52 protein-coding genes, 5 tRNA genes and 1 pseudogene are annotated in these 55135 nt (G+C 49.2%); 21 read left to right on the top strand and 37 right to left on the bottom strand.

Annotation, left to right across the window (positions count from 1 at the left end):
* A partial coding sequence (locus tag FS806_RS14970; RefSeq protein WP_144938060.1) for an IS256 family transposase occupies positions 1–858 on the bottom strand: 858 nt, incomplete at its 3' end.
* A 337-nt stretch (positions 859–1195) separates the two neighbouring features.
* On the opposite strand from FS806_RS14970, the pseudogene FS806_RS26205 reads away from it, so the two are divergent.
* Positions 1196–1333, top strand: a pseudogene (locus tag FS806_RS26205) (ATP-binding protein); the annotation flags it as partial.
* A gap of 779 nt (positions 1334–2112) precedes the next feature.
* Complete coding sequence (locus FS806_RS14960; RefSeq protein ID WP_144938041.1) at positions 2113–3669, top strand: DUF4127 family protein; 1557 nt, start codon at positions 2113–2115, stop codon at positions 3667–3669.
* 123 nt (positions 3670–3792) lie between these two features.
* On the opposite strand, the gene FS806_RS26200 is transcribed toward FS806_RS14960, so the two are convergent.
* From FS806_RS26200 to FS806_RS14950, 3 genes are all read right to left on the bottom strand, one after another.
* Complete coding sequence (locus tag FS806_RS26200; protein WP_222126672.1) at positions 3793–3972, bottom strand: hypothetical protein; 180 nt, start codon at positions 3970–3972, stop codon at positions 3793–3795.
* A 171-nt stretch (positions 3973–4143) separates the two neighbouring features.
* Positions 4144–4710: a GNAT family N-acetyltransferase gene (locus FS806_RS14955; RefSeq protein WP_225312569.1), complete on the bottom strand. Its 567-nt coding sequence runs from the start codon at positions 4708–4710 to the stop codon at positions 4144–4146.
* 11 nt (positions 4711–4721) lie between these two features.
* A complete protein-coding gene (locus FS806_RS14950) occupies positions 4722–4988 on the bottom strand; it encodes a hypothetical protein (protein ID WP_144938039.1) in 267 nt (88 codons plus the stop codon).
* 433 nt (positions 4989–5421) lie between these two features.
* Here FS806_RS14950 and FS806_RS14945 point away from each other — a divergent pair, with 433 nt between their 5' ends.
* The 4 genes from FS806_RS14945 to FS806_RS14930 all read left to right on the top strand — a co-directional run bounded on the left by FS806_RS14945 (position 5422) and on the right by FS806_RS14930 (position 10458).
* Positions 5422–6804, top strand: coding sequence for an ABC transporter substrate-binding protein (locus FS806_RS14945; protein ID WP_144938037.1), 1383 nt, complete (start codon positions 5422–5424; stop codon positions 6802–6804).
* 124 nt (positions 6805–6928) lie between these two features.
* A complete protein-coding gene (locus FS806_RS14940) occupies positions 6929–7855 on the top strand; it encodes a carbohydrate ABC transporter permease (protein WP_144938035.1) in 927 nt (308 codons plus the stop codon).
* Positions 7855–8694 (top strand): carbohydrate ABC transporter permease, encoded by an 840-nt coding sequence (locus tag FS806_RS14935; RefSeq protein ID WP_144938033.1) that lies wholly within the window; start codon positions 7855–7857, stop codon positions 8692–8694. The genes FS806_RS14940 and FS806_RS14935 overlap by 1 nt, the downstream gene beginning before the upstream one ends.
* A 63-nt stretch (positions 8695–8757) precedes the next feature.
* Positions 8758–10458 (top strand): DUF4855 domain-containing protein, encoded by a 1701-nt coding sequence (locus tag FS806_RS14930; RefSeq protein WP_144938031.1) that lies wholly within the window; start codon positions 8758–8760, stop codon positions 10456–10458.
* A 76-nt stretch (positions 10459–10534) separates the two neighbouring features.
* On the opposite strand, the gene FS806_RS14925 is transcribed toward FS806_RS14930, so the two are convergent.
* The 10 genes from FS806_RS14925 to FS806_RS14880 all read right to left on the bottom strand — a co-directional run bounded on the left by FS806_RS14925 (position 10535) and on the right by FS806_RS14880 (position 21964).
* A complete protein-coding gene (locus tag FS806_RS14925) occupies positions 10535–11107 on the bottom strand; it encodes a class I SAM-dependent methyltransferase (RefSeq protein WP_144938029.1) in 573 nt (190 codons plus the stop codon).
* 16 nt (positions 11108–11123) lie between these two features.
* Positions 11124–12362, bottom strand: a complete 1239-nt coding sequence (locus tag FS806_RS14920; protein WP_144938027.1) for a cytochrome P450 — start codon at positions 12360–12362, stop codon at positions 11124–11126.
* Between the two features lie 191 nt (positions 12363–12553).
* On the bottom strand, positions 12554–13330 hold the full coding sequence (locus FS806_RS14915) for a sugar phosphate isomerase/epimerase family protein (RefSeq protein WP_144938025.1): 777 nt from the start codon (positions 13328–13330) through the stop codon (positions 12554–12556).
* Positions 13331–13593: 263 nt separating this feature from the next.
* Positions 13594–14697, bottom strand: a complete 1104-nt coding sequence (locus FS806_RS14910; protein WP_397347520.1) for an alcohol dehydrogenase catalytic domain-containing protein — start codon at positions 14695–14697, stop codon at positions 13594–13596.
* A 165-nt stretch (positions 14698–14862) separates the two neighbouring features.
* Entirely contained in the window at positions 14863–15624 is a 762-nt protein-coding gene (locus tag FS806_RS14905; protein WP_144938023.1) for a DeoR/GlpR family DNA-binding transcription regulator, read from the bottom strand.
* A gap of 325 nt (positions 15625–15949) precedes the next feature.
* Complete coding sequence (locus FS806_RS14900; protein ID WP_144938021.1) at positions 15950–16330, bottom strand: hypothetical protein; 381 nt, start codon at positions 16328–16330, stop codon at positions 15950–15952.
* 477 nt (positions 16331–16807) lie between these two features.
* A complete protein-coding gene (locus FS806_RS14895) occupies positions 16808–18757 on the bottom strand; it encodes a heavy metal translocating P-type ATPase (RefSeq protein WP_397347528.1) in 1950 nt (649 codons plus the stop codon).
* Between the two features lie 194 nt (positions 18758–18951).
* Entirely contained in the window at positions 18952–19431 is a 480-nt protein-coding gene (locus tag FS806_RS14890) for a hypothetical protein (protein ID WP_144938015.1), read from the bottom strand.
* A 217-nt stretch (positions 19432–19648) separates the two neighbouring features.
* Positions 19649–20911 carry an MFS transporter gene (locus FS806_RS14885; RefSeq protein WP_144938012.1) on the bottom strand — a complete coding sequence of 421 codons (1263 nt, stop codon included), beginning with the start codon at positions 20909–20911 and terminating at the stop codon, positions 19649–19651.
* A gap of 339 nt (positions 20912–21250) precedes the next feature.
* Positions 21251–21964 (bottom strand): stalk domain-containing protein, encoded by a 714-nt coding sequence (locus FS806_RS14880; protein ID WP_144938009.1) that lies wholly within the window; start codon positions 21962–21964, stop codon positions 21251–21253.
* A gap of 352 nt (positions 21965–22316) precedes the next feature.
* Here FS806_RS14880 and FS806_RS14875 point away from each other — a divergent pair, with 352 nt between their 5' ends.
* Entirely contained in the window at positions 22317–23207 is an 891-nt protein-coding gene (locus FS806_RS14875) for a cation diffusion facilitator family transporter (protein WP_144938006.1), read from the top strand.
* A gap of 115 nt (positions 23208–23322) precedes the next feature.
* Here FS806_RS14875 and FS806_RS14870 read toward each other — a convergent pair whose 3' ends face one another.
* The 5 genes from FS806_RS14870 to FS806_RS14850 form a co-directional block, all read right to left on the bottom strand.
* Positions 23323–24510, bottom strand: coding sequence for a response regulator (locus FS806_RS14870; protein WP_144938002.1), 1188 nt, complete (start codon positions 24508–24510; stop codon positions 23323–23325).
* A complete protein-coding gene (locus FS806_RS14865; RefSeq protein WP_260982100.1) occupies positions 24485–26452 on the bottom strand; it encodes a cache domain-containing sensor histidine kinase in 1968 nt (655 codons plus the stop codon). The genes FS806_RS14870 and FS806_RS14865 overlap by 26 nt, the downstream gene beginning before the upstream one ends.
* Before the next feature lie 132 nt (positions 26453–26584).
* Positions 26585–27466 carry a carbohydrate ABC transporter permease gene (locus tag FS806_RS14860; protein ID WP_144937996.1) on the bottom strand — a complete coding sequence of 294 codons (882 nt, stop codon included), beginning with the start codon at positions 27464–27466 and terminating at the stop codon, positions 26585–26587.
* A 14-nt stretch (positions 27467–27480) separates the two neighbouring features.
* Entirely contained in the window at positions 27481–28371 is an 891-nt protein-coding gene (locus FS806_RS14855) for a carbohydrate ABC transporter permease (protein WP_144937993.1), read from the bottom strand.
* Between the two features lie 158 nt (positions 28372–28529).
* The gene (locus tag FS806_RS14850) at positions 28530–29879 is read right to left on the bottom strand and encodes an extracellular solute-binding protein (protein ID WP_225312565.1); all 1350 of its coding nucleotides are present in this window, start codon (positions 29877–29879) and stop codon (positions 28530–28532) included.
* 231 nt (positions 29880–30110) lie between these two features.
* Between FS806_RS14850 and FS806_RS25775 the strand changes: the two genes are divergently transcribed.
* The gene (locus FS806_RS25775; protein ID WP_186328373.1) at positions 30111–30272 is read left to right on the top strand and encodes a hypothetical protein; all 162 of its coding nucleotides are present in this window, start codon (positions 30111–30113) and stop codon (positions 30270–30272) included.
* Positions 30273–30433: 161 nt separating this feature from the next.
* Complete coding sequence (locus tag FS806_RS14845; protein WP_144937989.1) at positions 30434–30631, top strand: hypothetical protein; 198 nt, start codon at positions 30434–30436, stop codon at positions 30629–30631.
* A gap of 117 nt (positions 30632–30748) precedes the next feature.
* On the opposite strand, the gene FS806_RS14840 is transcribed toward FS806_RS14845, so the two are convergent.
* The 3 genes from FS806_RS14840 to FS806_RS14830 all read right to left on the bottom strand — a co-directional run bounded on the left by FS806_RS14840 (position 30749) and on the right by FS806_RS14830 (position 32613).
* Positions 30749–31411 carry a helix-turn-helix transcriptional regulator gene (locus FS806_RS14840; RefSeq protein WP_313960589.1) on the bottom strand — a complete coding sequence of 221 codons (663 nt, stop codon included), beginning with the start codon at positions 31409–31411 and terminating at the stop codon, positions 30749–30751.
* A 190-nt stretch (positions 31412–31601) separates the two neighbouring features.
* Positions 31602–32063, bottom strand: coding sequence for a RidA family protein (locus tag FS806_RS14835; RefSeq protein WP_144937982.1), 462 nt, complete (start codon positions 32061–32063; stop codon positions 31602–31604).
* 49 nt (positions 32064–32112) lie between these two features.
* The gene (locus FS806_RS14830) at positions 32113–32613 is read right to left on the bottom strand and encodes an SDR family oxidoreductase (protein WP_225312576.1); all 501 of its coding nucleotides are present in this window, start codon (positions 32611–32613) and stop codon (positions 32113–32115) included.
* 189 nt (positions 32614–32802) lie between these two features.
* Between FS806_RS14830 and FS806_RS14825 the strand changes: the two genes are divergently transcribed.
* The 4 genes from FS806_RS14825 (at position 32803) to FS806_RS14805 (ending at position 34945) form a co-directional block, all read left to right on the top strand.
* The gene (locus FS806_RS14825; RefSeq protein WP_144937976.1) at positions 32803–33255 is read left to right on the top strand and encodes a MarR family winged helix-turn-helix transcriptional regulator; all 453 of its coding nucleotides are present in this window, start codon (positions 32803–32805) and stop codon (positions 33253–33255) included.
* A 25-nt stretch (positions 33256–33280) separates the two neighbouring features.
* Positions 33281–33799: a spermidine/spermine N(1)-acetyltransferase gene (gene paiA / locus FS806_RS14820; protein ID WP_144937973.1), complete on the top strand. Its 519-nt coding sequence runs from the start codon at positions 33281–33283 to the stop codon at positions 33797–33799.
* Positions 33800–34157: 358 nt separating this feature from the next.
* Entirely contained in the window at positions 34158–34466 is a 309-nt protein-coding gene (locus FS806_RS14810) for a hypothetical protein (RefSeq protein WP_144937967.1), read from the top strand.
* 50 nt (positions 34467–34516) lie between these two features.
* Entirely contained in the window at positions 34517–34945 is a 429-nt protein-coding gene (locus tag FS806_RS14805; RefSeq protein WP_144937964.1) for a DUF6892 domain-containing protein, read from the top strand.
* A 482-nt stretch (positions 34946–35427) separates the two neighbouring features.
* Here FS806_RS14805 and FS806_RS14800 read toward each other — a convergent pair.
* The 6 genes from FS806_RS14800 to FS806_RS14775 all read right to left on the bottom strand — a co-directional run bounded on the left by FS806_RS14800 (position 35428) and on the right by FS806_RS14775 (position 36683).
* A tRNA-Leu gene (locus FS806_RS14800) sits at positions 35428–35510 on the bottom strand.
* A gap of 40 nt (positions 35511–35550) precedes the next feature.
* Positions 35551–35626, bottom strand: a tRNA-Lys gene (locus FS806_RS14795).
* Positions 35627–35690: 64 nt separating this feature from the next.
* Positions 35691–35765 (bottom strand) — tRNA-Glu (locus FS806_RS14790).
* A 162-nt stretch (positions 35766–35927) separates the two neighbouring features.
* Positions 35928–36019 (bottom strand) — tRNA-Ser (locus FS806_RS14785).
* A 1-nt stretch (position 36020) separates the two neighbouring features.
* Positions 36021–36096 (bottom strand) — tRNA-Asn (locus FS806_RS14780).
* A gap of 110 nt (positions 36097–36206) precedes the next feature.
* Positions 36207–36683: a SprT family protein gene (locus tag FS806_RS14775; protein WP_144938047.1), complete on the bottom strand. Its 477-nt coding sequence runs from the start codon at positions 36681–36683 to the stop codon at positions 36207–36209.
* A 405-nt stretch (positions 36684–37088) separates the two neighbouring features.
* On the opposite strand from FS806_RS14775, the gene FS806_RS14770 reads away from it, so the two are divergent.
* Positions 37089–37442, top strand: coding sequence for a hydrolase/acyltransferase (locus FS806_RS14770; RefSeq protein ID WP_144938045.1), 354 nt, complete (start codon positions 37089–37091; stop codon positions 37440–37442).
* Between the two features lie 113 nt (positions 37443–37555).
* Positions 37556–37684, top strand: a complete 129-nt coding sequence (cmpA, locus tag FS806_RS14765) for a cortex morphogenetic protein CmpA (RefSeq protein WP_144937961.1) — start codon at positions 37556–37558, stop codon at positions 37682–37684.
* 95 nt (positions 37685–37779) lie between these two features.
* Here the strand turns inward: cmpA and FS806_RS14760 are convergent, their stop codons facing one another.
* The 5 genes from FS806_RS14760 to FS806_RS14740 form a co-directional block, all read right to left on the bottom strand.
* Entirely contained in the window at positions 37780–40005 is a 2226-nt protein-coding gene (locus tag FS806_RS14760) for a Tex family protein (protein WP_144937958.1), read from the bottom strand.
* A 666-nt stretch (positions 40006–40671) separates the two neighbouring features.
* Positions 40672–41022, bottom strand: coding sequence for a type II toxin-antitoxin system PemK/MazF family toxin (locus FS806_RS14755; protein ID WP_010276580.1), 351 nt, complete (start codon positions 41020–41022; stop codon positions 40672–40674).
* Between the two features lie 3 nt (positions 41023–41025).
* The gene (locus FS806_RS14750) at positions 41026–41325 is read right to left on the bottom strand and encodes a CopG family ribbon-helix-helix protein (protein WP_144937955.1); all 300 of its coding nucleotides are present in this window, start codon (positions 41323–41325) and stop codon (positions 41026–41028) included.
* Between the two features lie 126 nt (positions 41326–41451).
* Complete coding sequence (gene alr, locus FS806_RS14745) at positions 41452–42624, bottom strand: alanine racemase (RefSeq protein ID WP_144937951.1); 1173 nt, start codon at positions 42622–42624, stop codon at positions 41452–41454.
* A 140-nt stretch (positions 42625–42764) separates the two neighbouring features.
* Complete coding sequence (locus tag FS806_RS14740) at positions 42765–44039, bottom strand: outer membrane lipoprotein-sorting protein (protein ID WP_313960588.1); 1275 nt, start codon at positions 44037–44039, stop codon at positions 42765–42767.
* A gap of 520 nt (positions 44040–44559) precedes the next feature.
* Here FS806_RS14740 and FS806_RS14735 point away from each other — a divergent pair.
* Genes FS806_RS14735 through FS806_RS14725 form a run of 3 tightly spaced genes read left to right on the top strand, consistent with a single transcriptional unit; the run spans position 44560 to position 47796 of the window.
* A complete protein-coding gene (locus tag FS806_RS14735) occupies positions 44560–46062 on the top strand; it encodes a spore germination protein (protein WP_144937949.1) in 1503 nt (500 codons plus the stop codon).
* Between the two features lie 41 nt (positions 46063–46103).
* Positions 46104–47144, top strand: a complete 1041-nt coding sequence (locus FS806_RS14730) for a GerAB/ArcD/ProY family transporter (protein ID WP_260982102.1) — start codon at positions 46104–46106, stop codon at positions 47142–47144.
* Positions 47137–47796, top strand: a complete 660-nt coding sequence (locus FS806_RS14725) for a Ger(x)C family spore germination protein (protein ID WP_144937943.1) — start codon at positions 47137–47139, stop codon at positions 47794–47796. The genes FS806_RS14730 and FS806_RS14725 overlap by 8 nt, the downstream gene beginning before the upstream one ends.
* A gap of 64 nt (positions 47797–47860) precedes the next feature.
* Here FS806_RS14725 and FS806_RS14720 read toward each other — a convergent pair whose 3' ends face one another.
* A complete protein-coding gene (locus FS806_RS14720) occupies positions 47861–49078 on the bottom strand; it encodes a DegT/DnrJ/EryC1/StrS family aminotransferase (protein WP_144937940.1) in 1218 nt (405 codons plus the stop codon).
* A 134-nt stretch (positions 49079–49212) separates the two neighbouring features.
* On the opposite strand from FS806_RS14720, the gene FS806_RS14715 reads away from it, so the two are divergent.
* On the top strand, positions 49213–50118 hold the full coding sequence (locus tag FS806_RS14715; RefSeq protein WP_144937937.1) for an AraC family transcriptional regulator: 906 nt from the start codon (positions 49213–49215) through the stop codon (positions 50116–50118).
* Positions 50119–50146: 28 nt separating this feature from the next.
* Here FS806_RS14715 and FS806_RS14710 read toward each other — a convergent pair whose 3' ends face one another.
* Positions 50147–51154, bottom strand: coding sequence for a Gfo/Idh/MocA family protein (locus tag FS806_RS14710; protein WP_144937933.1), 1008 nt, complete (start codon positions 51152–51154; stop codon positions 50147–50149).
* 29 nt (positions 51155–51183) lie between these two features.
* Complete coding sequence (locus tag FS806_RS14705) at positions 51184–51888, bottom strand: PIG-L deacetylase family protein (protein ID WP_186328372.1); 705 nt, start codon at positions 51886–51888, stop codon at positions 51184–51186.
* 314 nt (positions 51889–52202) lie between these two features.
* Here FS806_RS14705 and FS806_RS14700 point away from each other — a divergent pair, with 314 nt between their 5' ends.
* Both FS806_RS14700 and FS806_RS14695 read left to right on the top strand, forming a co-directional pair.
* Positions 52203–53087, top strand: a complete 885-nt coding sequence (locus FS806_RS14700; protein WP_144937929.1) for an ATP-binding cassette domain-containing protein — start codon at positions 52203–52205, stop codon at positions 53085–53087.
* 159 nt (positions 53088–53246) lie between these two features.
* Positions 53247–53867 carry an ABC transporter permease gene (locus tag FS806_RS14695; RefSeq protein ID WP_313960590.1) on the top strand — a complete coding sequence of 207 codons (621 nt, stop codon included), beginning with the start codon at positions 53247–53249 and terminating at the stop codon, positions 53865–53867.
* A gap of 235 nt (positions 53868–54102) precedes the next feature.
* On the opposite strand, the gene FS806_RS14690 is transcribed toward FS806_RS14695, so the two are convergent.
* Positions 54103–54894, bottom strand: coding sequence for a TetR/AcrR family transcriptional regulator (locus FS806_RS14690; protein WP_144937927.1), 792 nt, complete (start codon positions 54892–54894; stop codon positions 54103–54105).
* Between the last annotated feature and the right edge of the window lie 241 nt (positions 54895–55135).

Here is a 55135-nt window from a genome sequence, read left to right as displayed (position 1 = left end):
CCACTTTCCCTTAAACACGTCAAACGCAGCCAGCGCTAATTCATGATCCAGCGCATGATAGACGGTTTTGAGATCCTTTAGAAAATCGGTTTTGTCTTCCACCCGGATTTTTGGAAACGTCGAGCGTACTTTATGCACAACGCAATGCTGAACATCTGCTTTGGGGTAGACCTCGCGAAACGCCTCTTCCAGGCCCGGAAGCCCATCAAAAACCCCAAGCAGCACTTCACGTACGCCGCGGTTATACAGGTCTTTAAGCACGTCTTTCCAGCCGTTGGCGCTTTCTTGACCGCCAACGTAGAAGCCGAGGATGTGGCGATGGCCTTGCTCGTTGATTCCCATGACAAAATAGATCACTTCGCCGCTGACGGTGCTTCGTTTCAGCTTCACATACATGCCGTCCAGATAAATCACCGAATAACGCTTCTCAAGCGGTCTGGACTGCCAACGACAAACGTCTTCGAGCACGGTGCTGGTAATGTTACTTACGGTAGTAGGGGAATACTGACTGCTGAACATGCCCTCGATAAACTGAGCCACATCGCGGGTACTCATTCCGCCTTTATACATGTGGATAACAGCCTCCTCTAACCAACCGTCTCGACGCTGGTAAGGTTCAAAGACCTGTGTATGGAATTCGCCGTTACGGTCTCGCGGAACTCGTAGATCGTCGATTTTACCATACTTCGTATCCAGGGTACGTACATAATAACCGTTGCGGCTATTTGGTTTTTCCGCGTGTTCCTGCATAAAGTGCTGAATTTCTTCTCGCATGATCAGTTCGAGTTTTTCTTTCACAAAATCTGTGACAAGATTTTCAATTAGATTTGTGAGCATGTTTTCGTGTATAGTTACCATGAGTAGGGTTCCTTTCTTGGTGACTTTTTGCAATCCCGAGAATACCCTACTTTTTTGTCGCCTGTGAAGGCTCCAAATCTTGGTACACAGAATACTTTACGCCATCATTTTTTCGTTGTTCATCCCTTATTTCTCCTTTCTTTTAGGCGCTATATAGCGCGATTTGGACTATTTTTGTTGTATCCATAAAATTTAAAAGTGTAGGTTCATCGCGTATTAGAAACTATACTCATATTTCTATCTTGAATGGGGTTCTTAAAGTAATATTATGACAGAATATTACTTCTTTATGAAGGGGTTTTGTTCTGGCGAGACTTGTTAAACGCATTCAAGATTGGGAGAATTGTTAGGTGATCCTGCCATCACGACCGCTATTCTTGATCGTATCTTACATAAAAGTGAGATCATACATTTAAGTGGGGACAGCTTCCGGCTTAAACACAGAGAAACCATATTTGGAATGCCTAGGTGTTGAAAGTTAGCGAAATCTGCTCAAAAGTACTTGACGGTTACACCAGTCTGTCCTTGCCCTGATATTGTGGTATCTCTCATGGAAATGGAAGAGACCTTATGAAATTGATTAGTTAAGAACACCGCCGACATCAAGACATTCCCTATATTTTGAAAGTTGCTCTAATTAAAGTTCAAAGAAAGCGGGAAAGCAAACGCTGTTAACGACTGCAGCAGTGGCCTTCTCTTTCAGATTTTCGCTATTTTCGCACAGCGTCTTTTTCCTATGTTTGCCAAATCTTCCGACATCTTTTATCTCCACTGCCATTTGAAGAAATATTCCACCGCAAATGTCAAAATCAAATAAAATTGTTCGGCTGTAACCGAGTCAATCATGCTATAATGTGGGCAAACGCTCATAGGATGACCCCACAAAGTGACGCATAGCTTTCGCAGCTTATTCCGTCCGCACTCCAACGGAGTCGGCGTCTATACCTTCCTCTAATCGCGGTCGTTCTTCATGATTTGCTTCGATAAAGGTTTATACAGTACTTTGCGGGGAGCCCCAAACATTCCCCACAAAGTGACGCATGCCTTCGCAGCGTATTCCGTCCGCACTCCATAGGAGTCGGGTCTAAACCTTCTCTAATCGCGATCGTTCTTCACGATTTGCTTCGATAAAGGTTTATACAGTACTTTGCGGGGAGCCCCAAACATTCCCCACAAAGTGACGCGTGGCCTACGAAGCGTATTCCGGGTACTTTGCGGGGAGCCCCAGAACTTACAGCTTAAGGAGGATTTATTTTGAATCGTATTGTTTTACTGCCGCTGGATGAAAGACCGTGCAATGTAGATTATCCCGAGCAGCTTGCCCGTTTGGGCGGCCTGCCTCTTTCCGTACCGCCGTTTTCCATGTTGGGGGATAAGAAACGCCCGGCGGATTGTGATCAACTCGCCCAATGGCTGAAGCAAGAGGCCGAACAGGCAGACAGCCTTATCCTTTCGATCGATATGCTCGTGTATGGCGGCATCGTCCCCTCTCGGCTGCACCATTACAGCCCCGAGCAATGCCAAGAAAGAATCGATCTGCTTCGGGAATTAAAGCTGAGTCGTCCGAATTTGAAAATTTATGCCTTTAATTTGATCATGAGGACGCCGGCCGCGAGCAGCAACGATGAAGAGCCGGATTATTACGCGGAGTACGGAAGCTCCATCTTCCGCTATTCCTGGCTTAAGGACAAGCAGGAACGCGAGGAGCTCGATGCTGAAGAACAGCAGGAATGGGAAGAACTGCTACGCAAGATTCCGGAGGAAGTGCTGACAGAGCATCTGCATCGCAGGAGCGTTAATTCCTATGTCAATGAATATTCCATCCGGCTGGCCGAGGAAGGAATTATAGACTTCCTGATCATTCCTCTGGATGATAATGCCCATTATGGCTTCTCCGCTATGGAGCAGCGCAGGCTGCTTTTCCTGACTGAGGAATTGGGCCTCATGGACCGGGTATTCCTATATCCGGGAGCGGACGAAATCGGGTGTACGCTGGTCGCGAGAGTGTTCTGCGAAACTATGGACTACCATCCGGAAATCTTCGTCCGGTACTCGTCTACCCAAGGACCTTTCGTGATTCCCCGGTATGAGGACCGCAGCCTCAATGAAAGCATCAAATCGCATATTACTGCAGGGGGAGCCTTCATGGCGGACTCATCGCATGAGGCGGATTTAGTGCTGATGGTCCATTCGCCGCCGGTCGGACAGAAGGATGCCGCCGAATCGTCGAGAGCTTTCCGCGACCGGCACCGCTCCTACTTCTCGGAGGTTCATTTCAATGAATTCATTCAAGCGATGCGCAACTACACATCCAAAGGCAAGACCGTAGCGCTCGCGGACGTGGCCAATTCCAACGGCAGCGACCACACCTTCATGAAAATGGTGTCCCGCTCCGGACTTCTGCCGAAGCTGGCAGGTTATTCGGCCTGGAATACGTCCGGGAATACTTTGGGAACGGTAATTGCCCACGGAATTATCGAGTCTTACTACCGCCGTCCCGGACTGCGGCAAGATGAGGACCGCCTGCATCTTAGCCGGGAATTCTATCTGCTTCGCCTGATAGAGGACTGGGGATATCAGGCGCTTGTCCGCTCCGACATTACGAAGAATGTTCTGCCCGGTCTCGGGGCCAATTACTTCGATGTCGCTCACGTATACGATACGGTGACCGCAACTGTTCGGCAGAAGCTCACCGAATTTATAGAAACCTACCTGCAGGATCTGCAGCCGGAACGAATTCATCTGGAGCAGGTGGAAATGCCTTGGAAGCGAATGTTCGAGGTCGGATTGAAGGTCAAGCTGGACCGATAGCCGGTCCGGTCCCGGGGGCAGGGGGGATAGCCGTTAGCGCCCGCCCCGCCGGTATCAAGCAGCAACGCGCGCTGGAAACAGCGCGCGTTGTTCTGTTTTGTCCTCTTCTATCGGATACTCGCCTTACTCGGATTGTCCATTAGGTGATAAAAGCTTTTCCTTGGGCAAGGACAGACAGAAGTGCATGTCTTTTTGCAAAAATTCGGTAAATCCCGAAGAAGACGTGCAAATCTGCTGGTCTTTCCGGCCAAAATGCGTAAAATCAGCAAAACATCCAAATTTACCTGCACTTTTGCTCGTCATTTGCCGGTTTCAGCCAACCACCTTCCAAAGACCTGCACTTTTGCTCGTCTTTTGCGGTTTTAGCCAACACCCACCCGACAATGACCTGCACTTTTGCGGGTCTTTTGCCGGTTGCAGCTAACCGTCTTTCTCGCTATAACGCTTTCACGGCCTGGCAGCCGATCCGGTCCGTTAAAGTAATTTTCGCTGCAGCAATTCCTCCATCATGGCCCAGCCTTCCCTGCAGGACTCCTCGACAACCCAAGGCTCGAAACCGAATTGAAGATACATCTGAATCGCTTTCCAGCTTGTCGTTTGCGTGGTCAAATATGCTCTGTCATGGAAATCGGCCAGACGTTTCATCGCATGGGAAAGCAGAGGCTTGGCTAACCCCCGGCCCTGATGCTCCGGTACGATGGCGACCCAGTGTATTCTCCCATACGGTTCTCCCCGTAACGTGTTGTACCATGCCGTTGTTGTTCCGACGGCGGTTCCCGGCCCGTCTTCCAGAATGAAGCACCGAAGCTGCATTTCATCGAGATGCTTCCCGAACTCGCGGTTAAAATGAAGCTCCGCCTGCTCTTGGCTCGGAAACTCTCCGGCCCGCCACTCAATGGCTGCCCATAGATGCTCATCTCCCGGCCGGAAGGAACGAATCCGGTAAGGGGCCGGCAGAGCAACATCCGGAATGCCCTGCAAATGAGGCCTGATCATGGTCAGAGGGATTTCAGCTACTTGCGGGTTCCCTTTGATATGCATAGAACCCTCCATTAACGGTTAAATATCGATAACAAAATCAGAATAACAACGATCACGACTCCGATCAGCAGCGGAGTGCTTCGTTTCACCTTGCCTTCCAGCCTTGCCGAGTGGATCACGATCTGGCTGTGCCTGCCTTCCGCCTTAAGCTTCTCCAGCACCTTCTGCTTGGCATCTTCCTCGTCCTTGGCCCGAACGGATACGATGTTTTGCTTTCTCTGCTTCTCTTCGTCAAACAAGGTTTCGGTTGATGTATATTTCACTGAATAAATATTCATTCTGCCAGCCCTTCTTTCTATATATAGATATTAATATGTATGAGATAATCGGAGTATTTCAAGAAAGCGCTCGCGTTCAAGAAAATCTCTCCATCGCAAAATATATCATTTATTATAGCAAATATTGGCACACTCTCCTAACCTTCACTGACTTTTTGAAGATCCGGCAGCAAGCTTTTTTCAGTAAAATTCTCTTTCTAAGAATAAGGTGAAAAAAACCGTTATTTTTTAAAATAATAGCGGAATTTAATTCCATTCTGTGCTATATTTTTAGTAGCACCGAATTTATCTGATTTTTTTGAAAAACGATGTAAGCGGATTCAGTCTTGTCCGTAAAAAAGGGGGAGGGTGTTACTCAACAGCAAGATTCGGGACAAAGCGGCAAAAAGATAAAAAATTATGTCAGTGACTTTAAGAAGGAGGAGTTCGGTCTATGAAAGCGAGATTCAAAAAAATTACCTCTCCTGTTCTGATTAGTTTATTAATCGGTTCTTTGGCAGCCGGTTGCAGCTCCGGCTCCGGTTCCGGCTCAACCCCTTCCGGCAACGCCGGAGCCACGCCCGGAACATCGCCGCAAACGCAGCCATCCCAGAAGCCGGCGGATAAACCGAAGGATGCGGTGGAGATTACGTTCTGGCATGTCTGGTCCGAGAAAGACTCCGGACCAATCGAAGCGACGGTGGAAGCATTCAACAAGAGTCAAGACCGAATCAAGGTGAAGGTGCTCGGTAATCAGGACGCCACGAAACAATTGACAGCGATTTCAGGGGGCAATCCGCCTGATGTGGCCCTGACCTTCTGGAACAACATCGGCCCTTGGGCCGATGCCGGAGCCGTATTGGATCTGGACAGCTATTTCTCCAAGGACAATTTCGATATCGGCTCGGTCGTCCCTGCCGCTATGGAACGAATGAAGGTAGGCGACAAATACTACGGCGTTCCTTTTACCATGAGCATGGCCAACACCCTTATGTATAACAAGCAAGCCTTCCAGGAAGCCGGCCTTACCGAACCGCCGGAGACCTTGGACCAGCTTCTCGATTACGCCCAGAAGCTGACCAAGAAAGACGGATCGGGCAATCTGACCAACATCGGCTTTCTGCCGGACTATCCGTGGATCGATAACGTTTTCTGGCCCGTTATCTTCGGCGGCTCCTGGGTGGACGATAGCGGCAAGGTAACCCCGAACCGCAAGGAGAACGTTGCCTCCATCGAGTATCAGCGCAAATTCTACGAGCTGTACGGCAACGATGCCGTCGGCAAATTCAAGTCCGGGCTCGGCCAAAGAGGCACGCCGCAGGATCCGATGCTGACCGGTCAAATCGCCATGATCATCGGGTGGGAATATAACTTCACCGAGGAAAGAACCGCTGACGGCCCTATCGGCATCGCCCCATTCCCTTATCCGGCGGATCGCCCCGACCTGAAGGGATCGGGTATGGTTTCCCCGCGCGGGGTCTTCATTCCGAAGAAAGCGAAGCACCCTGACGAAGCGTGGGAATTCTTGAAATATTTAATGAGCGTCGATACGCAAGTGGCATTCGCCCAGGAGTCCAAAGTCATTCCGACCGTCAAGAAAGCACTGGATGACGAAAGGCTGACGAAGAACGAAGAGCTGAGAACGATGTGGGATTTCTACGAGCGGGCCAAGAGCGAGAATTTGCAGGGCTTCCCCAACAACGTGTATATCAATCAATATTTACAGGCGTTGAGCGAAGAAACGGAGAAAGCTCTGAAAGGCCAATCTTCCGCCCAGGAAGCTATGGATAAAGTGGCGGAGAAGATCCAGCCGCTGGCGGACAAAGCGAATAAATAATCCGGGAGGCAGCAGGCGGACGCCGGGAAGCAGCATGGATGATGCTCCGCGTTCTTCGGCCGTCCGTCCGCCGCCGTTCAAGCCCTATCTATGATTCAGCCATTGAAGGAGGCCGGAAGAACTGATGACCAATCGAACGAGAACGGCCGGGCAACGGAACAGGGCGTTCAAAGCTTTCCTAATCGGCCTGTTGTTCACCAGTCCCTGGTGGATTGGCTTCGTTGTTTTCAAGCTGTATCCGATCCTGATGTCGTTCTATTACAGCGTCACGGAATACAATTTATTCTCCCCGCCCGATGTCGTCGGAGCGGAGAACTACGTTAATCTTTTTGCCGATGATAAATTTTATCTGTCTTTATTCAATACGGGCTACCTGATCGTCTTCGGCCTGATTCCCCACCTGGCCTTCGCGTTAGCCATGGCCATGCTGTTGAATACGAAGGTAAAGGGGCAGGCTCTGTACCGCACGATTTATTTCCTGCCCACTCTCGTTCCGGCGGTTGCCAGCTCCTTGCTGTGGATGTGGCTGCTCAATGCGCAATACGGCCTTGTCAACGATCTGCTCGGGAGCATCGGCATTAACGGGCCGAACTGGCTGGTCGATCCCGCATGGACCAAGCCCGCCATCATCCTGATGGGATTCTGGGCGACGGGAACGAATACGGTGCTGTATTTGGCCGCCCTGCAGGACGTTCCGCAATCGTTCTATGAAGCTGCGGAGATCGATGGAGCCGGACGATGGAGCAAGTTCTGGAACATTACGCTTCCCTCCATCTCTCCGGTCACATTGTTCCTGCTGATTATGGGGCTGATCGGCTACTTCCAGTTTTTCACCGAAGGGATGATCTTCGCGGAAGCGTCCCAGTCGGTCGGAGGACCGGAGAATTCCTTGCTGTTCTACGCCATTTATTTGTACCAAACCGCTTTCTCGTTCCTGAATATGGGATATGCATCCGCCATGGCCTGGATTTTGTTTCTATTCGTTATGGGGCTTACCCTGCTTGTGTTCAAAACTTCGGCACGCTGGGTTTATTACGGGGGTGAGAAATAATGGCCCGACCATCCGCTGCGCGTTCCATCCGCACAAGCCTGGTGCCGCATCTTGGGCTTGCTCTCGTCGGCTTGCTGTTCCTGCTTCCTTTCGTCTGGCTCGTCTTAACCTCGGTTAAGTCGGAGGAAGAAATCTTCTCGCTGCCTGTCGTATGGTGGCCGAGTACATTCGAATGGCTCAATTATTCCAACGCTGTGCAGGCCATTCCTTTTCTTCGCTATACGTTGAATACGCTGTTTTTGTGCGCCCTGGCGGTGATCGGCCAGCTTATTTCCGCACCGCTGGCCGCTTACGGATTCTCCAGGCTGCAATTCCGCGGCCGCAATCTGATGTTCTTCATCATGATGGGCTCCATGATGCTGCCTTACCAGGTGACGATGATCCCGGTTTATGTGCTGTTCAACAAGCTGAACATGGTCGATACATACTGGCCGATCATTCTTCAGAACCTGTTCGGGATCCCCTTCTACATCTTTCTGATGCGGCAGTTTTTCCTGACCATTCCGTATGAATTAACGGAGTCGGCCAAGATCGACGGGGCCTCGGAATTTCGGATTTATTGGCAAATCATTATGCCGTTGGCCAAGCCGGCGCTGTATTCGGTGGCGCTGTTTGCTTTCTTGAATGAATGGAAGGACTTCCTCGGTCCGCTCATCTATCTGAATGATCCCGACAAGTGGACCTTGTCAGTCGGCCTGCGGGCCTTTATCGGAGAACATAAGGTCTCCTGGGGATTGTTGATGGCCTCGGCTACGATGTTCACGGTTCCGATTGTCGTCCTGTACTTCTTCGTGCAGAAGAAATTCATCCAAGGCATTTCCCTGACAGGCCTCAAGTAGAAGCAGGCTGAAGGGGCAGCTCATAGCTATTAAACTTCATGGGTACAAAGGAGGATAAAAATTATGAAATTACGCAAATGGTTTTCATTATGCCTAGCAGCGATGCTGGCCATCTCTCTCGTCCCTGCGGCCGGTTTCGCCCAACCGGCTCACTCCGAACCGGACGGCGGTTTGGTCAATTTGGCGCTGGGCAAGAGCTATACGCTGGAAACCCCTTATCCGCGGGATTCACACTTCAGTACGGTGGAGGCCGCTCATCCGGATGATACAGGCCGGCAATTAACCGATGGGGAATACGGCGGTACGACCTTCTCGAACATGGCATATGTCGGCAGCATCTGGCAGGGAAGCCGGATCGTCACCATCGATCTGGAGCAAGTATCTACGATTCAGGAAATTTCCGTGAATGTGCTGCAAGATTTGCCGGTCGGCATCTTCTTTCCCAAGCAGGTCCAATTCTCCATCTCTCATAACGGGAAGGTCTGGGAGAAGCTGGACACGGTGAACAACGAAATCTCCACTACGGAGAAGGGCCCGCTCACCCAAAAGCTCACTCTGCAAGGAATTAACAAGGTAGCCCGTTATGTTAAAGCAGAGATTGCCGTCGACTCCTGGGTATTCATGGATGAAATCGAAGTCTGGGGAACGCCGGGCCGGTCCGGACGCCCGCTAACCCCTTCACCGCAGGGGCCGAAAGACAAAATTAAGTATCCCGGACCTGGCTCGGAGCAAGCCGGAGGCATTCGCAGCGAAGTGCTGATCTACACCGGAGAATGGCAATATGAGCCCGCAGACTGGATTTCGTTTACTAAAGAGGACTTCAAGCCCTATGTCTCTTATGTGGATACCGATATGAACAGGGTCGATTACATGTTCGACGGCTATTTGTTCCTCCCCTACGCGCCGCTGCTGGATGGCGCCAACTTCGGGCCAACTACGGGAAAGCCGACCAACAAAGCCCACTTCGAGTCGTTCCTGGATCGTCTGTTCCGCGACGATTATGAGCTGGGGGCGTTGAACCAGGCTGTCCAGGAAGCCAAAGCGGAATTGGGGAATCCTGCTTATAAGGCTAAAGTAGCGATAGCCATTCCATATCCGCGTACCGATCAGAACGATTTTGGCGATGTGGATGGGGACGGCATCAGTGAAAACATGAAGGTAAGCGAGGTCGGGGAAGACCAAGCGTTGGCCAACCGGGAGAAGGTCGTCCGCTGGTTCGTGGACGAAGTTTATGATCGCTGGCAGCAGGCCGGATATACCGAGCTGGAGCTGGTCTCCTTCTATTGGTACAACGAATTCGTTGCCTACCAGCTTGCGGAGAAAGACGGGGAGCTGATCCGCCGCACAGGCGATTACGTCCGTTCCAAAGGAGCGAGGCTGCAGTGGATTCCTTATTACTTCGGCCGAGGCTGGGACGAATGGAAGGACATTGGCTTCGATTCCGCCCTGATGCAGCCGAATTATACGTTCCATAACACAACGGCAGATCGTGTCGATGCCGTTGCTCAAGCCGCCCGCGCTCACGGCATGGGTGTCGAGATCGAGATGAGCGACGCCGTACTGACCAATCCTGAGATTCGTGACAAGTATTACACATATCTGGATAAAGGCGTGGAATACGGCTATATGAAGGGATCTTATAACGCTTACTACCAGCAAGTGAAAACGTTGCTGAAAGCGGCGCAGTCCGACGATCCCGACGCACGCGAAGTGTATGATCTCACCTATCAGTTTATCAAAGGCACTTACAAGGCTCGTCAATAAGAGAGAACTAAGGTCCATCAAATAAGGGACTGCCGCTGAGGGCAGTCCCTTGCAATTTCAAGATTAAGAATTCAAGCTAAATCTTGCGGGCAATCATCAGGTACAAGGCATCGGAAGGATCCTGTCTCGTGACCAATTCGAAGCCGGCCTCCTTCAATGACTCCTCCATCTGCTCCGAAGGAATGCGATGGCTCGGCGGCGGACCCGATTCCGTCACCTTGTGCTCCCATTCCAGGCAGAGCAGATGCCCGCCCTTCTTCAGCACCCGTCCGATTTCGGCCAGCCCCTGCGTATACGGCTCCGCTTCATGAAGCACTATGGAAGCAATGACATGATCCACACTCCCGTCAGGCATCGGAATGGCCTCCAGTGGCCCCTCCTTGCTCTCGATGTTGGACAGTCCCTGCTCCTCCACCCGGTTTCTGAGCAGCTCCAGCATTCTTGGCTCCACATCAAGAGCATACACGGTTCCGCCGGTCATCTGTGCCGCGGGAATCGTGAAATAACCGGTGCCGGCCCCTACGTCGAGGATGACGTCGCTTCCTTCTATCGGGAGCAGCTTCAGCACTTGCTCGGGAGGGATCATCCTCCGGCGCTCCGGGTTATCCAATCTCTCCACATTGTCCGGGTTAAAACGGCGTTCGTGCATGTTTTCTCCTCCTCCATTAAGGGATCAGTCTGACCTTCAACGATTGCAGAGAACGGAAGACGACCGATTCCTTCCATGTAATTTCCGGCTCGGCTAATGCCAGATTCGGGAATCGGCGCAGCAGAGAACCGATAGCCACCTGACCTTCCATCCGGGCCAAGGCGGCCCCAAGACAGTAATGAATGCCCGCGGCGAAAGCCAGATGAGGATTGGGCTGCCGTGTTATATCGAAACGGTCGGGCTCGGCAAATACAGCCGGATCCCGATTGGCCGCACCTAACGAAACCAGAACCTCCTGGCCTCTCGTTATCGTCCGGCCGCCGATGATAACATCGGTCTGCGCCAAACGGGAGGTCATCTGCACCGGGCTTTCATAGCGCAATATTTCCTCCACCGCCCCGGGGATAAGCTCGGGCTTCTCCAGAAGCAAAGCGTGCTGCTCCGGGTGAGTCAGTAAAGTATATACTCCATTCGCAATCAGATTGACCGTCGTCTCATGACCGGCGACCAGTAGAAGGACGCACGAAGCGATCAACTCTTCCTCCGTCAGCTTCTGCTCATTCTCTTCCGCGCGGATGAGCGCACTGATCAAGTCATTCTGCGGGCTGCGTCTGCGCTCGGCTACAATGCCCCGCAGATACTCCGTTAATTCCTGAACGACCCTACTGCCTTCAACGAACAATGAACGTGACGCATTGAAATCGATCAGGCAGGCCACAAGGTTCGACCAATCTTTGAACTTCTGCCGGTCGCCTGCGGGAACCCCCAGCATTTCGGCAATAACGATGACCGGCAGCGGGAAAGCAAAGTCCGCGACCAGCTCCGTCTCCTCACGCGTGGCAATCTCCTCCAGCAATTCATCGGTAATCGCCTGGATTCTCGGAGCCAGATGTTCGATCATTCTCGGGGTGAAGGCCTTGCTGACAAGGCCGCGCAGCCGCGTATGGTCCGGGGGATCCCGGAAGAGCATAAACCGATTGAGCAGCTCCACGGCCGGCCGGATATCCGCTTCAATCTCCAGGGGAGGCCCCGAATGATCCATTCTTTTGCCGAATCGGGCATCCTTCAGCACATGGGCCACATCTTCATAACGGGTTACCAGCCAAGAGCTCGAACCCGGCACCGCATGGACGGGATCGCGTTCACGCAAAGCGCGGTACAGGACATGCGGATTGGCATAGAATCCGGGAGTACCAGGTTGAAAGCTGACCTCTCCTTCAAACTGTTGAACGGAATTACTTCTTGCCTCGGTCATAGCGCCACCTCACTAATGAAATAATGATGCAGGAAATCGTCCGTCTGACATTCATTGGGATTGTTTCCTACATCATATCAAAAAGTGGCGACCGGTAGATAGGGCGGTCATTTAATAATTTGGGAAACTTTGTAAGTTCATTTTGTTCGTTAAGGAACAATATCAGTCTTTTTCAGATGGGTTCCCGGAAATTACAGCTTTTTCTCTATCGCTTCGGCATCCTTTAGCATCGTTTCCAATGGAGTATCCCACTGATATTCCAGAATGGCGCGATAGCCGTGATTCAATTCCCGCAGAGCTTCCCAAATCGGTTCCCAATCGATTGTTCCTTCTCCTACCGGCTGATGCAAATCATCATACCCGTCATTGTCATGAAGGTGGAGGGCGCTAAGCCGGGTTCCCAATTGACGGATCAACTGCGGGATGTCCCATCCGTTAATATGGGCATGTCCTACGTCGACCAGCGCGGTAATTTCCGGAATTTCCTCGAACAAGCGGACGAACTCTTCCTGGTCGAACAGTGCGTGCTCGCGGAAGCCGACGTTCTCCACGGCCAGCTCGATGCCGAGCTTTCGGGCTTCTTCCCCCAGTTTCCTAAGACTGTCCTTGGAGCATTCCTGGGATTCCTTGCGAAGAAATAACGGGGTCACGGGAAAACTCGGATGGATTACCATCTGTTCGGCCCCTATCTTGGCAGACCAAGCGAGGCATTCCCTATAGACGTCCAAAGAATAATTTCTCAGGAGATCGAAACGGGGAGTCGCCAGATTCAGCTCCCAGATCGGAGAATGAACGCTAATCGGACCCGGATGATCGGCAAATCGTGAAAATTCATGATGCCAGTTGACAGGCTCTCTCCAATTGGGGCCATCCATCGGAATCTCCACTCCGCCCTTCCACCGCTCGAACAACTCCGCACTGTCTTCAATCCGGTTCATGTACGGTAATAAATTTAAAAAGATAGCCATTCGCGAACTTCCTCCCTCATTTTTGTAAGCGCAAACAAAGCATTTGCGTATTATTTCCAGTATATCATTCTAGTCTTGATGTTCCCATCAGGAAGAGCCGACAGGCTCCAAAAAACGCGTTTTTTCGGAATGCCGCCGGCTTCTTCTTGAACAAATTCGTCCCTGCAAAATCAGGTTCGACTATAATTCCTCTGTAATCTGGTGTACAATAACCTTGTATCTATTTTTTCTCTTTTTATGGTGCTGGTCCGTTTCCATAGGTGCTACCATTGGAACGCCAGTACCGTTTTTTTCCACCCGCGATGCTCTGCAGCATCGTTCATGGCCTCTATATAATCTTCCAGCTTGCTTATTCTGGTCCATTCTTCCGGCAATATTTGCCGTAAAGTTTGCTGGTAGGAAGGATCCTTCATTGCCTCCAGCACCTGATAATAGTCGGGGGCATAGCTGCGGCTGCTGCCTATCAGAGTCAAGCCTTTCTCCAGCACATCCCTCGTGTTGATAGGGACGCGTTCCTCCGTAACTCCCATCAGAATCAGAATTCCGCCCGGATTAAGAATATCTATCGCCTGATTAACGGCGCTTTCACTGAATCTTCCGCCCGTACATTCCACCGCAATGTCCACCGTTTCCGCCGCAGCGAAATCATACTCTTGAACCATGGCGCAATCGGCAAAATGAAACTTATCGATTTTGTTCGGATCTGCCCCAAAGACCTTAAGCCGATCTTTATCCAGTCCAAACAAATGATGAATCATCGAGGCCGTCAAGTATCCGACGGGACCGTCTCCAAATACGGCTGCGCGTGCCCGGCCCCATCTGTCCCGAACCCGTTGGAGGGCTTGGTAAGATACGGAGCACAGCTCCGACAATACGGCAATTTCGTCCGGCAGGTCCGATGGAATCGGTATGGCGCAGGAAGCTGGAATGACCAGGCGGTTTTGGGCTATCCCGTCTATACCGCTCCCCAGAAAATAACCCCGAGAGCAGTAATTTCCTCCCGGCCCATCCTTGCACACCGGACAGCATTCTTCAGGAGTTATGCCGTCCTGCATATACCCCGGTATGTTAGGGACGATGACAACCCGTTCTCCTGTTTGTAATTCCGGGTCTGTGCTGTGCACCACCCGCCCCACTCCTTCATGAAGAAGAGCCATGGGCAGCTTCTTCGCCAGCGCTTCGGGACGTCTCTGTCCGGTATAGTAGCGTAAGTCGGCGTGACAAATGCTGGCCAAGGTCGGCTCAATGACTACATGTCCTTCGGGAATTGGCGTTTCCAGGAAGGTTTCCTCCATATGTCCGGGCCGAATCAATCTGTATGCGCGCGAGCAAACCTCATCCTTGTTTTCGGTTATCAAAACTATCACCTCCTTTCGAGGCAGAGGCGACCCGCCACATTCCAGAGCGGAAACGACTGCGTTCGGTTCAAGCCATAACATTGGCATGCCGGATTTTTCCCCTATGGACTATCAACCAGCCGTCATTCGAAACTTTTGCCTAAGCAAACTAGCGATGCTTCAACCATTTATTCATCAAACCGCAATCACATGGACGCCGATATCCTTGAACAGCTTGATATAAGATTCCGATGCTTCCTCTCCCGTTATAAATGTATGGATGGATTGAATGGGAGCCACTGTATGCAGTGATACTTTGCCGATCTTCGTATCATCCGCCACAACAATAATCTCTTGCGCGGCGGCAATCATTCCCTGCTTCGTCGGAACGAGCTGGGCCTCGGGATGAGTGAGCCCGTGCTTGGGATGAATCGCTGGAGTACCGATGAAAGCCTTCTGCACATGCAACCCCTCCAGCACCCTATCCGTGAACATGCCGTTAAGCATAAAGCTGGATGGGTATAGCTCCCCCCCGGTCACAATTACCTTGATACCGGGCGCATCACGCAGCTCGGCTGCGACATTCATATCGTTGGTGACTACGGTAATGTTGGAACGGTCTTTAATATTCTGGGCAATATGGATGGTGGTCGTACCCGAATCCAATATAATGTGATCTCCGTCCTCGATCAGTTCAGCCGCTTTCTGCCCGATGCGCATCTTCTGCTCCAGCTGATCGGAGGCCCGCTCGGAGAAGGAGGGCTCTTTATTGGCTCCCCTGTCCACAATGACTCCACCGTGAGTCCGCCGCAGCAGACCTTCCTGCTCGATTTCAGCCAGGTCCCGGCGGATCGTCGCCTCATGGACCTGAAATTCTTTGGCAAGCGTTGATACCGTCGCCACTCTCTTCTGCTTGACATACTCCACTATTCGAAGCTTTCGTTCGGCCGCCAGCATCCTGATCCCCCCTTGATAAAATAATTCACTCATTTATTTATGTTCATTTGAATTAAATTTGTGCTTATATCCACTCGATAATAGATTATTCCAGTTCTATCCCTTTTGTCAACAGTATTCTTAACGATCCACAATATAAAATCGATATTCTTCCTATTCTTTTTCTTGTTAAAAAAAGAGAGGGCTTTTCTTTATAGGGGGAAAATAAGCTCGCTAAAGCGCATACATGAACAAAAGAGCAAATTTGTGCACAGTGTTTGCCAATTCTGGCGTTCTGGGATTCTGGCGCTTTTGGCGTTTCTGGCGCTTCTGGCGCTTCTTGTGCTCATTTTAGGAGTTGTAGCCATAAGCGGAAAGTCTCCGGCACTCCACTTGAAAATCGTTTGATGAAGGAATCTCCGAGGTTCTGCTCTTCTATTTCATAAAGAAAAGCAAAAGTGCAGGTCTTTCGGGGAAAAATCTGCGCGATGCCGGATTCTAGAGCGATTGTGCAGGTCTTTTGGACGGTTTTTGCGAAAATCCCACCGTTTGGCCAAAAAGACATGCACTTTTGAGCGTCTTTCGCTCCATTTCGGAAAAAGGACGAGATTCTACTGCATTTTTGCTCGTCTTTAGGGCCATGCGCCTGTTTCCGCCCATACAGCGGCTGCATGGCCGAGAAAGCGAAGTCAGCCCCGGAACGAACGGGCCCGTTCTCTTGGATCAATAAAAAAAGCTCCTAACGGAGCCATCTCGAAGATGAATAACCCGGTATTAGAGGAAGCTTTTTATGCCAATTAGAAAGTTTGTTCCATTTTAATGCTTTAATGAACTTAAACTTTCTAATGTGGTAAAAAAGCACCTAACGGAGCCTATCAATACCCCACAAAGTGACGTGTGACCTTCGAAGCGTATCCCGGGTACTTTGCAGGGAGCTCCGGAACTGAAGATGTATAACCCGGTATAGCGGAAGCTTTTTATGCCCCATAGGAAACTTTATCCTACATCGCATTAAATTTAAATGATTCCTATATGGTAACAAAAAAGGGCGATCTCTCGCCCCTTTTTGAATGGTCCCTCAATCGCTATCCCGATTAGGACCATTAAAATGTATCTTGCCACGCAGCGCAGCAAATAGTTGCATCAACACACGGCATCGTCAGCCGGACATCAATCAACCCGCTCAAACCAACCCGGGCAAATATTAGCGAAGCAGTCGCAGGCCATTGAGAATGACCAGAATGGTGCTGCCTTCATGACCGACGACGCCAAGAGGAAGCGCGATCCCTTGCGCGAAATTCGAAAGAATCAACAGAGCAATGACGGAAATGGCAAAGACGATGTTCTGTTTAACGATTCTCCGGGTCCGGCGGCCAAGCTCGACCGCCATCGAAATTTTGTCGATGTCGTCATTCATCAGAACCAGATCGGCGGTTTCAAGCGCAGCATCGCTTCCGGCCGCTCCCATAGCAATCCCTACGGTTGCCGTAGCCAACGCCGGAGCATCGTTAACCCCGTCTCCGACCATCGTCACTTTGCCGTATTTCTCCTTCAGTTCCTTGATTCGTGTCACTTTATCTTCCGGCAGCAATTCCGCAAAGACGAGATCGATCCCCGCTTCATCGGCGATCGCTTGAGCCGTTCTCCGCTGATCTCCTGTCAGCATGGCCACCGTAATGCCCAGCTTCCGCAGGCGGGCGATCGCCTGCTTGGCTTGCGGACGGATCCGGTCCTGAAGAGCCAACACCCCTGCTACTCCTTGCGAGTTCTGGACAATGGTGACCGTCTTGCCTTCATTCGCCCATTTCTCTACGATGGCTTCTATTTCTTCATTCATCCATTCTTTATCGGTGAAGGAGGGCTTGCCGATTTTCCAGGTATTCCCGCGGTAATCCGCCTGAACTCCCCAGCCGGTCAGAGCCTTGAGCCCCGAAGCCCGCCCGATGTTCAGTTGCTTCTCCTTGGCCTTGTCAACAATTGCTTTCGCCAACGGATGCTCGGACAAGCTTTCGATGGAAGCGGCGATTTCGAACAGTTCCTCCTCGCTCAGACCTTGATAGGCTGCCCAATCCGTAACCGCCGGTTGACCGTAGGTGAGCGTCCCCGTTTTATCGAAGGCTACGACACTTGTTTGGGCAATGTTCTCCAGATGAGCACCACCCTTGAACAGAACGCCCTTCCGCGCACTATTGGATACGGCTGACAGCACGGCCGGCATAATCGAAGCGACCAAAGCGCAAGGGGAAGCAACGACCAGAAACACCATCGCCTTATAGAAAGTAGCCTCCCAATCCCAGCCAAGCAGGAATGGCGGTATGGCAATTAACAGCAGCGTAACTAATATAATGACCCTGGCATAAATCCGCTCGAACCGTTCTATGAAAAGCTGGGAGGCCGGTTTTTCGCTTTGTGCTTCCTGCACCAGCTTAATGATTTTGGCGAATAAGGTAGACTCGCTCGGCTTGGAAACTTCAACGAACAGCGCTCCATGGCCATTCAGCGTACCGGCGAACACTTCATCCCCAGGCTCTTTATCGATCGGGATCGACTCCCCGGTAATCGAAGCCTGATCCACGGCAGAGCTCCCTTCGCGAATCAGCCCGTCGGCGGGAATTCTCTCCCCCGGTTTAACCAGAACCAGATCGCCCACCGCCAATTGCTCGATCGGCACCTCTGTTTCCTTGCCATCCTTATAGAGAAGAGCCGTTTCCGGCTTTAAGTCCATTAGAGAAGAAATATCTTTGCTGCTCTTCTGCATTGTATAAGTTTCCAAGGCGCCGCTTAAGGAAAAAATAAAGATCAGCACGGCCCCTTCCGTCCAGTAGCCTATACTGGCTGCCCCGATGGCGGCAAGAATCATTAACAGATTAACGTCGAGATCCCTCTCGGCAATCAGGGTATGAAGACCTTCCTTCGCTTTGACAAATCCTCCTACAACGAATGCCAGCAGATACAGGCCAATAGAGACGGGCTCCGACACATACCCCATTCCCCAGGCTGCTGCGATCAGAATTCCGCTCGCCAGGGCCGCTATGCCTTCTCCATATTTACTCATCCAATCATTTCCTCTACCTTCATAGTCATCCTTACTATTGCAGCCTTTAGATTCACGGATCGATTCTTTTGCCGTTTGCAGAGAAGTACTCATGATCATAGCCCTCCTTATCTCAATGAGAATGATTACCATTTTTAACCCCCTAAAAACGACACATGCCGCTCCTTATACGGGAGCAGCATGCTACAAAACAAATTCAGGGCGTTATGAAATTAAATTGATTACTTGTTTATAATCATTATAATTTATTTTGGAGGACTTGTAAATTATAGTTTGTTCAAAATCAAAATAATTTATTCGCGTCCGAAAGTACGCTCCAACTGGCGAACCAGCTCGGCGGAAGCCTTCATAAGCTGCTCTACTCCCACAGTCATCTCCTGGATATGGTCCAAATGATCATGGATGAGATGATACAGGTCATTGGGTGTTGACGCCCTCTGGGGTAGTTCGGTGTCTCTGATTCTCCGGTATGTCTGCTCGTTCCAATCTCCCCCGGTTTTGGCCGGCGCAACCGCCCTGTCATAGGAATAGACGTCCCTTTCTTTCCTGGCCCTCCGAATAACCCCGGATTTTGCCGTCCTGCCTTCTTGCCTTCCGGCTTTCCGGTTTCCCTTATCACTTATCTCCTCTGATGGAATGAGCCATTCCTCATTCAGCTCGACAGGGGCCCTCTTAGCTCTGTTCCGGGCATTCTTCTTCCAATTAACCAGATCAATAGCTTCCAAGGTGCGAAGAGATTCGTTAACCCTTAAGCCAAGCTTTCTGCGAAACATCGTTCTTCCCTCCCGCCAAATCATCGCTTTTGATGTATTAGATGAGAAGAGCGGGGTTGTCTGCGGATAGCATCCGCCTAAATTGCCGGATCGGCCGATAAAATAGGCGCCGGCTTTTCCGTTGGACGTCATGTCTGTCCTTGGAAAGATAACAAAGAGGGTGTCCCTAGTCATCCATCCGATAACCTGGAGTACACCCTCTTAAGCTAATACCTTGTTAAGGCTCCATCATTTCGCCCATTGGCTTCACGGCGGAAGCCTCCGAATCGGAACCATTTCCGGCCGTCCCCGGCTTGTATGAAGAGCCTAGAAGCGGAGAAATGACGATGACCCCTATCACGAACAAAACCGCGGCGACTGTGAACATCCCTACGAGCGTGACTAACGGCTTAAGCACCCCGGACACCATCATCGTTACGACCATGGATCCCATGAAGAGAGGATTCAATATTCCATTCACCCGGCCTACGAAAGAGGATTCGGTGCTTTGCAGAATGAGCGTGCTGATTCCTATCTGAATCGCGGGCATGACCAGGCCACTGAGCAGCTGCCCGCCGAGTGTCAGCCATAGGTTGGTTGAGAAACCGACGATCAGCATTCCGACGGCACTGACCACCATTCCGAAAGCCAGCAATCGCTGAGGGGCGATCTTGCGTGCAAATACCATTGCCAGACCGCCTCCGACAATCATCCCGATTCCGTTCGCCATCATGAGCCACTGCAGGTTTTCCTTATCTAACCCCAGTCTCTCGGTTACCAGAAAGACGGACAGCGGCTGGATTAATCCGATAGCCAGACCGGCCAGCATGAAACAGCCTCCCAGCAGCGTCAGGGAGCGGCTTTGGAGCACATACCGGAAGCCCTGGGCCATTTCCTCACGAACTGTGGTCGAAATCTCTTTCTTTTCCTCTTGCCTATCCGCCGGGAGCAAGGTGAGAGCTGCCGCAGATAAGAGGAAGGCGACACCCATGATTAGAATGGCGACGTTGATTCCATACGATTGATAGACAAACGTCCCGAGAACAGGCCCCAGAATCATAAAAAGGGCGAACATCGTCTGATACAATGACATCCCCATTTGCATCAATTCCTCCGGGACATGGAGCTTGAACAGCTTCATTCCGGAAGGCTGGGAAAACTGGGACAATATAGCCGAGATCAACGTGGCAAAAAAGACAGCGTGCCAAGTTGCAAACATTAACGTGAGCAGCACGACGAAGACGGACACTGCACTGAGCAAATCGCACCAGATCATCGTCCGCTTGGGACGCCATCGGTCGGCGAAAGTCCCGCCGATAAACGAAAAAACGAAAATAGGCACAAATTCGGCCACATAGATCATGGATATCGCGAACGGATCCTCGTTGGTCATCTCCATGACAAAAAGCAATATCGCGTAATTACGAACCCATATTCCAATCTGAAGGAGCAATCCGGACAACAGGATGGCCTGAACAAACCGGTTGCGGAATAACCCCATTGGAGAAGGGTGGGATACGGTGCGGTGGACATGTATTTATTCGCTCCTTCTATTCGGAAATCAAATTAACCCTTTTTACATTACATGGATTTTCCGTCCTACGCAATCGTTTTTTTCGTTATATTTAATCTTTCCCCCTAGAAAATATTGAAAACTATTCTTCCTATTCTTCCAATGCTTCCATAAAAAATTTTTAGATTGAACCATCCATTCCAAATGCAGCGCATTATCAGGATGGCTCAAGTCGCGAAAACAAAAAAACCTCTTCATCCTGACGGATTTCGAGGTTCTTCTTATGGAAATACTTCAACATCTCTTGGAGAACGGCATCCCCGACATCTATTTCAATTCAAATTCCACGCTCGTTTCGTCTCCCACCCTGTCGGATTGGTTATTATAAGGCTCTGAAATATAATAGGTCAGATTAGCGACCTCCTCCAGGTTGCTCTCTACCTGAAACACAATATTGCCCTTCTTCAGAACCTCTCCCCTAAACTCCCCTCCTACAGGATCGGAATGGTAGATACCGGTCTCGATCTGCTCCTTCGTATTGAGCACCAGCTTTCCTTGATGGGGACTCCAGTTCACTGTCTCACCGGATGTATTCTCAACCTCTACTTTAAAGACCACGGCATTAACCGGTTTGGAATATGGAGTGCTTCGGTAAGCCGGGTCCAACGTTATTTGCGTAATGGTCATTTTCATCGGTCCGCTCACGATGGTTTCATTGACATTGAAGCTCTTCAAAGCGCTAGGGGAGCTGCCTTCATTCAGAAGGACTTTGTTAGCCTCTCCGTCCCAAGCCACGGACAGCCCTAACGATTCGGCGACGGATCGAACGGGGAGATAAGTATTGCCGTCATAAGTGATCGGGTAGAGAGTTCCCCCCTGCTCATCTTTAAATTGCAGGGAACGGCCATTTAATTCTATCTGGATGCCTTTATTCAATAAGGCTTTAACCTCTTCCAGGCTGGTGGCGGCCCATGCGCCTATAGACATAGAAGCTGCGACAACAAGTGACATCATTGCGGTAAACATGAGCTTTCTTCTCACTGTTAACACTCCTCGCCATGGGAAAATGTTCCTAATTATTGTATCATAATCGGCGGCACGTTCAAACTCATCCTATTCAGCCGCTATTATCGCAAACTTCCATGCAATCTTACTTAAACAACAGAGAGAACGCCGAAACAGCGTCCTCTCTTATTCATATATTTTGACTATACGATCTAAAAGTCTTATTATCCCGGACCTATAAGAACGGCCTGATTTGTTAGCTGCGTTCAACAATTTATAGTTGATCCTATTTATTGGATACCCCCCAACACTGTTTCTATAGACCCACCCGAACTTCATCGGATAAGATATTAAGAGAAGATCGTTAACGAAACGAATGAATAAAGGAATGATTGATTTGAAAGCAACCAGAGCCGCCAGCTTGTCCATAATCAGTAATTTTTTTGTCGTCACGCTCAAGCTGATCGTCGGTGTGTTAACGGGATCCGTGGCTGTCATTTCCGAAGCCATCCATTCCTCGCTGGATTTGATGGCGTCGGTTATCGCCTTTTTCTCCGTTCGCATTTCCTCCAAGCCTCCGGATAAGGATCATCCTTACGGACATGGCAAATTTGAGAATGTTTCGGGAACGATCGAAACGCTGCTCATCTTCGTGGCAGGAATCTGGATTATTTATGAATCCGTACAGAAGCTGCTGCACCCCGAGCCGATTCGTCTGCCCATTCTAGGTGTTACCGCTATGCTGATAGGTGCAGGAATAAACTTGATTGTGGGGCGCATCGTCAAGAACGTAGGGGAGAAAACGCAATCCGTAGCCATGCGTTCCAATGCCCTGCATCTCCTGACCGATGTTTACTCTTCCTTAGGGGTAGCTCTCAGCTTGCTGCTGGTCAGCCTGACCGATTTCTATCTGCTCGATCCGCTGATCGGGATAGCGATAGCCGTTTATATTATGAAAGAAGCTTTCTCGCTGGGGAAGGAATCCTTCCTGCCGTTGTTGGATACGCGTCTGTCCAAGGAGGAAGAGAAGCTCGTGCGAGAAATTATTGATTCTTACAAAGAGGAATTCATCGAGTACCACGCGCTGAGAACGAGAAGGTCCGGTCCCGAGGAGCATATCGATTTCCATCTCGTCGTGCCTTCCGATACAGATATTGTGACGGCCCACGATCTCTGCGACCGGATAGAGAGCGATCTGCAGAAGGTTCTACATGCTCCTAAAGTGTTTATTCACCTAGAGCCGGAGCATGAGCGGCTGACTCATCGTCCGGCTAGGTGAGGACAAGAATGCTGGAAGCAAAACGGTTACACCGCAACTGAAACTCGCAGGTTTTCTCCTATATACGGACATATCGTTTAGATCTCGTCACGTTTCAGCGATACTACCGTGTTCGCTAGAATATCCCCTTTCCATTCCCGCTAATGCAGGCTTGACGGTATTCCGACGGACTGGCCCCATACTTCTTGCGAAACAAGGTCGCAAAATAGCGGACATCCTGATACCCGATCCGCTCTGCGATATCCGCAAGCCTCAATCGAGGGTTCAGCAGGAGCTGTCTGGCCTGCTCCATACGTAATTGAATGACATACTCCTTATAATTTTGTCCTGTTTTCTGCTTGAACAACTGGCTGAAGTAGACCGGATTAAGGTAAACGATGGAGGCTACCTTCTCCAGCGACAGATCCTCCTGATAATGAGAACGGATATAATGAAGCGCCACCTCCACGGCACGTTCCCCGCCTTCTGCGTAATGCTCATAACCTTGAATTGTGGAAAACTGTCTCATCCGCCGGACTTTTTCCGCCACTTTAGTAAAATGGTCTACCCGCTCCGAATGCATCATTTGGAAAGGAAGGCGGAGATACTGTTTCAGATGGGCTCGCAGTTCGTTCAATAACCCGCCGAGCCTGCTCTCTTCTTCCAACGTAATCAACCCCAGCAAGCTCTTATTGTCCAGCAGTGTTACGAACCCGTGCCCGTATCTATCAATCAGCTCGCTCAGCACATTTTCGACGATGAAATTTTCCAATTGGACATTCCTGTCGCTTTCCATCTTGACCAGAATGAGGTGGAAGAATGGATGGTTTTCCATAAACCGTCCCAAATCAAACCGGCCGGTATCCAACCCCAGAGCCACCCTCTGAAAAATAGCCTCCCGTAAATATTTGCGGCCGCTCTTCCACCATTCCGCATCCTCGGCCAGCTCCGTTTCCCGCGCAATTTCCTCTTTTAACCTGCCTATCCTTTCGATCAGCGCCTCTTTGCCTATCGGCTTAAGCAAGTAATCCTTGGCTCCGAGCCGGACGGCTTCCTGCGCGTAGGCAAACTCGGAGTATGCCGAAATCACGATCCACTTAATATGCGGATGGCGCTTCCTTGACACTTTCATCAACTCCAGACCGGTCATCCCCGGCATCAAGATGTCGGTGAGTACAATGTGGATATAATGATTGCGCAGCAAAGCGGTTGCCTCCTCCGGGTTGGCGGCGAGGAACGTGCGGCAGTGGGGAAAGTGATTTCGCAGCGTTCTCCGAATACCTTCGCGAATGACATGTTCATCGTCGACAATCAACAAGTTCATGATCATCATCCTCCTCTATGGCAGGCAACGGCATCACGACAATGACTGTCGTCCCAGACCCGATGATGCTGTTTATTCTGAGACCGTAGGCTTCCCCGAACATCAGCGCAATTCTGCGGTGAACATTGGGCAGCCCGATTCCTTTCCGCGAGCCTTTGCCCTCTTCTGCAGTCGGGGTGGCCTCGGCTTTCCACTGATCCGCGCCCTCCGCCGTAGTTTTCGAACCGATAAGCTCTACTTCCCGCCTGTCCTCGGATATTCTGGAACCGATGCCATATAGCGACGCACGCAGAGCATGGAGAGCCGTTTCCTCTATGCCGATGCCATTATCTTCGATTACAACAAGAAGCTCGCGCTCTGTTGTTTGGGTATAAACACGAAGCTTCCCCGGCCGATCCACCGGCTCCAGTCCGGATTTCACGGCATTTTCAATAATCGGTTGAATGGTCATCTTCGGCAGCGGGACATCCAGCCACCGGCGGTCTACATCGATCTCGGCATGGACTCTTCCTTCCAATCTGCTTTCGATGATGGTCATATAATGGCGCATCTGATCCAGCTCCTGACGCAAGGTCGTCCGCGAGGCCTCCTGCCAGTCACTGCTGTACCGGAACATATGGGAAAGCGCAAGAATGACCCGCCCCAGCCGGTCATTCTCCCGTTCATCCAGCATCCAATAAATCATATCGAGCGTGTTGTATAGAAAATGCGGATTAACCTGAGATTGCAGCGCTTGCAGCTCGGCATTCTTCTCACTGATGGAAGCTAGCGTAATCCGCTCAATCAATTCGTCCATCCGTCGAACCATTCGATTGAACGAGGAGACCAGACTGTTGATTTCCTCAAAGGAACGAACATTGACCGCGCCTCTGAAATTCCCCCTCTCCACCTGCCGCATTTGACGAATCAGCAGCTTGAGAGGAGAGGAAATATTCCGCGAAATCAAAGTAGCAAGCGCAATGGACAGAAGGACAAGCAGCACACTGACGATAATCAGATACTTTCTTGTCTTGATGATCTCCGCATGAATATCCGCCTCCGGAGTCAGTCCGAACACAGTCCATTCCGCGTGGTCAACCTGGGCGGCGGCAACTAATTCCCCTTCACGGTTCTCGACAACGGCACCATGACTCGTCGGACGCGGCAATCCGCTGGAGGTGGGAGCCTGCACGCGGTTCCATTCCGTGGAAGCCACCACCTTGTCTTCCTTATCCACAATGTAGACCCGGCTGTTCGGACTAATAGTGACATTGGAGAGCGCTTCGAGGATCGGCCTCGGATCCGTTTCGATGAGGAGAACTCCGATCGTCTGATAGGTCGACAGATCGTACAGCTTCCGGCCGAATGCAAAAACAGCCCCATCCCCCGAAGAGTCAAATACCGGGCCTTCGTATAATCCCATCCAGACGGCCTCCCCGGAGGATTGCTCCAGCTTCTTGAACCAATCCGTCTCCACATATTCGACATCATCCGTCGCCCCAGGAAAACGATTTTCATAAGTATAAATTTTGCCTTTATCCGTAATGATATGAATTCCTATAATGTCCTTGCGAGAGTAGAACACTGCACCCATAATGTTTTGGATCATCCGTTCCACATTAACGCCGGCCACCGGATCCTTTTCCTTCTCCCTCTCCTGCAGAAGGCGAAGCAGTTCATAGTTGCTATTCAACGATTTCGTCACACTGATGTATCCCTCAAGAAGCAGATCAAACAGGCCGGCCGTCTGAGAAATATTTTTCTCCGCCATATCGCTTATTTTCTCATGAATTAAGTCCGTAGTGCTGCGATAATAAAGATAACTGCCGAGCATGAGAAGAACCATCATGGAAGAGAGAAACAGCAGAAACAACCGACCGCGAATGGAATGGATTCCGCGCCCACGCGCCATCTTCAAGCCCTCTCCTTTAATAACCCGACCTGCTCCCATCTTATCACCCAACCGTCAAGGAGTCTGTCGAACGGAGGAAGCACTCTTCCAGTCCGAGAAAGTTCGACTTCCGGTCGCCGGTCGCCTTCATAACGGTGATGCTCCGGTACTTCGGGACATTTGGAACGGACTCCTTGGCAAGCGCTAGCCTTTGACGGCGCCCGCCACCATTCCTTTAGTAATTTTGTCCGCAAGCAGAAAATAGATCAGGATCACCGGCAGGGCCCCAAGAACTAGAAAAGCGCCGATAGCTCCATAATTGACCGAATATTGGCTGACGAAGCTGTTTACACCGAACGGCAATGTCTTCAATTTCTCCGAGGAGATAAAGGTTGCGGCCATAATATATTCATTCCAAATATTAATAAAGGAAAGAATACAGACCGTCATCATAGGAGGAACGGATATCGGTAAAGTGATGCTGCGAAAAATGCGAAACACCCCGGCACCATCCACAACGGCCGACTCTTCCAGTTCCATGGGGACAGACTTCATAAAGCTGCTCAGAATAAATACCGAAATCGGGGTCTGAAAAGCGACATACGGCAAAATCAGGGATAAATGCGTATTCAATATCCCCATAGTTTTAAAAAGGATCATAAGCGGCAGTAAAGTCGCCTGCATCGGGATCATCATCCCAACCAGAAACAATAGAAGGACGGCTTGCCCGTACCGCCACTTAAATCGGGCAATGGCAAACGCGACCAGCGAGCTAAACAGCAGCACAATCAGCATCGTCACGGAGGTAACGATCAGACTGTTGAGCAAATATTTGAAGTAATGGCCCGATTCCACCGCATTCACATAATTGATCCACTGCGGGGAAGCCGGCAAGGAGAAGAAGCTTCCGGACAAGATCTCTTCGTTGGTTTTGAACGAATAAATAAACAACCATAGAAGCGGATACAATTGCGTAACAAACAGCACGGACAAGAGAACGAGAACAGCAGCCTTCGGCAGTGACACCCGCTTCTTCCCCGAAGGTCTAACCGGTTGTGAAGAAAGAGCAGGAACGGTGGCGCTCATGAACAGCCTCCTCTCTAGGTATATTTTTTCTCCAGCCGGTTGAAGGCCATATTAATAATCATCGTAGCCAGCAGGCAGAGGACGACCAGGAACGCGGCAATCGCGCTGCCGTACCCGTATTTCATCGATAAAAAAGACATGTTATACATATAGGTGGAAATCACTTCGGTAGCATGCGCCGGTCCTCCTCCGGTCATCACCATGACCATGTCGAACGCTTGCAGCGATCCGATAAAGGCCAGCACGACGGATATTTTAAAAATAGGAATGTTCATGGGCAAAGTGATATGCCAATCGGCTTTCAGTCCATCTGCGCCATCGATTTTGGCCGCTTCATAAATGTCGGAAGGAATATTCTGAATCCCGGTAAATTGGATCAGGACATGGTATCCCAAATATTGCCATAGGGCGACAAAATATAGCGAATACATAGCGATGGCGGGGTCCGTCAGCCAGGAACGGGTCCAACCGCTTAACTGAAGCCAATCCAGCACCTGATTCAGCATTCCTCCCATGGAAGCGGGGTTGTAGATCGTTTTCCATAACTGGCCCACCACAACGACCGACAAGATCACCGGCAAAAAGTAGCTGGATACGAGGAAATTCGGCTTTCGGACAAAACGGTTCAGCAAAATGGCCACAAATAATGCGAATGGAATTTCGGCCATGGAGAAGAACGCAAACATTAACGTTCTGCGCACGGACGGCCAGAACACCGGATCGTGGAAGAGCAGCCTCTCAAAATTGTTCAGTCCGACGAAGGTCGATTCTCCTATTCCGTTCCAATCGAGTAGTCCGCTGTAGAAGGAGACCAGAATCGGCACGAATACGACTCCGACATAAAGCAGCACGCTCGGCAGTATGAAGGCCGCTATTTTCCACGCAGAGACTCTTAGCACATTCAACGTAATTCTCCTCCTGTCCATGATTGGGGCAAAGGATTGAAAGCGGGCCCCAACCCTTATGCTGCCTCGATGTGAAATAACCCCTCATGCGCAGCTTACGAGTTTTATTATTATGAAAAAGGAATTTATTCCCCTTCCGTACCGAGGTACCCGCTTGTTTATTGGTTGCTTTCAAATGCAGTTTGATGCTCCTTCGCAACCTCCGCCGCATCCTTCTTCTGAACAAAAAGATTCTGGATGCTGGTTAGATGGGCTTGTGCCGTCCCGGGATTCATCGTATTGTCGAAAGCCAGATCGCCGCCCTTCACATCCTTGAAGAAGGAGAGGATTTCCATCGCCATTTCCGAGTAACCGGCTTCCTTGTAATCGCCGTCCACTTTCTGTCCAATCCCGACCGCACCTTTCGCTTTGAAGGACTCTATCGGAAAATTCAGCATAAAGTAGTTTAGAAAATCCTTCGTCTCCTCCAAATGCTTGCTATTGGCGGATATGGCAAAAGCACTGCCCGGGGCCAGCATAAATTCGTCCGGATCTCCGTTTCCATTAATCGTAGGGAATTTGAAGACGCCGACTTTCCCGTTAACCGAGGAGGTTTCGATCCCGCCGGTGGCCCAACTGCCCATGTAATACATCGCGGCTTTGCCGGTTTTGAACAGATTCTCTCCCGCATTGTAGTCGAAGGACGTTACCCCTTCCTGGAAAGCCCCCGCTTGAACAAGCTCCTGGAAGCTGTCGACCGCCTCGATAAAGGCCGGGTCCTCGAACGTTTTCCTGCCGTCCAGTACATCCTGCAGGAAGCCGGGCCCGTCGTTTGTACGAAGAAGCATATTCATGAACAGGAAGGAGCCGGTCCAGGTATCCTTCTCTCCGATGACCATCGGCTGTATGCCTTTTGCCTTGAGTGTGGTAACGACCTCGAGCATTTCTTCGAAGGTGGTCGGCACTTGAACGCCGCCCTGCTCGAACAGTTCCTTGTTATAATAGACCACGCCGATATTATTGCCGTCGGGCAGCGCATATAAGTTATTGTCGAAGGTGTACCAGTCCAGAAGGCCATCCTGGAACGTTTCCTTCAGACCGTTCTTCTCCACCATATCATTTAATGGCGCAAATAATCCCGCATCAACGAACGGTTTCATTTGAGCTGCCGGATTGACAACCGTAATGTCGGGCACCTCCTTGGAAGCAGCCTGGGTCTTCAGCTTAAGCTTCTGCTGATCGGTATTCAACGAATCGAGCTCGATCTTCACGTTAGGATGATCGGCCTCATACTGCGCAACGATCTTCTTCATAATGCCATGCTTCGGGTCAGTCGGATCGGGGAAAATATTCTGAAAGGTGATCTGGATTTTCTCTTTCGGGTCGTTCTTGCTGCCTTCATTGGAATTGGCCGGCGGATTCGATCCCTGACCGTTATCGGAACCCTGGTTCCCCGAATTGCCGCCACAGGCGCCCAAAGACAACGCCAGCACTCCGATCAACGCAATTTTTCCAAGTTTAATGCCCACTTAGCACATCCCCCTTAATTTAATGGTACCTCCATTATCGCTTTGGGTTGGCAGCCCTTACAACAGATGAACTTCAGGATTGAGGTTTGCTTTCTTAAGAAGAAAGTGCCGAGGGGAGTAGTCGAAATCCGGAAAATTACGTCCTCTCGAAGCAGCGATCCATACGATGGGATGATTTTTCTAAAACCTGCCATACTAAGCTTAACATTATCTTAAAGGAGCCCCGATGGAATGAAAAATAAGAAGAAGCGCAATGAGGAAACCGGGCCGACTCTTGCACCTGGCATGAATATGCATGATGAAATGGAAGAAGAGGCAAGCGAACGGGAAATAGAACAAGGCGAATCGACTTCCGTTACCCGCCTGTATCTGGATCGAACCCCCGAGGATTAACAATTCCTGGACCAACTCAAACAGATAAGCCAGGCATTAAAGAGGCTCCCCGAAAAGTTATGGGGAGCCTTAGATGTTTTGGAACCTGATGGATGGCGGAACGTAATGTAAACTATAGCATTCTTCAATAAATAATGACGAAAATGACTGGAGGGGTACTTATGAGATATAAAGTCAACAATACGCCTATCCTCTGTCCCTGCTGCCGGAACGATACCTTCGACAAAGATTATCGGCAGCTAAACTCGAGGGGGGCCACCTTCTTCGGAATCGATTGGGCTAACCGAAATGCGGCTATTCTCGTCTGCACAAGATGCTCATATATTTCTTGGTTTATGTCTGATCCTTCCAGAGACTGAACCGTGTGTGATGACATTTCCCAAATGTAATTCTATACAGATTGGAACCGCAGCGTCAGCATCGAATGATCCGGCGTTTGCGGTTTTTGCTGTTCTGCTTATCCTTCATTCTAACCGTTAGAACAACTTTGTCGGATTAGACTTTCTTTGCTGTTCTCCCCGGATGGTATCCAAATAGTTATAGAGCGTAAACTTGGATATATCCAAAAACTGGCATACTTTATCGCCGGACTTCTTGATCAGGAAGGCTCCCTTCTGATCGAGGAATTCCACAGCCCTCTGCTTATCTTCCTTGGTCATGTGCGAAACGGCTTTGCCAATTTCATTCTGGCATTCCTGCAGCAGAAAATCAAGAAGCTCATTTACATCATTAACAAACGTTTCTTTCACTTCATTTTCGAAGCTGTGCATCGTAATGGACTTAATCGTTTGCTCAGCCATCAGAAACTCGGAGATGTCCAAATTAATACATAGGGCTCCGATCGTTTCATTTTCCTTGTTTTTCAAATAGATAGAAGTAGATCTTAAAATCCTCCCGTCCTTCGTCTGCGTAATATAATTGTATTTGTCCCCATCCTCCACCGTTCCACGCAGCACTTCAAGACCGAGGTTGCTCCCGCAATCACCGACCTTTCTCCCGGTAACATGCCCGTTTTCAATAACTGCGATCGTGCTTTCATATCCGTCCGTCAAGTCGTGAAAAACAACCTCGCACTTTTCCCCGAAATGTTTGGTGATGGCTTTGGCAATCGAGGAAAATAACTCTATTTCATTTTTCATGCTTTCCAATTTCATCCCGTCCCATACAAAAATTTTTTTATTCTTAATTATTTTTTATTCTAACACAAGATTAGCCGGCAGTCATTCATCCCTCTTCATAAAAAAAGCCGGTAACTACCCGATCGTCTAGCCCAAGACACGATCATCTGCAGTTCCGGCTTCGTTCCAATTTAATACCGATAAAACGTTCCTATTCGCTAATTTCCACTATCATTTCGATCTCTACAGGCGCCCCTCCAGGCAAGGAGGAGACCCCGATCGCAGCTCTGGCATGTTTGGGAGCCTCGTCAAAAAGCCTGTTCAACAATTCGGACGACGCATTGATCACTTCCGGGTGTTTCGTGAAATCCGGAGAAGACGCCACATAGCCGTTCAATTTCACAACCCGTTTGACTTTCGCCAGATCTCCCGTCGCCTGCTTCAGTGCGGCCAATAAATTTAATGTACAGACGACCGCCGATTCCTTGGCTTGTTCAATGCTCACATCTGCGCCGACAATTCCTTTGTAAGCCATCGAACCGTCAACCGAAGGCGTCTGGCCCGACAAGAAAATTAAATTCCCCACCGTCGAGAAAGCGGCGAACGGAGCATCTTTCGCCTTCTTTACTGGCAGCTGCAGCCCCATGTCGATAAGCTTTTGTTCAATATTCATAGTTCTTAGTCTCCTTTAGATAATTGATTTCTTCATTATAACTCTCTGTTTACAGCATGACATCGCCGCTATTGGGCCCAAGTGTTTGACCGGTATAAATATTTCCATCCGGATCGGAAGCGAGGAAGATAGCTGTAGGAACAACCTCCTCCACTTGCCCGAATCGCGGCAGGGCAAGTTCGGATTTTTTCTGCCGTTTCCACTCTTCATCTACTGTAGCCATCAACTGGGTCTCAATTGGACCGGGCGCGATGCAGTTGGCCGTTATTCCATACGAACCGAGCTCCAGAGCGATCGACTTCGTAAAGGCGATGACCCCCGCCTTAGCAGCGGCGTAATGAGCATGCTTCACCCCGCCTTTCTGACCTAATTGGGAGGCTATGTTAATGATTCTCCCTGATTTTTGTCGGATCATATAAGGCACGGTATATCTTGTTGTCAGGAACACGCTTCTTAAATTCACATCGATCATTCTATCCCAAGTTTCAACGGACATGTCTTGAATAAGGCTGGTAGTCGAGATTCCCGCATTGTTTAACAAAATATCTATCCGGCCAAATTGGATTCTTTACGATGTCAATCCTAAATTATTAATCCGCTATCTACTTACGACGAGTTGTCCATCAACGGAGCTTGACATCATCATCGTTTTTTGTTGCAAATGCAACAAATTTCAGGTAAATTCAATGTACGCATTTTTATTGCATTTGCAACAATAACGCAGACTAAGGAGTTAATTATGAAGGATATTCTCCGTGAAATAGGAATGATTGCAAGGGCACTAGATTCTATAAGCAATATAGAATTTAAAGAGTGTGACCTTACAAGAGGGCAGTATTTGTACCTGGTCCGAATATGTGAACAATCGGGAATCATTCAAGAAAAGTTAGCCGAGATGATAAAGGTAGATCGAACAACAGCAGCCCGTGCTATAAAAAAACTTGAAATTAACGGCTTTATTGAAAAGAAAGAAGATACACATAACAAAAAAATTAAAAAACTTTTTCCAACAGAGAAAGGGAAAAATGTTTACCCTTTTATAAAAAGAGAGAATGATTATTCCAACACCGTTGCATTACAGGGATTTTCCGAAAGAGAAGCAGAAACCATTCTCCGTCTTCTTCAAAGAGTAAGAAAAAATATAGGAAAAGACTGGGAATTTGTTAAAAAGGGAAACAAGAGAAATTATTGATTATACAAAGGGGCGAAATATTTAAATGACCATAACTATAAAAAAGTGTACCCTCGAAGATTTACGCAAGCTTCAAGAAATTAGCTATGAAACATTTAACGAAGCCTTTAAGCACCAGAACTCACCCGAAAATATGAAGGCCTATTTGGAAAGGGCATTTAACTTAAAGCAATTAGAAAAGGAATTATCCAATCGTTTTTCGCAATTCTTTTTTATTTATTCGAATAATGAAGTCGCTGGATATTTAAAGGTCAACACGGATGATGCTCAATCTGAAAAAATGGGTGATGAAACCCTTGAAATCGAGAGAATTTATGTAAAGAAGAAATTTCAAAAACTTGGGCTTGGTCAATATCTGCTTAATAAAGCTATGGAAATTGCGGCGGAACATAATAAAAAGACAATCTGGCTAGGCGTATGGGAAAGAAATGAAAATGCTATTGCTTTTTATAAGAAAATGGGGTTTGTTCAAACCGGAGCCCATTCTTTTTATATGGGGGATGAAGAACAACTGGATTTTATAATGACCAAAACACTCATATAAAGTGAATTAAAAGGTATAGTTCGATTAAGGCGGGGTTTTTGTTTATACTTTTCTCGCTATTAATCTTTGGATAAGGCAGTAGAACAAGCAGATTAATTGTTACCGGCATAGAATAATATTATCTTTTTGGAAGGGAGAAGAAGCCTATGCGTTGTCCTCAATGTCCGACAAGGACAGTAGTCGATCCACCTGTAAGAGTATTTGAAAATGTGTTTCACCCTCAGATCGTACAAGTCATTCAGCCAGTCGAGATTATAAGAAAACATCATTGTGTACCTATCCCCCACCGTATCGTTACGCCAATATTTAGGGACGAATTTTGCACAGTATCCAGTCGTAGGTCGAAGAGAAGAAAAAGATGATCAAAAGAACTACCCCGCTCAGCCAAACGGCCAAGCGGGGCTTTTTTTGCCAAATGCGGCCAATTGGGGACTGTGGAGAAATACCGCTCAGATTAAGTAGGCTACTGTTCTACCACGAATTGGATGCATCTGCTAAAATAATGAATAATCTGGAAGCCGTTTATGATCGGTTGCCCAATATAAGAGTGCTAAGCCTGAATGACGAAGGAATTAGATTTGAAGCCGATGTATTCGAACAGGGAATTAGGATGTGGTTACTAAGTCAAGGCACGCAGATTGAGGTGTTGATTATGCTCAAATGCTGAAAGAACGAAAAACTATGTTAGCAAGTGTGAAATAAGAATGGAGATGGAAAATGGGAAAGCATGTTGATCTTACGGGTATGTTTCAAGATTTTAATTTTAAATTGGTGGTCATTGATGCGTTGCTTGATCTAGATCCGAAATTTAGACAGGAGCTTGAACAATTAAAGGAGATATATACAGAAAAGTATGAATGGTATGCGGATGATTCTGGCCCTATCGACGAACTGTTACAGTACTTCTCAGCCCTGGAACTTGAAAAGGAGGATTTGGATAAAGTCACGGAGCTGTGTTTGGATGGAGGAAATGAAATATACCATCTCATTCAGCCTGATTGGGATGGTGAGGATGATTTTTTTGATATTACACATGTCGGTGGCTTTGAGCACTTAATCAACCTGAAATCTATTACATATATCAGCATGTGTGACGTTGAAATTTTAAATCCAATGAAAGAAAAAGGCATCGCCATTTTCATTTAGACCCCTATGCCGCTGACCGCGGCACCATCAGATGATGAAAATGGATGGATTTTCAAGGTAGAATAGAGTTGAATGGCTTCAATAGTGTGAAATTTGAAAACTTAATGGATTTCATACAGTTAGATTTCTATATTCGGAAGAAATATGGAAATTAACTGGAAAACCTACAGTTAGTTTGCGCCAAAACAGCCGTTTCGCCCAAAGTTGCCCATTTTAACTGTAGTTTATCCAGTTAGTTTGATCATTTTCGCCCATTCGCTTGAATCTACCTGTACAAAATACAGTTAGACGTACCGCTCCGCTTGCAACGATGCCTGCAGACGGTAAAATAGACGGATTTTCAAGGTAGTTGGAAAAAGCCTATATAAGCAGGTTTGAAATGGCACCAAGTAAAGACTGACATATTTGATACAAAAAAATTTATATATAGAAAAAACAAAAAGCCCTTATACATTAAGGGCTTTCGGTGCTTTTACTTTCTATGCGGTCGAGAGGACTCGAACCTCCACGGGCGTACGCCCACTACCCCCTCAAGATAGCGTGTCTGCCATTCCACCACGACCGCGTATGTGATTATATTACCACGAATTGCCAATGAGAAGCAATGGTGAGCCATGGAGGACTCGAACCTCCGACACCCTGATTAAAAGTCAGGTGCTCTACCGACTGAGCTAATGGCTCTCATGCAGTTCTATGTCCGTTAGCCCAGTGCAGTTGCAAATCAGTGACAAACGGAAAAGATAAATGGTGACCCGTACGGGATTCGAACCCGTGTTACCGCCGTGAAAGGGCGGTGTCTTAACCACTTGACCAACGGGCCAAAACTTGATTACTTTAAGGGCGCTCCTTAAAGCGACAAGAGTTATTATAACGGATATTCATACCTTTGACAAGCTTTTTTTCATATAATTTATTTTGGATTTTAATGCCATCATCAACTAAACAAAAAAGACCGCATACCGCGGTCCCGGTCGCTTATGTATGGCGGAGAGAGAGGGATTCGAACCCTCGCACCGCTTACGCAGTCTAACCCCTTAGCAGAGGGTCCCCTTATAGCCACTTGGGTATCTCTCCATGGCTCCCCGAACAGGACTCGAACCTGTGACAACTCGGTTAACAGCCGAGTGCTCTACCAACTGAGCTATCAGGGAATGTAAAGCGACATCTTTAAATTTATCATGAAGTTTCCATTTAGTCAAGTCCTTCGAGAAGGACTACCGTTAGAAAAAATCCTGCCGAAACCCGCCCTTTCTGTATATAATCACCTTAATTCCTCGTTCTTATCCAAAGCAAGCAGCCGTAGCTTCCCCCTGCATTTCCCGCAAACATATTTACGAGGGTCTACCTTGCGTTTGCGCAAATATTCCATTTGGCAGGAGCCGCATACCAGCCGATAACGGTAGGGCTCCTTGCTTTGTCTGCCGGGCAAAGCCTGACAGAAGCGGGTTCCCCCCACCTCTTTCAACAAGGTTTTGAAATCAGCGTCACGGTGCTTGTATCCTTTGCGCTGCAAATGCAAATGATAATGGCAAAGCTCGTGCTTAATAATTTTCTCCACTTCGTCTGCCCCGAACGTCTCATAATGCTTGCGGCTTATTTCAATATGGTGGGTCTTCATGAAATATCTTCCTCCCGTAGAGCGAAGCCGGGAATTGAAGGTGGCCCGGTGAAGAAACGGCCTTCCAAAAGATCTCAACGAGATTTGTTCGACCCACTGCTGTAATTCCTCGTTGCTCATGACCTCTCGCTCCTTCTCCTGCATAACATGGATCCAGCGCCGCTGCCGGACCTCCCCTTCACGCATCTAATTAGAAATCCTTACGCTCAGCTCACCAATTGACCGGCGGGGGAATACTATTGATCGGCGTTCAGCCCCGACAGCGATAGGTTATAAATCAGTGGCCCGGATTTCGCCGACATTCTCTTGAATTTGTACCGCATCTTAAGTACACTGTCAAGTAGAAACTTGTGTAATTGAGGATGCGGAAAACGGCTCTTAACTTTTTCGACATTGGAAACTATTTTGCACGAAACAAAAAGAACTTATCTTTATTTATTCGACACGAAAGACGTAAAGGCGGAGACGTTATGGTTTAACCGTCCTTCACGCGCAAGCGAAGAGAAAGAGAGGATAACGGACCGTATGGCCAAAATGCGATTTGGAATACTCAAGCTGGGGGATCATCTGGAGTTTGTGGAGATGCCGTCCACTCATATGTACCAATTGACAGCGTTGAACCGAAGACTTCACAAGGAACTGGACAAGCTGACGGCAGGCAATGTTCCACGGCTTCCCTATCTGATTGCGGAATGTGATGATTTGGAATTGGTAGATGAGCAATATCCGGTCACCGGAGGATTGGAATATATCAACCGGCTGGAGAGTGCTTTTGCCGCTATTGAAGAGAACTCCTACCCGCTCATTTCGCTGCTTACGGAAATTCGTGCGCTGCAGGCCCAACTGGAGCAGTGGTATGAGGAAGAGGCCGATCAATAGGCGGGAACAGGTCGCACAACAGCCCGTTCAATACTTCGTGGACCTGCACAAAATCGCCGATTTGCCCATATGGTAAATTAAGCAGGCGATTTCAGCAGGAAGGGGCGGGATGCATGCCGCAATGGCTATGCCTTCAACTGATGAGGGCTTTCCACAACAAAAACCGCAGGCAAGTCAAGTTGCTTAATGATTGCTGGTTCTTCTATCGGACCAAGCAAAATGAAGTGAAGGAGCAATCCTGAAGGGTAATCCCAATATGACATTTTTCGAATGGGGATCCATTCGAATCTAAAACAAGGAGCAGTCCGTTAATCGATTTCCGGACTGCTCCTTGATTTTATTTATCCTGCCGATGCGGATTTTTCATCGTCAGACTGACTCGGCCCTTTTTGACATCCACACTAAGGACCCAAACCGTAACCGTATCTCCTACGGAGACAACGTCCATAGGATGCTTGACATACCGGTCGCTTAGCTGGGAGATGTGAACGAGACCGTCATTCTTGACCCCGATGTCGATAAAGGCTCCGAAGTCAATCACGTTCCGGACGGTTCCCTGCAATTCCATGCCGGGAACCAAATCCTCAAGCTGAAGCACATCCGTCCTGAAGATTGGCGGCGGAAGCTCTTCCCTCGGATCCCTGCCCGGTCTCTGCAGACTGTCCAGAATGTCCCGGAGAGTAGGCCCCCCAACTCCCAGCTTGGGAGCGATTTGATCGGGATCTAGGCCCGCCAGCTTGTCCTTCAGCTCCTGCTGACCCAGGGCGTTCAGCTCCAGGCCCAATTCACGGAACAACTGATCCACCACTCCATAGGATTCCGGGTGAATAGGAGTTTGGTCAAGCGGATTCTCCCCATCGCTTATCCGCATAAAGCCGACACACTGCTCATACGTTTTGGCACCCAGCCTGGGAACCTTCTGCAGCTGCTTCCGGTTCGTAAACTTGCCGTTCTCCTCCCGGAATTTGACGATATTTTTGGCAATGGTACCGTTGACCCCGGCCACATAAGACAACAGCGACGGAGAAGCCGTATTCAAATCCACACCGACATGGTTAACTGCGGATTCCACCACAGCCGACAGGCTTTCCTCCAGCCTTTTCTGCGTGACGTCATGCTGGTATTGACCCACTCCGATCGACTTGGGATCGATCTTGACCAGCTCCGCCAGAGGGTCCTGCATGCGGCGCGCAATGGAAATGGCGCTTCTCTCGGCAACGTCCAGTTCCGGGAACTCGGTTTGCGCCAGCTTGGAGGCGGAGTAGACACTCGCTCCGGCCTCGCTCACGATAATATACTGAAGCTGCCCCTTGCCGGCAGATTGGATAAAATCGGCAACAAACTGCTCGGTTTCCCGGGAAGCCGTCCCGTTGCCGATCACGATCAGCTCCACTTTATGCTTGTCTACCAGCTGTTGGAAGATGGAGCGGGCCTCCGCCACTTTATTGTGCGGAGGGGTAGGATAAGTCACCGCGATATCCAATACCTTGCCGGTTTCATCGACTACCGCGAGCTTACAGCCTGTCCGGTATGCCGGGTCAACACCGAGAACCACCTTCCCCTTCACCGGAGGCTGCAGCAGCAAGTTCCGCAGATTTTCGGCAAATATTTGGATCGCGTGTTCCTCCGCCATCTCCGTCAGCTGATTGCGAATTTCCCTTTCCACCGCGGGGGCGATCAGCCGCTTATAGGCGTCCTCCACAATAGCAGTCAACGTATCGGCAACAATTGAACCCCAATGCTTAATATACTGTCTGGACATGTATTGATGGATTTTCTCCGCCGCGACATCAATGGATACCTTCAGCACCTCTTCACGCTCTCCCCGATTAATCGCCAAGACGCGATGAGGAGGGAGCTTGCGTACCGGCTCCTGGTAATCGTAATACATTTCATAGACCGATTCCTGCTCCGGATCCTTGGCTTTGGTTATGACCGTTCCTTCCTCCCAGACGAACTTCCTGACCCAAGCCCGTATTTTCGGATCATCAGCCATTCTCTCGGCGATAATGTCCATAGCACCCTGCAGAGCTTCCTCCGCGGTATGGACTTCTTTATCAGGTTGGATATATTTACCTGCCTCTGCCATCAGATCGCCCTGCTTAGGCTGCTGCAATATCCATTCCGCTAGAGGCTCGAGCCCTCTTTCCTTGGCGATGCTCGCTCTCGTCTTCCTCTTCTGGCGGTAAGGGCGGTATAAATCCTCGACTTCCTGCAGCTTGACGGATTTCTCGATGTCGGCCCTGAGCTCCGGAGTCAGCTTGCCCTGCTCGTCAATCAGGCGGATCACTTCCAGCTTGCGATCCTCGAGACTTCTTAAATACTGAAGCCGTTCTTCTATATTGCGAAGAGTGTTCTCATCCATCTCCCCGGTCATTTCTTTACGATAACGAGCGATAAAAGGAATCGTGTTCCCTTCATCCATCAGCTCCACCGTTGTCCTGACCTTGCCCGGAGGAAGCTGCAGTTCGCTGGCGATCTGCTTGAGAATCCGTTCCCGCGTCGCTGCCTTCTGTTCCTCCGTCACCTCGACAGCGACGGTTTGTTCTTCAACATTTGCCATCCGTAGCATCCATCCTTTGTCTATTAGTTGTCCAACAGGGGAAATGACCAAAATGCAGGTGTAAGTAACCGAGAGTGGTTACAGCTTTCGTGGCCGTTAATTATGGAAAAAGGCATGGCTAATGGTAAGATAAGCAGCATTGAATGAACAAAATGACAACAAGAGGCTGTCTATCAATGGCGTATAACTAAGATCATGTGAGAAACCTGCACGGTTTGGTTATAACGGACCCTAGAGACCTTAATCGCTCCAGAAGGGCCTTTCGTTAACTTTAACGGACTGAGACGACCTTATTCCCAAGAAACATACGCGAAAGCAGGAGAAATCTATGAAATAAGCGCATCTGTGTCCGTTAGTCTAAAAAAACCGCCTAATTTGACAAAATAGGGTCTCTCAGGTCCGTTACATTTTCGCAGTAATCCATTACCAGTTTCATTGATGCTGCACGAACTTTGCTATTACTATTACTATTACTATTACTATTACTAGTACTAGTACTATTACAATTAACCAGTTGTACGCCCTTTTCCACATTAAATCGACAGCCTCGACAAGGTGTTTAGTCCATAGAATATTCCCCAGTTTTTCCGAGCAAATCCCCAACCGCATAAAAAAAGGGGGATATTAGCTCCCCCGCTCCGCTGCTCGTACACCTGGTTGTTTAATTTAAAAGTCAATCAGTCCGACGCTAATTTGCAAGGCATCGTCTACCTTGCGCATCGTTTCATCGTCCAGATGAGTGATTTTATCAGTCAGCCTCTGCTTGTCGATGGTACGGATCTGCTCCAGCAGGATGACCGAATCGCGGTCAAAGCCATGTGTCTTGGCATCTATCTCGACATGAGTGGGCAGCTTCGCCTTCTGAATTTGGGCCGTTATGGCCGCTATAATGACAGTCGGACTGAACCGGTTGCCTATATCATTCTGAATGACAAGAACCGGACGAACTCCTCCTTGCTCCGATCCCACGACCGGAGAGAGTTCAGCAAAAAAAACATCGCCACGCTTAACTATCAACATCTACACCCCGCTAACTAAGCGGTCTAATGTGCTTCCCGCATCTTCCTCTGCTTGAAAGGACTCGGAAGCAATGTTGAGATTGATTTTGGCCATTTCCATATAGCCGCGCTGCATAGATTCGCGCAGGTGCCTTTTTTTGCGCTCCATTAGATAAAGCTTCATCGCTTGCCGAATCAGCTCGCTTCGATTAGATTTTTCCAGTTCCACAATCCCGTCCACTTCCCGCAAAAGCTGGTCAGGCAAACTGATCATGATCCTTTTCGTGTTCGCACTGGACAAAGAACTCGCACCCCCAAACATTACTCAACCAATATTACCATTATAGCGGATTTCAAGCAATTTAATACAAGAAAAAATATATGCGCAAGATATATCAATTATGTTATACAAATGATAAAGATCGTGGCGAGTTATTCCATAGTCCTGTCAATAATGCCGCAGCAGATTCAAAGTGTTCTGAACCTTGCCGTGGCTAACGTATACTTTGGGAACCCGGTGCGAGATCATGCAGACGATCTCATAGGGAATCGTGCCGAGCGTTGCTGCAATTTCCTCTACGGGAATAATTGCATCTTGCTGCCTTCCAAAAAGCACCACTTCATCACCACAGGCCGCTTCGGGAAGATCCGTCACATTAATCATGCATTGGTCCATACATATCGTACCGACGACGGGAACACTCTGTCCCTTCACCAGCACCCGCGCCCGGCCCGTCAACATTCGGGAGTAACCGTCGGCATAACCGACCGGCAAGGTAGCTATCCTCTCCCCGTCCTGTCGGGTTCTATACACCACACCGTAACTGATCCCTTCATTAGCCGGCATCGATTTAACCATGACAATCTTCGTCTTGAAGCTCATAACCGGCTCCAGCAGAATCTTCTTCTGATTAACTTGAGCCGAAGGGTAAATCCCGTACATCGCAATCCCCAGTCTCACCATATTATAGGTAAGCTCCGGCAGATCGATGGCCGCAGCGCTGTTCCCGGCGTGCAAATAGGGAAATCTGATACCGCGCTTGGCAAAGTATTGAACGATTCTGTCAAACCGGCTGTACTGCATCCTCGTGTACGTCTTATCTTCCTCATCTGCGCTGGCATAATGAGTAAACAAGCCCTCCACGATCACTCCCGGAGTTCGGAGCGCCCGTTCGATGAACGCTATCGCTTGTTCCTCCTGATGCAGGCCCAGCCTCCCCATACCGCTGTCAATCTTGATGTGAATCTTGGCCGGATGCTTCTCGCCGGCCAGTTCGGCCACCGCCTGCAAATTCTCTTCATTGTACACGTTCAGCGTAATTCCGTTCTCCAGAGCAAGGGGAATCCCCTGCGCAGGAGTGTGACCCAGTATCAGGATCGGGTCTTCAATCCCTGCTTTTCTCAATTCCAACGCTTCATCCAGGAATGCCACCGCCAAATATTTAACACCGCAAGCCGATGCTTCCTTGGCTATTTCAACGGCTCCGTGGCCGTAAGCATCCGCTTTGATCACCGCCATCATTTGTATAGACGGGTCCAACAGGCTGCGGAAGGCATTCAGGTTGTGACGAAGCGCGTCCAATGAAATCTCTATCCATGTCGGACGATAAAACGAATCCAAGCCTTCCACCTACTTTTACAGCGTAAGGGGATACTTAAGAAGCCTAAACTTCTCTAGTAACCCCTCGGTACCGGCGTTTCTGGTGCTAATAGCTTTAATGTTAAACGCTTCTGGGTATGCTGTCAATGAATCGTCGGGCTCTATTTTGCCGACTGATCCTGGACGGATTGGGCAATGGCAACCATTTCCTCAGCAGGAAGATCGCCGGAGGATAAACGGAACTCTACGCCATCGTATGTCCATATCAGCGTTTTCTTGTCCTCTCCCGTCATCACCGCAAAGGTATAGCCCAGGTCCACCAAGGTTGCGGGCAGGACGGAGACGGAGCGGTCCACCGGCTTGGATTGCAGCAAAGTATAATGATAAGTGCCGGAATATCTTTGCAGCAGTCCCTTGCCGTCTCCAAGCTTCACCTCGGTTACCTCCGATTGGGTAACTCCCTCCGGCATGTAGGCGGGATCAATAAATACCAGTGGTTGCTGCTTATCTCCGTCCGTCTGCCCGGCTTCAGCCGAGGCCTGCCCCTTGGCTCCGTCCGACTGCTCGCCTTCTGCAGAGACCTGCCCCTTGCCTCCATCCGTCTGCTCGCCTTCAGCAGAGGCCCGCTGCTTATCTCCATCCGTCTGCTCGCCTTCTGCCGAAGCCTGCTGCTTATCTCCATCTGTCTGCTCACCTTCTGCCGAAGCCTGCTGCTTGCCTCCATCTGTCTGCTCACCTTCTGCTGCGGGCGATTGTCCCTCTTTCGGAAGCATCGTCGGAGCAGTCGGCAGCATCGATGCCGTCATATTTCTCTGCATATCGAAGGAGTCTTTATCGAATTGTTTATTAAACTCGAAATGGCTGAACTCCATTGACACCATGACGTTATTGCCGGCATCGGTCACCTGCACGTTCTGCGGCTGAAGCGTCTTCTTGTCGAGCCATATCTTCTGCCTCACCAGGGACGCATTCTGGTAGTTGGCCAGTACATCAAAGACATATGCATTCTCTTCGGCCGTAAACTGACGATCCTTATCTGTCAGGATGCTGTCCGCAATCGACTGGAACAGATAAGCCTGCCCTTGATTGTCCGGCCAATTGCTCTGGAAGCGGAAGCTTTTATTCAAATGAGGAGTCAGCACATACACCCCTTCATCATTTCGCAAAACAATTTGGGTAATATCCTTCTTGTCGTTAGTTAAAGAAATTCGGTAATAGTGCGGTTTCTTGAACCAGACTTCGACCTGGTATTCCTGGGGCACCTGCCCCGTATGCAGCGTCATCCGGCCCACTCCCTGATAGCTCTCCATCTTGCTGACGACTTCGTTCAGTTCCTTGACTACAGCTCCGGCATCCTTAGCGCCGCATCCGGATAAAATGACTGCAATTGCCAATACGATGGCTGCCATCCACGTGACCCGTCGCATTCCCATCATCCCTCTCTCCTCAAGGTTTGTTAACCAGCCCAGCTTTCGCAAGCCTTTGCGATTTCACTGATACATGTCTATGTAGAGACTTGGCCATTTATGCGGACTAGTTTGACGAGCTTTGAGGGTGAAGCAGACTGCTCCTACAGCAGCGATTTGAAAGCCAATTGCTAATAGAAGTTACCGGATTCCGGCGGCGCCTGCTGAGTTCGCTCGATTACGTTGACGGCCATAAATTACGGATGTTAAGGGAGTTTATCCAGAACGAACGAATTGAGCCGAAGCTCAAATAGAAATAGATCTTCGGCTCTAATAATGATGAAAACGATTATTTTTTGCTCAAACACAGTTGCTTCTTCTTACAATATGTCAAACATCTAGATAAAACCATCGTTTCAATACTTCCGCAATCTCACCGTTCGGACTCCGCAATGATAACAGAATTAGGTAAATAGTGCATGAGGTTCCTCGTCAGTATGAATAATAAGGTATGCAAATGCGACTATCAGTTTAAGGTGGAATGGCCGAAATGCGATCTCGTTTATTTAAACGATTTTATAAATCCTTGCAGCATAAGGAATCCGAAGAATCGATTGACATTCAGCCCGACACTAAAGCAACCCTTCAGCACACACTTGATGAATTTGCAGATTGTACGGATTTGGTTTCCCGAACTTATCCGGAAATCGGCGTCGTCATTCTTTTTTTCGGACATCTGGTAGATGACGAAAAATTAAATCGCGATGTAATTACTCCACTTATGGGCGTATCTTCCATATCTGATGTTCCTCAAATCCTTCAACGCTCCCAGTTTAAACTAACCGGCGATTCTAAAGAACTGATTACAGGTATACTCACCGGGAATGTCGCTCTCTTTCATAACGAGAACTGTTATCTGATTGATGTATACTGCCCTGCCGCACGTTCGATTGAACAATCCGAAACGGAAACGGTGATTACCGGTCCGCATGATGCCTTTACCGAGAAGGCCGAGTCGAATCTTTCTCTAATCCGTTCCCGTTTAAAAAGCTCTCACCTCAAAGTCATTAAAGTAACCGTAGGCGAAATTACCAAAACGGAAGCCTATGTCCTTTACATCAAAGATATTGCAAATATGGACTATGTCCGGGAACTGACCGACAGACTTATAAACATCGAAACCGATGCTATTTATGATACTAATATGTTGATTCAAGTGATCGATGATAATCCGAATTCCATCTTCCCGCAGTTTCTGACGACGGAACGCCCCGATGCGGCCGTATCCAAATTGACTGACGGCAGAGTTCTCTGCTTTATAGATGGCAGCCCTTCGGTTATCAGTGCACCAACCTCCTTTTTCGAATTCTTTACTTCTTCGGACGATTATTATCAGCGATGGGTCATTGGCACCGCCACCCGGCTGCTAAGATATGTCTCATTTCTCATTACAATTACATTCACGGCATTGTATGTATCCGTCACCACCTTCCATTATGAAATGATTCCGGAAAATTTGCTGCTGTCTCTGACAGAATCAAGAAGCAAGGTACCGTTTCCGCCATTGATCGAAGCTTTACTGATGGAAACGACGATTGAGCTACTACGGGAAGCGGGGGCACGTCTGCCTACCAAAATCGGTCAGACGATCGGAATTGTAGGGGGAATCGTTATCGGACAATCGGCGGTTCAAGCGGGCTTTACAAGCAATATTTTAGTGATCGCTGTCGCGTCTTCCGCCATCGCCTCCTTTGTCATCCCGAGTTATGTCATGAGCGCCTCTATTCGTTTGATTCGCTTCGGTTTAATCCTGTTGGCCGGAATGTTGGGAAATTTCGGACTGGCGTTAGGCATTGCCTACATTGTTATCCATTTAAGCGGACTGACAAGCTTGGGTACTTCCTATGTTACACCGGTCGCGCCATTTCAAATAACGGATTGGAAGGATGTATTCGTTCGAGCTCCGTTCTGGGTTATTAAACGAAGACCGACACAATCCGATTCGCCGAATAAAGTGCGTAACAAATGCGGAAATGAGGTAATTCCAAAGTGAAAGAGAAGCTGAGCTTTTTTCACGCAACCATCTTAATCTATATGTTCCAATCAGGCGTCGCTATCTTGGGTATGCCGAACCTATTGGCAAATTATTTTGGAACGAACGGATGGCTTGGGATTTTCCTTGTTTCCTTTATAGTATCCGTCAACATATTGCTCATATGGATAGTTCACCGGCTTGGCGGAAGCAGATCGGTATACGACATTTTGGAGCAATCCGTTCCGAAGCTCGTCCTCTTTCCGGTTTATTTGGCATTAGCTTTTCTGTGGGCTATGCTTGGATGCCTGACAACCAAACAGTACGTGTTAATTTTTCAAATGTTCTCTTTTCCTACTACCCCACCAATGGCCTTGAAATTATTAATGGATATTCTTGCTTTGTTATTAATTAGTAAGGGAATTTACGTGATTGCTAAAGCCGCGACTATTTTTTTCTGGCTCATCATATGGATGCTGCTGTTGTTACTTTTCTTCTTGGGAGATTTCGAATGGGCCAGATTGACCCCTTTTGTATTTAAGGGCGGGGAGAGCATACTCTCGGGAAGTCTGAATCTTTTCTTCGGTTACCTCGGGTACGAACTGAGTCTTTTTATTTTCCCCTATACGGACCGAAAAACAAAGTTTATAAAGGCGGTGTTCATCGCCAACATAATGATCACATTCGTCTATTTAATTACTTGTTTTGTTTGCTTCGGTTTCTATAGTGTTGATCAATTAAAAACGATCCAATATCCCGTCATTGACATTATGTCTTACATAAGGCTCCCGTTTGTGCAGCGTGTAGAAAATTTATTTTACGGATTCTTTATGTTTACGACCTTATTTTCTACAGTCATGTATGTTTGGGCGGCCAAAGAAGCCTCCCGGCGTATATTCCCCAAGACGAAACCGGGAGTGCTTGAGATTATCATCCTGACGTTTGTTTATTTCGTCGGATTTATTCCCGATGTCATGAACGAAGTTAGGCAATGGCTTCAGACGTTGGGACATATCCAAATCGGTGTAGCATTCGGCTTCCCTATCATTGTCATTCTCGTACTACTTCTACAGCGTAAGAAAGGTGAAGTGGCAGATGGTTAAAAAATGGTTTGGCCTAATGATACTTCTGGTAGCCGTTCTTACCGGATGCGGAGACCAGCGTATTTGGGAAAAAGTAGGATTCATCGAGACGGAAAGCTTCGATTTGTTACCGAATGGGCAATTCCTTATATCCAATAGCGTCCCGATTACGGAACCGGGGGTTAAAACTCAGAGGAAAGTGTTAACCACTGAAGCGAAAAGCAGTAAAGAGGCCAAAGTTGAGTTTGCCAGACAGACAAGCCTGACCTTAGTGAACGGACAATTACGAAATCTGATATTCGGTGTGTCGCTGGCGAAACGGGGGTTGTGGGACCAGTTTGATACATTTAGCAGAGACCCTTCCGTTTCACCACATGCCAAAATAGCAATAGTCAATGGGAGTGCAAGCAGCCTGCTGGCCAAAGATTTCAAGCAGCACCCGCGTACGGATCAATACATTGATCGATTATTAACAAAAGAAGCGAAGGAGCACGCAATACCTAAAGTGACATTATATGAATTTACCAGGGATTTTCTAGATGACGGCATCGACCCCGTCGTCCCGGTCATACGGGAGGATCGGGATAATATTTCATTAGACGGTATCGGTTTATTTAAGGGTTCTCGATATATCACCAAAATTGAGCCGGATGATGCGCTTATCTTCGGATGAGGCAAGTGAATATCAAACCGGTTCGTTTGCATCACTGGCCTCAGATGAAATCATTCGTATAGGATTAGGAATAAGATTTAATGACTTTCTCAAGAGCTTTCGCAATATCATGCATGGCCTGCTCATCTTCGAGCAGTGTAACCTGTGTCAGCCACAGCGCCTCTTTCTCGCAAGCTCTTTCGCTTACAGGACAGGAATACTCATGATCCCGCCCGCTTAACTCCTTGGATGCCTGCTTGATGGCCTCGTTGGTATTCAATGAGTTATAGCCGGTCAGGACGAAGATGCCCTCCGCATTCACCTTGTTAATAAAATCGTCCTTATCGATGCCGCTCGCGAAATCGGAATCCAGCTTGAACATATACAAGTGATTGGCATGTCTCGTCACTCTCGGATCCCTGGTCAACAGCTTAATGCCGTCTATCTCGGAAAGAAGCCCATCCAGAATCTTTACATTGGCTTCCCTTGTTCTCATCTGCTCCTCCAGGCGGGTCATTTGCGCAAGGACAAGCGCGGCCTGGAATTCCGTCATCCGGTAGTTTTGGCCGATTCTTTCATGCTGGTACCACTTGCCTCCCGGGATTCTGCCGACGTTAATCAGCGACCACGCATTGATCAGCAGTTGTTCGTCATTCGTCGTGATGACCCCGCCTTCTCCGGAGTTCAAGTTTTTGCTCGATTGCAGACTGAACGTCCCCATATCGCCGAGCGTCCCGACACAGCGCCCGTCCCACTTCGCCCCAATGGCTTGAGCGGCATCCTCCACCACGACAAGATTATGCTTCTTGGCGATCTCTACAATGCGGGTCATATTGGCCGGGCCGCCTGCGATATGTACCGGAACGATCGCCTTGGTGCGCGGGGTGATGGCGGCTTCGATCTTGTCAGGATCGAGGAGCAGAGTATTCTCCTCGACATCTACGAATACCGGAATGGCGCCGATAGCGAGCGGTGCCGAGGCGGTAGCGACGAACGTATAGGGAGGTACGATCACTTCATCTCCCGGCTTCACTCCGCATGCCTGAAGCGCTACCGAAATGGCGACGGTCCCGTTAACCAGAGCGATCGCATGATTGGCCTCCTGAAGTTGAGCGAATTTCCTCTCCATATTCAGCAGTTTGCCGTGCATGGAACCGTATTCAAAAATACCTCCCCAATTGCCCGATTCCAATACTTCCATAATCATTTTTCTTTCCAAATCGTCAAATACGGGCCATCTGGCTTTCCAGCCTCCTTGCCTTACGGGCACGCCCCCGTCAATTGCCAGTTTTTCCTTATCCATGTCCCATCTTCTCCTTAATCATATTCTTTTTCTTTTCTAATATGTAAGGTACTATAGATGTAACTACGGGATAGGTCATTAGCCAAATAGCATAAGTCACATTTTAATCTTTGGGAGAAGGGAAGATTTTTCCGATGGGAATGTTTCCTGAATATCACGACACCATCACCGTCGCCAATGTCAAGAGAGGCCAACTGCCATTCTACATATTGGAAATTACGATTGATTTCCTCATCAACATGCATCACCACGATTACGTGGAGCTCTTATACGTAGTCGAAGGCAGTGGCATCGAGATCATCAACGGAAAGAAACATACCCTTCAGCCGGGAACGGCCTCCTTCCTGCTCCCGCACCATATTCACGAGATTCAAGGCAATCCTGCCTCTCCGCTGCGGGTCTATTGCTGCATGTTCGACATCAGCGTCCTGTTCGGCTCCCGCTTCGACTTCGAGCTGGTGGGCAGATTGCTGCGTTCGGGGGTCGACCTCCCGTCCTTCGTCGACTTCAAGAATGAACAAATCGAACAGATGAACAGCATCTTCTCCTCGATCGTCCGGGAATATACCGGCTCCAACTTCGGCAAATTCACTTTCATCCGTGTCAAATTGCTGGAAGCGCTGCTTCAGTTCGCCCGCGAATTGCAGCCTGCGGCCCAGGATGAATTCAGGCCTGCGCATGATTCACAGAAAAGGCTGGAGAACGTTATTCAATACATCCACACCCACTACGCCGAGAAGCTTACTCTGGAAACATTGTCCAAGAAATTCAACTTAAGCCCTCCTTACATAAGTCAGGGTCTCAAGAAGCTGTGCGGGGAAGGGTTTGTGGATTATATGCATAAGATCCGAATTGGCAGCGCTCTCAGTTTGCTATCTTCCACAGATATGCCTGTCGCCGACGTTGCGGTGGAGGTCGGCTTCGATTCTTATCGCAGCTTCACCCGCGTGTTCAGGAAACTGCGGGGAATGACGCCGAGCCAATACCGGGAAACGTATATCAACACAGACGATATTGCGTCTCATTTTACCCAAGGGTAACCGTAAGAGCAAGCAAGGCCAAGGGGACTCAAGCTTCGAGCGAAATTTTCTCGTCCGTAGCGATGGACCGGTCTATAGCGAAGCATACTTCCATCGATTTGTACGCATCTTTAAAATCGCATCGGGTAGGTCTCTTGGTTTGGACAGCCTCCACGAATTCAGCAATTTCCATCTCGAAAGGCTGATGCGATACATCACCGCTTTCCGGCAAAACGACCGGGAAGGTGGCGAAATCCGTTTGTCCTGGAAACTTGTCGCTGAATACCCGGTTGTTCATGATTGTTCCCTTGTCCCCCAGAAGGTGAATGTTAAATTTATAGGGCGTCCTGCACTCCAGGGAAGAGGATACTTTGCCGATCCCGCCATTCTTCAGCTTGAAGAGAGCTATTACATTCGGATCGAATTCGTAGTCGGAATCCGCACGCGTAGCACAGCTATAGGCCGTTACTTCGACGATATCGCCCGCAAAATATCTCAGTGCATCCACGGCATGGCATCCGGCCGACAGCATGCTGCTGCCGCCAAGCTCTGTCTTGGTGCTCCACCGGTACTGGGGAAATTGCGGGCCGATATGGTTCCAATAATCGATTTGGGCCATGAAAATACGTCCGACGGCATCATCCCGGATTAGTGCTCTGATCATCTCGATGGCCGGATTCCAGCGCAGCACGAAGCTCGCGATGGCCGTTATCCCCGACTCTTCTATCGCCGGAGCCATCTGCCTCATGGCCTCCATGTTCATGGCCAAAGGTTTCTCCAGCACCAGATGCTTGCCATTCCTTGCCGCCAGCTTGGCCTGATCAGGGCGCACATCGGGGGTCGAGCATAGGATAACGGCATCTATGTTCGGTTCCTTGATCATCTCTTCGTAATTCGTATAGATGCGCGCTTCCATTCCCAGCTCCGCCAACCGGTTCCCTGCCCGTTCGGCATCGCCGGTCACCACGGCGTACAATTCAGCCTCCCGGTTCGAGCGAATCGCCTTCATATACTCCTTCGCGACCCATCCCGTACCCACCACTGCAAAACGTATCATGTCCGCTCTTCTCCTCTCATGTTCTCTTATCAAACCGGAAATCGGACAGCGTTTGGCCTGCTCCAGGCCATATGCTGAATAAATCCTTCTGCATACGCACAGCCGGCCTGCATTCCGCGGAATTTGTTCATCGTCATCACGCTGTCCAGAATATCTACGTTGTCATGGTTTTTGAGCCAGACCAATTGGCTCTGGTGCTTCTTCAGCATTTCAAGCTTGGTGCCGAACGTTGCCGTAATATCCACATAGAGAGTCGGCTGAAAATCAATCCCCGACAAATTGTCCATGTAATACAATGCGGGCACCTTCGCAGCGGGCTTGTGCTGTCGGGATGCACCGGGCAGCGTAGCCAGGAACGTCGTATCGAAGACGATTCGGCTTAATGCATTATGGTCGGGCATATAATCGTTAGGAGCATGGGTGATCACGAGATCAGGTTGAACCGTGCACATCAGGTCGATGAATTTCAGACGGATCTCCTCTTGCTCCGGCCAAATTTCCCCATCCCGGAGCCCCAGCGAAACGACACGGCTGTTAATGACAGCCCCGGCCTGCTCGGCCTCTCGTCGGCGAATGGGCACCAGCTCCGAAGCAGGGATTTCGTAATGACCTTTATCCCCGTCGCTGGCATGACACAACACCACTTCATGACCGGCCTCGACCATCTTGGCCAGCGTTCCTGCACAGGAAATTTCAATATCATCCGGGTGAGCCCCTATCGCCAATACTTTCAATATCCAATCCCTCCCCATATCCATTTAATAGACGGCCGCCGGCTACAAGAGCCGGAGCGAACTCCTATTTTGAAAAATACCCGATTGCAGAAGCCGATGCAGGTCATAATTCAAACCATTTAAGCCATATTTTAATATTCTTCCGGACGGGACATTGCGTACTTGAAAATGAGAAGCCGCGGCGCGCCGGGATGAACGACATATGGAGGGATGTGTTTCTGCAAATGAACAAAAAATGCTTGATGTTTAATTGTATATATCATATACTGTTTATACTATAAACCGTATACGACGTATACAGAAAGGATTGCGCAATGAGTTCTTTAGCTATTGAAGTAGTCGGGGTGCGTAAAGCATTCGGTCAACAGGTTGTTCTGGACGGCATTGATCTTTCGGTACAGAAAGGGACTGTATTTGCCTTGCTAGGCCCTAACGGAGCCGGCAAAACTACGCTCATCCATATTCTGTCTACCTTGGTGGCTCCCGACGCCGGGACCGTCAAGGTGGGAGGATATGATATTACGGCCCAAAAGAATAACGTAAAGCAGTCCATCGGTCTCACCGGCCAGTATGCAGCCGTAGACGAGATGCTGACGGCAGAAGAAAATCTGCGCATGATCGGCAGACTTTCTGGACTGACCGCGGCGGAATCCCGGGCCCGCGCCGACGAGCTGCTGCAAGCCTTCGATCTGACGGCAGCCGCCCGCAAGTATGTCAGAACCTATTCAGGTGGCATGCGGCGGCGCCTGGATCTCGCCATCAGCCTGGTGGTCAGCCGCCCTATTTTATTTTTGGACGAACCGACGACCGGTCTGGATACGAGCAGCCGGCGTACGCTATGGGACATCATCACGCAGCTCAAAGTGCAGGGGATGACGATTTTCCTGACAACACAGTATTTGGAAGAAGCCGATCAATTGGCGGATAGGATTGCGGTGATTCATAAGGGGAAGGTCGCAGCCTCCGGAACGGTCAAGGAGCTTAAGTCCCGAGTAAGCGAAGAAGTGATTGAGCTGCGCAATGACAAGGATGAAGTGATCCGCAGTATTCCTACCTGCGGAAGTATTCAAGGGGTTATGCAGGCGCTTGGCGAGCTGGCCGGTACGGTTCCTGATGCAACCAAAATCAGCATTCGCCGGCCCAGTATGGATGATGTCTTTCTCGAATTGACGTCCGAGGACAAGAAGGAGGCGGTGTAAAAGATGAATATTTCGATAAATCCGTCCAAAAAAGCTTCTTTCGGCGTGACCATCTTGTGTTCATCGGACGCAGCCTCCGTCTTTCCCTGCGCGACGTTGAGGCATTGATTATGGCCCTATTGCTCCCGATCCTGCTCATGCTACGTCTTCGGCGGAGCGCTGGATGCCAGCGGCAATTATGTCAATTATGTCGTTCCGGGCATCATTTTGTTATGTGCCGGCTTCGGGTCGGCCGGTACGGCGGTAAGTGTAGCCCAAGACATGACGAACGGAATCATTGACCGATTCCGGACGATGCCGGTCAGCAGCTCAGGCGTCATCACCGGACATATTATCGTAAGTCTGGCGCGCAACCTGCTTGCTACTCTGGTAGTCATCGGCGTTGCTTTCATCGTAGGGTTCCGCACTACCGCAAATGTGCTTGAATGGATTGGCGCCCTGGCCATCATCTTATTGTTTATCCTGGCGCTCACATGGCTGTATGCAGCGATCGGATTAGTCGCGGGAAGCGCATCCGCCGCCAATGGTTACGGCTTCATCCTGCTCTTTCTTCCCTATCTGTCCAGCGCATTCGTCCCGACGGAGACGATGCCGGACGGATTGCAGTGGATCGCTAATCATCAGCCGATTACTCCGGTGATCGAAACCATCCGCGGACTGCTCACCGGAACCCCGATAGGCAATCAAGTCTGGTGGGCTATCGGATGGTGCGTGCTTATCATTCTTATATCTCTCGTATGGAGCATCCGGGCATTTCACCGAAGAGCAGGACGGCGTTAATGACCTTGCTGCAGTGGGAACTATCAAGTATGAGCGGGGCCGCCTCAAAAGTGTTCGCATAACAAACGGAAACGTCTCCGAAATAAGCAAAAAGGACCTCAAATCCCACTATGGAGTGGGTTCGGGGTCTTTTTTAACACCGGGTTTAGGGGAAGCCCCATCCTCGGTCATCCGACCGGATAGTATAAAGGAAGAGCAAAACTGCAGGTGTTGTGAACACTTTGAGACAGCCGGTCTATTTTCCATTTTCCGCTTGTCTTTGATTAAGGTAGTACTCAATCCCGTCCAGAATTCGTTCCAATCCAAATTCGAAGTCGTTGCTTCCATCATCCGACTCATTCTCCCCGGCATACGTGCCTGATTTCACCATTGCATAAAGCTGGGGGAATTGTTCTTGGGTCACTAAATACTTAAGCGCATTATGTATATCTGATGTGCTTGGGGCAGCAGAACGGCTGCCTGCTTGAACCGCCTTATCTATATCCCGGATAATTCCTCCCCAAGATCGGGCGTAACTGTTTAACAACAGCACGATGGACATCTTCTCATGATCACTTAACGGACAATGACGCATGATCCGAAGTCCCCACTCGACAATTTGAAGGATATTGGGGGTATATGGTTCCCCTGTAATCGGAATGTCAAAAAACCAAGGGTGTTCCCGCAAAATCTGGATGCAAGCTTGTACATACTCCCGCATGCCGGTTTTCCAATCCTCATCCTTCTCCTCGGGCGGAATGGGGATATCGCACACTGCGTCCTGCATAAGGAGCAATAAATCTTCCTTGCTCGGAATGTATCTGTATAAGGACATCGCCGTATACCCCAGCGAAGCCGCAACACGGTTCATGGAAACCGCAGATAGTCCATCCTTGTCCGCAATCCGGATAGCAGTATCGACAATTTTCCGGATGCTAAGCTCGCGCTTCGGTCCCCGCTGAGGCTCCTTTTCCAACCCCCAACTGAGGGCTATGCCGCGCGGCAGGTTTTGCATGGCTTCGTTGTCCTTGCGATCTTCATCTTGCATGGGTTCAGCCTCCACGAAATTGCTTATATCATATACAGTATAACACATTTTTATGGAGCATTATCAGACAGCCGGTAAGGTAATAGAAGTGCAGCTTATCTTCAAAAAGATTCAGGAAATAAAAACCATAAAAATTCTAGATATGGTAAAATCAGATTGTACTGCCATACTCAGTTCATAAATAGAAAGGAGCCAATGAATATGTACGATATTGCCGTTATTGGATCCGGACCTGCGGGAG

The sequence above is a fragment of the Paenibacillus sp. 32O-W genome, assembly GCF_007679495.1.
Classification (GTDB): Bacteria; Bacillota; Bacilli; order Paenibacillales; family NBRC-103111; genus Paenibacillus_L; species Paenibacillus_L residui.
This window is presented reverse-complemented; position numbering and strand designations above follow the sequence as displayed.

Coding starts and splice junctions, on each gene's coding strand:
- FS806_RS26200 (WP_222126672.1), bottom strand. CDS start 3,972: ATGACGAGCAAAAGTGCAGGTAAATTTGGATGTTTTGCTGATTTTACG.
- FS806_RS14955 (WP_225312569.1), bottom strand. CDS start 4,710: ATGCATATCAAAGGGAACCCGCAAGTAGCTGAAATCCCTCTGACCATG.
- FS806_RS14950 (WP_144938039.1), bottom strand. CDS start 4,988: ATGAATATTTATTCAGTGAAATATACATCAACCGAAACCTTGTTTGAC.
- FS806_RS14945 (WP_144938037.1), top strand. CDS start 5,422: ATGAAAGCGAGATTCAAAAAAATTACCTCTCCTGTTCTGATTAGTTTA.
- FS806_RS14940 (WP_144938035.1), top strand. CDS start 6,929: ATGACCAATCGAACGAGAACGGCCGGGCAACGGAACAGGGCGTTCAAA.
- FS806_RS14935 (WP_144938033.1), top strand. CDS start 7,855: ATGGCCCGACCATCCGCTGCGCGTTCCATCCGCACAAGCCTGGTGCCG.
- FS806_RS14930 (WP_144938031.1), top strand. CDS start 8,758: ATGAAATTACGCAAATGGTTTTCATTATGCCTAGCAGCGATGCTGGCC.
- FS806_RS14925 (WP_144938029.1), bottom strand. CDS start 11,107: ATGCACGAACGCCGTTTTAACCCGGACAATGTGGAGAGATTGGATAAC.
- FS806_RS14920 (WP_144938027.1), bottom strand. CDS start 12,362: ATGACCGAGGCAAGAAGTAATTCCGTTCAACAGTTTGAAGGAGAGGTC.
- FS806_RS14915 (WP_144938025.1), bottom strand. CDS start 13,330: ATGGCTATCTTTTTAAATTTATTACCGTACATGAACCGGATTGAAGAC.
- FS806_RS14905 (WP_144938023.1), bottom strand. CDS start 15,624: ATGCTGGCGGCCGAACGAAAGCTTCGAATAGTGGAGTATGTCAAGCAG.
- FS806_RS14895 (WP_397347528.1), bottom strand. CDS start 18,757: ATGATCATGAGTACTTCTCTGCAAACGGCAAAAGAATCGATCCGTGAA.
- FS806_RS14890 (WP_144938015.1), bottom strand. CDS start 19,431: ATGTTTCGCAGAAAGCTTGGCTTAAGGGTTAACGAATCTCTTCGCACC.
- FS806_RS14885 (WP_144938012.1), bottom strand. CDS start 20,911: ATGGGGTTATTCCGCAACCGGTTTGTTCAGGCCATCCTGTTGTCCGGA.
- FS806_RS14875 (WP_144938006.1), top strand. CDS start 22,317: ATGATTGATTTGAAAGCAACCAGAGCCGCCAGCTTGTCCATAATCAGT.
- FS806_RS14870 (WP_144938002.1), bottom strand. CDS start 24,510: ATGAACTTGTTGATTGTCGACGATGAACATGTCATTCGCGAAGGTATT.
- FS806_RS14860 (WP_144937996.1), bottom strand. CDS start 27,466: ATGAGCGCCACCGTTCCTGCTCTTTCTTCACAACCGGTTAGACCTTCG.
- FS806_RS25775 (WP_186328373.1), top strand. CDS start 30,111: ATGAAAAATAAGAAGAAGCGCAATGAGGAAACCGGGCCGACTCTTGCA.
- FS806_RS14845 (WP_144937989.1), top strand. CDS start 30,434: ATGAGATATAAAGTCAACAATACGCCTATCCTCTGTCCCTGCTGCCGG.
- FS806_RS14840 (WP_313960589.1), bottom strand. CDS start 31,411: ATGAAAAATGAAATAGAGTTATTTTCCTCGATTGCCAAAGCCATCACC.
- FS806_RS14835 (WP_144937982.1), bottom strand. CDS start 32,063: ATGAATATTGAACAAAAGCTTATCGACATGGGGCTGCAGCTGCCAGTA.
- FS806_RS14825 (WP_144937976.1), top strand. CDS start 32,803: ATGAAGGATATTCTCCGTGAAATAGGAATGATTGCAAGGGCACTAGAT.
- paiA (WP_144937973.1), top strand. CDS start 33,281: ATGACCATAACTATAAAAAAGTGTACCCTCGAAGATTTACGCAAGCTT.
- FS806_RS14810 (WP_144937967.1), top strand. CDS start 34,158: ATGATCAAAAGAACTACCCCGCTCAGCCAAACGGCCAAGCGGGGCTTT.
- FS806_RS14805 (WP_144937964.1), top strand. CDS start 34,517: ATGGGAAAGCATGTTGATCTTACGGGTATGTTTCAAGATTTTAATTTT.
- FS806_RS14775 (WP_144938047.1), bottom strand. CDS start 36,683: ATGAGCAACGAGGAATTACAGCAGTGGGTCGAACAAATCTCGTTGAGA.
- FS806_RS14770 (WP_144938045.1), top strand. CDS start 37,089: ATGGCCAAAATGCGATTTGGAATACTCAAGCTGGGGGATCATCTGGAG.
- cmpA (WP_144937961.1), top strand. CDS start 37,556: ATGCCGCAATGGCTATGCCTTCAACTGATGAGGGCTTTCCACAACAAA.
- FS806_RS14760 (WP_144937958.1), bottom strand. CDS start 40,005: ATGGCAAATGTTGAAGAACAAACCGTCGCTGTCGAGGTGACGGAGGAA.
- FS806_RS14750 (WP_144937955.1), bottom strand. CDS start 41,325: ATGTTTGGGGGTGCGAGTTCTTTGTCCAGTGCGAACACGAAAAGGATC.
- FS806_RS14740 (WP_313960588.1), bottom strand. CDS start 44,039: ATGATGGGAATGCGACGGGTCACGTGGATGGCAGCCATCGTATTGGCA.
- FS806_RS14735 (WP_144937949.1), top strand. CDS start 44,560: ATGCGATCTCGTTTATTTAAACGATTTTATAAATCCTTGCAGCATAAG.
- FS806_RS14730 (WP_260982102.1), top strand. CDS start 46,104: ATGTTCCAATCAGGCGTCGCTATCTTGGGTATGCCGAACCTATTGGCA.
- FS806_RS14725 (WP_144937943.1), top strand. CDS start 47,137: ATGGTTAAAAAATGGTTTGGCCTAATGATACTTCTGGTAGCCGTTCTT.
- FS806_RS14720 (WP_144937940.1), bottom strand. CDS start 49,078: ATGGATAAGGAAAAACTGGCAATTGACGGGGGCGTGCCCGTAAGGCAA.
- FS806_RS14715 (WP_144937937.1), top strand. CDS start 49,213: ATGGGAATGTTTCCTGAATATCACGACACCATCACCGTCGCCAATGTC.
- FS806_RS14710 (WP_144937933.1), bottom strand. CDS start 51,154: ATGATACGTTTTGCAGTGGTGGGTACGGGATGGGTCGCGAAGGAGTAT.
- FS806_RS14700 (WP_144937929.1), top strand. CDS start 52,203: ATGAGTTCTTTAGCTATTGAAGTAGTCGGGGTGCGTAAAGCATTCGGT.
- FS806_RS14690 (WP_144937927.1), bottom strand. CDS start 54,894: ATGCAAGATGAAGATCGCAAGGACAACGAAGCCATGCAAAACCTGCCG.